Annotated in this window: 45 protein-coding genes (1 of these 45 running past the window's edge); 25 read left to right on the top strand and 20 right to left on the bottom strand. The window is 55.9% G+C overall.

Going from position 1 to position 57,671, the window contains the following annotated elements; genetic code table 11:
* A protein-coding gene (locus L6R21_21710) for a sodium:solute symporter family protein (GenBank protein ID MCK6561824.1) crosses the window boundary here: on the bottom strand, window positions 1–1,271 show its 5' portion. Its footprint begins 391 nt before the window's first position; 1,271 of the gene's 1,662 nt are visible here — the first part of the coding sequence; it begins with the start codon at window positions 1,269–1,271; the stop codon falls past the left edge of the window.
* A gap of 790 nt (window positions 1,272–2,061) precedes the next feature.
* Between L6R21_21710 and L6R21_21705 the strand changes: the two genes are divergently transcribed.
* The 4 genes from L6R21_21705 (at window position 2,062) to L6R21_21690 (ending at window position 7,216) form a co-directional block, all read left to right on the top strand.
* Window positions 2,062–3,012, top strand: a complete 951-nt coding sequence (locus tag L6R21_21705; protein ID MCK6561823.1) for a cysteine synthase family protein — start codon at window positions 2,062–2,064, stop codon at window positions 3,010–3,012.
* A gap of 297 nt (window positions 3,013–3,309) precedes the next feature.
* On the top strand, window positions 3,310–4,575 hold the full coding sequence (locus tag L6R21_21700) for a DUF3857 domain-containing protein (protein ID MCK6561822.1): 1,266 nt from the start codon (window positions 3,310–3,312) through the stop codon (window positions 4,573–4,575).
* Window positions 4,542–5,282 (top strand): hypothetical protein, encoded by a 741-nt coding sequence (locus L6R21_21695; GenBank protein ID MCK6561821.1) that lies wholly within the window; start codon window positions 4,542–4,544, stop codon window positions 5,280–5,282. Before L6R21_21700 ends, L6R21_21695 begins: the two co-directional genes overlap by 34 nt.
* The gene (locus L6R21_21690) at window positions 5,279–7,216 is read left to right on the top strand and encodes a DUF3857 domain-containing protein (protein ID MCK6561820.1); all 1,938 of its coding nucleotides are present in this window, start codon (window positions 5,279–5,281) and stop codon (window positions 7,214–7,216) included. Before L6R21_21695 ends, L6R21_21690 begins: the two co-directional genes overlap by 4 nt.
* A gap of 218 nt (window positions 7,217–7,434) precedes the next feature.
* Here the strand turns inward: L6R21_21690 and L6R21_21685 are convergent, their stop codons facing one another.
* From L6R21_21685 to L6R21_21665, 5 genes are all read right to left on the bottom strand, one after another.
* A complete protein-coding gene (locus tag L6R21_21685; protein MCK6561819.1) occupies window positions 7,435–9,414 on the bottom strand; it encodes an asparagine synthase-related protein in 1,980 nt (659 codons plus the stop codon).
* Between the two features lie 371 nt (window positions 9,415–9,785).
* Window positions 9,786–10,547 (bottom strand): methyltransferase domain-containing protein, encoded by a 762-nt coding sequence (locus tag L6R21_21680; GenBank protein ID MCK6561818.1) that lies wholly within the window; start codon window positions 10,545–10,547, stop codon window positions 9,786–9,788.
* A gap of 327 nt (window positions 10,548–10,874) precedes the next feature.
* Window positions 10,875–12,071 carry a uroporphyrinogen decarboxylase family protein gene (locus tag L6R21_21675; GenBank protein MCK6561817.1) on the bottom strand — a complete coding sequence of 399 codons (1,197 nt, stop codon included), beginning with the start codon at window positions 12,069–12,071 and terminating at the stop codon, window positions 10,875–10,877.
* A gap of 131 nt (window positions 12,072–12,202) precedes the next feature.
* Window positions 12,203–14,203, bottom strand: a complete 2,001-nt coding sequence (locus L6R21_21670; GenBank protein ID MCK6561816.1) for an alpha,alpha-trehalase — start codon at window positions 14,201–14,203, stop codon at window positions 12,203–12,205.
* Between the two features lie 190 nt (window positions 14,204–14,393).
* Complete coding sequence (locus tag L6R21_21665; GenBank protein MCK6561815.1) at window positions 14,394–16,904, bottom strand: hypothetical protein; 2,511 nt, start codon at window positions 16,902–16,904, stop codon at window positions 14,394–14,396.
* A 554-nt stretch (window positions 16,905–17,458) separates the two neighbouring features.
* On the opposite strand from L6R21_21665, the gene L6R21_21660 reads away from it, so the two are divergent.
* Window positions 17,459–18,985, top strand: a complete 1,527-nt coding sequence (locus L6R21_21660) for an IS110 family transposase (GenBank protein MCK6561814.1) — start codon at window positions 17,459–17,461, stop codon at window positions 18,983–18,985.
* Between the two features lie 143 nt (window positions 18,986–19,128).
* On the opposite strand, the gene L6R21_21655 is transcribed toward L6R21_21660, so the two are convergent.
* The 3 genes from L6R21_21655 to L6R21_21645 all read right to left on the bottom strand — a co-directional run bounded on the left by L6R21_21655 (window position 19,129) and on the right by L6R21_21645 (window position 23,775).
* Window positions 19,129–21,765 carry a TonB-dependent receptor gene (locus L6R21_21655; protein MCK6561813.1) on the bottom strand — a complete coding sequence of 879 codons (2,637 nt, stop codon included), beginning with the start codon at window positions 21,763–21,765 and terminating at the stop codon, window positions 19,129–19,131.
* 210 nt (window positions 21,766–21,975) lie between these two features.
* Complete coding sequence (locus L6R21_21650) at window positions 21,976–23,049, bottom strand: FecR domain-containing protein (protein ID MCK6561812.1); 1,074 nt, start codon at window positions 23,047–23,049, stop codon at window positions 21,976–21,978.
* A 129-nt stretch (window positions 23,050–23,178) separates the two neighbouring features.
* Window positions 23,179–23,775, bottom strand: a complete 597-nt coding sequence (locus tag L6R21_21645; protein ID MCK6561811.1) for an RNA polymerase sigma factor — start codon at window positions 23,773–23,775, stop codon at window positions 23,179–23,181.
* Between the two features lie 263 nt (window positions 23,776–24,038).
* On the opposite strand from L6R21_21645, the gene L6R21_21640 reads away from it, so the two are divergent.
* From L6R21_21640 to uxuA, 17 genes are all read left to right on the top strand, one after another.
* Window positions 24,039–25,145 carry a galactose mutarotase gene (locus tag L6R21_21640; protein MCK6561810.1) on the top strand — a complete coding sequence of 369 codons (1,107 nt, stop codon included), beginning with the start codon at window positions 24,039–24,041 and terminating at the stop codon, window positions 25,143–25,145.
* A 689-nt stretch (window positions 25,146–25,834) separates the two neighbouring features.
* A complete protein-coding gene (locus L6R21_21635; GenBank protein ID MCK6561809.1) occupies window positions 25,835–26,140 on the top strand; it encodes a hypothetical protein in 306 nt (101 codons plus the stop codon).
* A 124-nt stretch (window positions 26,141–26,264) separates the two neighbouring features.
* The gene (xylA, locus tag L6R21_21630; GenBank protein MCK6561808.1) at window positions 26,265–27,431 is read left to right on the top strand and encodes a xylose isomerase; all 1,167 of its coding nucleotides are present in this window, start codon (window positions 26,265–26,267) and stop codon (window positions 27,429–27,431) included.
* Window positions 27,432–27,565: 134 nt separating this feature from the next.
* Window positions 27,566–29,065, top strand: coding sequence for a xylulokinase (xylB, locus tag L6R21_21625; protein MCK6561807.1), 1,500 nt, complete (start codon window positions 27,566–27,568; stop codon window positions 29,063–29,065).
* Window positions 29,066–29,308: 243 nt separating this feature from the next.
* A complete protein-coding gene (locus L6R21_21620) occupies window positions 29,309–29,815 on the top strand; it encodes a hypothetical protein (protein ID MCK6561806.1) in 507 nt (168 codons plus the stop codon).
* Window positions 29,816–29,981: 166 nt separating this feature from the next.
* A complete protein-coding gene (locus L6R21_21615; GenBank protein MCK6561805.1) occupies window positions 29,982–30,848 on the top strand; it encodes an aldo/keto reductase in 867 nt (288 codons plus the stop codon).
* Between the two features lie 114 nt (window positions 30,849–30,962).
* Window positions 30,963–31,754, top strand: a complete 792-nt coding sequence (locus L6R21_21610) for a hypothetical protein (GenBank protein ID MCK6561804.1) — start codon at window positions 30,963–30,965, stop codon at window positions 31,752–31,754.
* A gap of 149 nt (window positions 31,755–31,903) precedes the next feature.
* Entirely contained in the window at window positions 31,904–32,665 is a 762-nt protein-coding gene (locus tag L6R21_21605; GenBank protein ID MCK6561803.1) for an SDR family oxidoreductase, read from the top strand.
* 5 nt (window positions 32,666–32,670) lie between these two features.
* Window positions 32,671–34,314, top strand: coding sequence for an ASKHA domain-containing protein (locus tag L6R21_21600; protein MCK6561802.1), 1,644 nt, complete (start codon window positions 32,671–32,673; stop codon window positions 34,312–34,314).
* Window positions 34,311–35,576 (top strand): hypothetical protein, encoded by a 1,266-nt coding sequence (locus tag L6R21_21595; protein ID MCK6561801.1) that lies wholly within the window; start codon window positions 34,311–34,313, stop codon window positions 35,574–35,576. The genes L6R21_21600 and L6R21_21595 overlap by 4 nt, the downstream gene beginning before the upstream one ends.
* Before the next feature lie 432 nt (window positions 35,577–36,008).
* A complete protein-coding gene (locus L6R21_21590; protein ID MCK6561800.1) occupies window positions 36,009–36,335 on the top strand; it encodes a hypothetical protein in 327 nt (108 codons plus the stop codon).
* A 297-nt stretch (window positions 36,336–36,632) separates the two neighbouring features.
* Window positions 36,633–37,613, top strand: coding sequence for a uroporphyrinogen decarboxylase family protein (locus L6R21_21585; protein ID MCK6561799.1), 981 nt, complete (start codon window positions 36,633–36,635; stop codon window positions 37,611–37,613).
* 162 nt (window positions 37,614–37,775) lie between these two features.
* The gene (locus L6R21_21580) at window positions 37,776–38,417 is read left to right on the top strand and encodes a corrinoid protein (protein MCK6561798.1); all 642 of its coding nucleotides are present in this window, start codon (window positions 37,776–37,778) and stop codon (window positions 38,415–38,417) included.
* Window positions 38,418–38,548: 131 nt separating this feature from the next.
* Window positions 38,549–40,162, top strand: coding sequence for a methylenetetrahydrofolate reductase C-terminal domain-containing protein (locus tag L6R21_21575; protein MCK6561797.1), 1,614 nt, complete (start codon window positions 38,549–38,551; stop codon window positions 40,160–40,162).
* Window positions 40,163–40,228: 66 nt separating this feature from the next.
* Complete coding sequence (locus tag L6R21_21570) at window positions 40,229–41,158, top strand: dihydropteroate synthase (protein MCK6561796.1); 930 nt, start codon at window positions 40,229–40,231, stop codon at window positions 41,156–41,158.
* A gap of 90 nt (window positions 41,159–41,248) precedes the next feature.
* Window positions 41,249–42,565, top strand: coding sequence for an amidohydrolase family protein (locus L6R21_21565; protein ID MCK6561795.1), 1,317 nt, complete (start codon window positions 41,249–41,251; stop codon window positions 42,563–42,565).
* Between the two features lie 3 nt (window positions 42,566–42,568).
* Window positions 42,569–43,759, top strand: a complete 1,191-nt coding sequence (uxuA, locus tag L6R21_21560; protein MCK6561794.1) for a mannonate dehydratase — start codon at window positions 42,569–42,571, stop codon at window positions 43,757–43,759.
* 282 nt (window positions 43,760–44,041) lie between these two features.
* On the opposite strand, the gene L6R21_21555 is transcribed toward uxuA, so the two are convergent.
* Window positions 44,042–46,882 carry a cation-translocating P-type ATPase gene (locus L6R21_21555; protein ID MCK6561793.1) on the bottom strand — a complete coding sequence of 947 codons (2,841 nt, stop codon included), beginning with the start codon at window positions 46,880–46,882 and terminating at the stop codon, window positions 44,042–44,044.
* 318 nt (window positions 46,883–47,200) lie between these two features.
* Here L6R21_21555 and L6R21_21550 point away from each other — a divergent pair, with 318 nt between their 5' ends.
* From L6R21_21550 to L6R21_21540, 3 genes are read left to right on the top strand one after another with little or no spacing between them, the layout of a single operon-like run.
* Window positions 47,201–48,040, top strand: a complete 840-nt coding sequence (locus L6R21_21550) for a VWA domain-containing protein (protein ID MCK6561792.1) — start codon at window positions 47,201–47,203, stop codon at window positions 48,038–48,040.
* Window positions 48,041–48,817 (top strand): hypothetical protein, encoded by a 777-nt coding sequence (locus tag L6R21_21545; protein MCK6561791.1) that lies wholly within the window; start codon window positions 48,041–48,043, stop codon window positions 48,815–48,817.
* An 8-nt stretch (window positions 48,818–48,825) separates the two neighbouring features.
* Window positions 48,826–50,451 (top strand): hypothetical protein, encoded by a 1,626-nt coding sequence (locus L6R21_21540; protein MCK6561790.1) that lies wholly within the window; start codon window positions 48,826–48,828, stop codon window positions 50,449–50,451.
* 97 nt (window positions 50,452–50,548) lie between these two features.
* Here L6R21_21540 and L6R21_21535 read toward each other — a convergent pair whose 3' ends face one another.
* The 10 genes from L6R21_21535 to L6R21_21490 form a co-directional block, all read right to left on the bottom strand.
* Complete coding sequence (locus tag L6R21_21535; GenBank protein MCK6561789.1) at window positions 50,549–51,457, bottom strand: MBL fold metallo-hydrolase; 909 nt, start codon at window positions 51,455–51,457, stop codon at window positions 50,549–50,551.
* Between the two features lie 59 nt (window positions 51,458–51,516).
* Window positions 51,517–52,071, bottom strand: coding sequence for an HdeD family acid-resistance protein (locus tag L6R21_21530; protein ID MCK6561788.1), 555 nt, complete (start codon window positions 52,069–52,071; stop codon window positions 51,517–51,519).
* Window positions 52,072–52,121: 50 nt separating this feature from the next.
* Window positions 52,122–53,033 (bottom strand): patatin-like phospholipase family protein, encoded by a 912-nt coding sequence (locus L6R21_21525; GenBank protein MCK6561787.1) that lies wholly within the window; start codon window positions 53,031–53,033, stop codon window positions 52,122–52,124.
* Window positions 53,034–53,140: 107 nt separating this feature from the next.
* On the bottom strand, window positions 53,141–53,677 hold the full coding sequence (locus L6R21_21520; protein ID MCK6561786.1) for a ferritin-like domain-containing protein: 537 nt from the start codon (window positions 53,675–53,677) through the stop codon (window positions 53,141–53,143).
* A gap of 32 nt (window positions 53,678–53,709) precedes the next feature.
* A complete protein-coding gene (locus L6R21_21515; GenBank protein MCK6561785.1) occupies window positions 53,710–54,795 on the bottom strand; it encodes a site-2 protease family protein in 1,086 nt (361 codons plus the stop codon).
* 38 nt (window positions 54,796–54,833) lie between these two features.
* Window positions 54,834–55,394: an ATP-binding protein gene (locus L6R21_21510; protein MCK6561784.1), complete on the bottom strand. Its 561-nt coding sequence runs from the start codon at window positions 55,392–55,394 to the stop codon at window positions 54,834–54,836.
* A 102-nt stretch (window positions 55,395–55,496) separates the two neighbouring features.
* Entirely contained in the window at window positions 55,497–56,297 is an 801-nt protein-coding gene (locus tag L6R21_21505) for a DUF1269 domain-containing protein (protein ID MCK6561783.1), read from the bottom strand.
* A 96-nt stretch (window positions 56,298–56,393) separates the two neighbouring features.
* Window positions 56,394–56,837 (bottom strand): DoxX family protein, encoded by a 444-nt coding sequence (locus L6R21_21500; protein MCK6561782.1) that lies wholly within the window; start codon window positions 56,835–56,837, stop codon window positions 56,394–56,396.
* Between the two features lie 16 nt (window positions 56,838–56,853).
* On the bottom strand, window positions 56,854–57,225 hold the full coding sequence (locus L6R21_21495; GenBank protein MCK6561781.1) for a thioredoxin: 372 nt from the start codon (window positions 57,223–57,225) through the stop codon (window positions 56,854–56,856).
* A 170-nt stretch (window positions 57,226–57,395) separates the two neighbouring features.
* Window positions 57,396–57,671: hypothetical protein (locus L6R21_21490; protein MCK6561780.1), on the bottom strand; the 276-nt coding region annotated here is incomplete at its 5' end.

Raw genomic sequence — 57,671 nt, 5'->3', positions numbered from 1 at the left:
AATGGCGCATTCACCCAGGAGAAGATCGCCTGCATGTAGTCCATGATGCTGGGGAAACTCTTTGCCCAATATGCCGTGACCACGCTGATGAGAATGCCGGCGATGGTGGCGGCGCGCCCCATCCACATGAGGTGTTCGCTCGAGGCGTCCTTCTTGAAGAGGGCTTGATAGATGTCGTAGGTCCACACCGTGTTGAAGGCACTGACATTGCCGGCTTGCCCCGCCATGAAACCGGCGAGCAGCGCGGTGATGCCGAGGCCCACCAGCCCAATGGGATAATAGCGCGCGACCAGCAGCGGCAGGGCGGAATCATAGTTGACCGCCCCGCCGTCCTGCAGCAGTGCAAAGCCGCTGTCGGGATCATGCGAGAGGATGTAGGCAATCAAACCCGGCACGATGACCAGAAAGGGAACGGCCATTTTGAAGAAGGAGGCCAGGATCGGCGTTTGCCGCGCGGCGCGCAGATTCTTGGCCACCATCGCGCGTTGCACCACCAGAAAGTCCGTGGTCCAATAGCCAAACGACAAGACAAAACCCAGTCCCAGAACAACGCCGCCCCAGGTGACCAGCATGCCGTTGTCTGCGGCATTGCCCGAAGTGGACCACAGCGCCGAATAGGCGGTGGGCACGCGCGCAAACACTTCCTGCACGCCGCCCACTTCGAGAATGCCCAAAACCGCGACGAGGAACAAGCCAAACCAGATCAGAAAGAATTGAATGATTTCTGTGAACATCGCCGAGAGCAATCCGCTCATCGTGATGTAGGCCGCAACCGTGGCAGCCGAAACCCACATGCTTACATCCCAATTCCAGCCGAGAAATGTGCGCAGCACCAGCGCCATGGCGTACAGATTGATTCCCGACACCAGCAAGGTCATCACGCCGAAGGCAATGGCGTTGAGCACGCGCGTCTTTTCATCGAAGCGGAGTTTTAAGTAGCCGGGAACGGATTTGATTTTGCTGCTGTAGTAGAAGGGCATCATGTACACGCCGAGAAATACCATCGCGGGAATGGCGCCCACCCAGTAGAAATGGGCGACATACATGCCGTACTTCAAGGTGTTGCCCGTCATGCCCAGCAGTTCGAGCGCGCCCAGGTTGGCGGAAAGAAAGGCCAGCCCGGAAACCCAGGCGGTGTTTCTTCTCCCGGCCAGGAAGAAATCGCTCTCGTCCTTGGTGAAGCGCTTCAAATAGGCGCCGATGCCGAGGACGAAGAGAAAATACGTCGCAATGATGAGCCAGTCTGGTAATGCCAGTTGGATCGATTGCATCGGTACTCCCTCCTTCAAATTTGTTTGTGCGTGGCACTGGCTGCTGAAGCCGTTGGGCGGATGGAGTGCAGAGACCGGGAGGCGGCTGCGCGCGCATGCTCAGGGCTTGCTCAGCGGGTCAAAGATGGCAGCTTGACATAAAGCGATGCCCAAGCCATATCCGCATGGCTTGGGCATTTGTTTTCGGCGGGGGATGGGATTGTTCGCGCAGCATCGCGCCTCCGTGTGGACGGCGACACCCGGATGAGCAGCATCTGTTCACGATCAGGCTGAGAGCGACAGCCAAAAGTTGGGATGATGGTAGCGCAATATGCTGAAAATGTCAAGAACTCATTGGGAGGTGATTGCCGCGCGCGGTCCTTGTTTGCCGCAATTCTGCTCGCGCGGCGTGCAACAAGTGCGAGTGCACGCATGGCCAAGCCGGGCCGCGTTCGGCCACGAGGTGAAGCCAGAGATTCAATCCCCGACGAAATTTTCAATTGAATGCTGCCCCTTGGCGGGCGTTGGTCGGGATCTGATGCAAAATTCAGGTTCCCGCTTCTTGCATCGCAGCGCCGCCCGGGCTATATTGTACCGCGTGACAGAACGCAGACGGTGCCGGCCTTTCGTCCGGCAGCTCTTCGCAAGCGGGCAGCTCCAGCTCCGCGCCTTGCGAGGAGGGCTCAGATCAAGGGGTGATATGATGACCAGCATGATTGCGGCCCCACGCGGCCACCGGCCGCCTCTTTCCACCCAAGAAGAGTTTTCCCACAAAAAGACAATTGCCCGAACGTAGCGGGAGGACAATCGCATGAATATTCTTGCCGACATTCTGCAGGCCATCGGGAATACGGCGTTGGTGCCCCTGCGCCACGTGGTGCCGCACGGCGGCGCGGAAATCTGCGTGAAATTGGAATGGGAGAATCCCACCGGCAGCATGAAAGACCGCGCGGCCCAGGCGATGATTGTGCGGGCCGAGCAGGACGGCCGCTTGCGGCCGGGAGACACCATTGTCGAATACACCGGCGGCAGCACGGGCATTTCACTCGCCTTGGTTGGTGTCGCAAAAGGGTATCGGCTGCACCTCATCACCTCCGATGCCTTCAGTCAAGACAAATTGACTCAGATGACTGCGCTGGGCGCGGAGCTCACACTGATCGCGAGTGAAGGTGGCCGCACCACGAAGAAGCTGATCTTGGACATGATCGCGGCAGCGCGGGCATTCAGTCAAAAGCCTCATACCTTTTGGACTGACCAACTCAACAATCACGATAGCATTGCCGGATACGCTTCTCTGGCAGAGGAAATCTGGAGCCAGACCGATGGTCGCATCGATGCCTTTGTTCATTCGGTTGGTACGGCCGCCTCGTTGCGCGGAGTGGCCACCGTGCTGAAGCGTTACCATCCCCAAATCAAGATTGTCGCCGTCGAGCCGGCGGAATCCGCGGTCTTGTCGGGGAGACAAGCAGGGCCGCACAAAATCGAAGGCGTCGGGATTGGTTATGTCCCGCCGCTTTGGGAAGCCAGTCTGGTGGATGATATCATCGCGGTGAGCACGGAGGAAGCCAAGGCCATGACCAGGCGCTTGGCGCGCGAGGAGGGGCTCTTTGCGGGAACCTCTTCGGGAGCGAATGTCCTCGCCGCACTTCAGGTGGCGCAACGGTTGGGGCCGCAGGCCAGAGTCGTCACCTTGCTGGTGGATTCGGGCTTGAAGTACCTCAGCACCGATGTCTACAAACAGACGAACGCACACCTGGGCTGATTCCAGCCGAGGGCGGCAAGAGTTGGCCGCGGCGGCGCCGAGCTGCTTGCATGTGAAACCGGTCGTTGTGCCGATAGCCGTGCGGGGCGATTGGCTGAGCCGCCGAATTCCGCCGAAGGAGAATTCCGAAACAGGGAGGCTGCCATGGCGTTTCGCATTTCCGGTCGATTGTCAGTAATATCTGGCGCTTCACAGGGGTGATCGCATAATTGATGGCGAGCGCGCACCTGCCTTACGCATTGGCTATTTGCTGCGCCGCTTTTCCTGCCGGCACGCCATCATGCTCGCAGCAGACTATTGCTCTGTTACCGAGATTTCGTCGCCCTGCCCCCGCGTGGGGCGTCGCTCCAAGCATTGGCTTCGCCAGCGACCCACAAAGGGTCGGGACTACAAGAATTCAAGGTGACCGGGCACCGGATGATAGTTGGGACCAAATGGGAGAAAGTCATGCCATCACACCATTTTCTTCGAGCGCGATCGCGGGGTGCGATCGGTTGCAGCAGGCGGTTCAATCACAATGCGACCCGCATGTGCGCCTTGAGCGTGGCGCTGCTGTTTCTTGCTTTTGGCGAAATGCCGCTGCCGGCCCAGGACAAACCCATGAAATGGGGCGAAGTACCGCGCGCTGATTTGGAAATGAAATCGTTTCCCGCCGATTCCAACGCCAGCGCCGTCATCCTCTGTGATTTCGGCGAAGTGTCATTCGATACCGAGTATGAACTGAATTTTTGGCGCCATCGCCGCATCAAGATACTCTCGCCGGCTGGCTTCAAGTGGGGCGAAGTATTCTTGACTTACAGAGCCAAGGACCGCAGCCAGCGTATTAATGATCTCGAAGGCTTCACCTTCATTCTCGCAGCCGACGGCACCGTGCGGCGCGAGAAACTTGACAAGAAATCCATTTTCGAGGAGAAAGTGGACGATGAGCACCGGCGAATCCGCTTTGCGTTGCCGGCGTTGGTGCCCGGCGCCGTGGTGGAATATCGCTATCGCGTGCATTCAAAATACGCCGTCTATTTGCCCAATTGGTCTTTTCAAGACAGCGAGCCGACCCGTTGGAGCGAGCTGCGCGTCGAAATTCCCAGTGTGTTCAACTACGTTCTGGTGCACCAGGAGATCTCTAAGTTCGATGTGCATGAATCCGGCGAGCGGCCCTTTACCACCAGTGGCAGCACTCGCCTCAAAGCGATGTACCATCGCTGGGTGATGAAAGACCTGCCGGCGCTGCGCGAAGAGCCGTTTATGACCACCGTCGAGGACTACTGCGCCCAAATGCGATTCCAACTCGCCAGCATTCGCCCGCCCGGCGCGGCGGCGGACCGGAAATCGCGCTCATGCTTACCGGCATGTTGCGCGCCGCCGGTCTGGAGGCGCATCCCGTGCTCATCAGCACGCGCGACAACGGTCGCGTCATCGATGTCTATTCCCTCCTCTCGCAGTTCGATCACGTTCTCACCCATGTCAGGATCGGCACCAAAGAGTATCTGCTCGATGCCACCGACCCGCTTCGCCCGTTCGACGTGCTGCCGGTGGCGGCACTCAATCAAGTCGGCTGGCTGGTGAAGGCAAAGCACCCGCAGTGGGTCAGCATCGTCAATCCCGGAACGTATTTCCGCGAGACACTCGTTGACGCAGCGTTGGCGGCCGATGGCACCCTCACCGGCAGTTTTTCCGCCAGCGGCCGGGGCTACAGCGCATTGTTTGACCGCCACAGTCTGCGCGACGGCAAAAAGGAGGAAGATTTCCTTCAAGACGGCTGGCTCAACGGCCTGGCGGGAGCGCAATTGGATTCGTTTGCCATCAGCAATCGTGATTCAAGCGAGGCGCCACTGCTCGCGCAAGCCCAGTTTACGAGCGCGGAACACACCCACGTGGCCGGTGACAACCTCTACTTCAATCCCATGTTTTTCGGCCGTACGGAAGCCAATCCTCTCAGAAACCCGCAGCGCACTTTTCCCGTGGATTTTGCCTATGGCCGCGTCCAACTCTATACCATCAACTTGCGGCTGCCGAGCGACTATGCGGTGCAGGATCTCCCCGGCAACATTTCCGTGGACTTGGCCGGCGGTGGGGCGAAGTTCCTCCGGGCCATGGAAGTGAACGGCAGCCACTTGCAGATGATCAGCCAGATCGTGATTCGCAAAGTCCGGTTTCATCCGCAGGAGTATAAAGCCCTGCGCGATTTCTACGATCGCATAGTGGCCGCGCATGCGCAGCAGGTGGTGCTCAAGCGCGTGACCGCAACCTCAAAAACGGAGGGGCGCAAGTGAAATCATTCTCCGCGCGACGCTTTGTCTTTTTCTGTTTGATGCTCGTTGCCGCGATTCCGTTCCGCGCGGCAACGTTGGCGCAGGAGAGTCAATCGCCGTTCGATGTTGCCCGTCTCCCCGCCGCGCTGGCCGCCGGCGCAGATGCGGTCGTGCGTTCGGAGAGGCTGCGCTTCACCGTCACTGCACCGGGACTTGCCAATACGTACGTGCAACGCGCCGTCACGGTTCTCAACCTGAACGGCCGCGAGCATGCGCTGCAGGCGGTGCTTTATGACCGCTTCCGCTCGCTGAAAAGCCTGCAGGGCAGCCTGTTGGACGCGCAGGGTCGCAAAATCCGCGAGCTCAAAAAGAGTGATCTCAAAGACGAAAGCGCCATTTCCGACTTCTCACTCTATGAGGACCATCGCGTGCGGTATGCTCAACTTTACCATGAAGTCTATCCGTACACGGCGGTTTTCGAATACGAGATTGCGCACCAGGGCTTGATCAGTTGGCCCGCCTGGTATCCGCAGGAGGATGATCTTCCGGTGGAATTTTCCAGCTTCGAGTTGACCGTGCCGGCGGAGATGCCGGTGCGCTATTATCTGCGCGGCGCGATCGGCGATCCCCAGCTCGAAAATCATGACAAACTCAAGACTCTGCGCTGGCAGGCAACCATGCTGCAGCCGCTCGCGCCTGAGCCGGAAGGGCCGGGGTGGCGGGAGCAGGCCGATGGCGTGCTCACGGCACCCACGCAGTTCGAGATTGCCGGGTACAGCGGCGACATGTCTTCTTGGGAGTCATTCGGCCGGTGGTTCCACCAACTCGCGCAAGGCCGGACAGTTTTGCCGCCGGCCGCGCTGGAAAAGGTGATGAGTCTCACCGCGCCCTTTGCCAATCCTCGCGAAAAGGCAAGAACATTATATGAATATCTGCAGTCAACCACGCGCTACGTGAGTGTGCAGCTCGGCATCGGCGGCTGGCAGCCATTTGATGCTACCTACGTGAGCACGCGCGGCTACGGCGATTGCAAGGCCCTGTCGAACTACATGATTGCGATGCTGGCAGCGGTTGACCTCCGCGCCTGGCCCGCGCTCATCAACAACGGTGCGGACGCCGCCGCTGTGCTGGCGGATTTTCCCAGCAATCAATTCAATCACATGATTGTCTGCGTGCCGTTCTCCCAGGACACGTTGTGGCTGGAATGCACCAATGCTCTCATGCCCTTTGGCCAGGTGGGCAGGGGCAATGAAGATCGCCAGGTGTTGGTGGTGACGCCGGAAGGCGGGAAGTTGCTGCGCACGCCGCGCAGCCAGGCCGGCGACAATCAGCAAATTCGGCAGGCACGGGTCATCGTTGACCCGGCGGGCAACGCGGGCGCGGAAGTGCGCACGCGCTATACCGGCAATCAGCACGTCCGCGTGCGTTCGGCACTCGCGCACAGCGCCCCGCGCGAACGGGAGGACTGGCTGCGCCGGCAAATTACCATTGGCAGCTTTCAAATAACCAGCGTCGATTTTTCCGGCGTCGAGCGCAAGAGCAGCGAGATCACCTTACCGCTCACCCTCACCCTGCCCCGGTTTGCCGCCGTTTCCGGCGCGCGCATGTTCTTGCGTCCGAATCTCCTGGAGCGCCGGAAATATGTGCCGCCCGCGATGCCGGACCGCAAGCAGCCGGTGCTTTTGACCTACGCCTATGTGGACGTCGACAGCATTCACTATCGCTTGCCCGAGGGTTTTGCGATCGAGGCTTTGCCGGAACCGGTCAAACTCACGACTTCATTCGGCGGATATGAGGCTACTACCGTTGTGCAGGAGGAGGGCGCGTTGCTTTACGTGCGCCGGTTGGAGATGCGCGCGAATCGGCTGCCGGCCCAACAATATGAAGAGTATCGCCAGTTTCTGGCGAATGTCGTGAAGGCCGACGCCGCGCAAGTTGTGCTGGTGAGAAAATAGAGGCAGGATTCCGATCTCACACCCATGGTGCCTTACCCGGCGGCCACGGCAGAAGCACAGCCATCGGCAAAAAGGGAATCTTCGGGTTCCCTTCTTGTCTGCCGCCACAAAGTTGAAGTGGCCACGCAACCGCCAGCGCCAGCGCCAGCCGCCCAAACTCTTCCTCGTGACACATTCAGCCCAAAACCGTTTCCGCTGGCCTACCGCCTCGCGCTGACCTATGCCAGCGGCATGCCGGCTACTGCGGGTGAAGCGCATTCACTCTCGGCCGCGAGTGGAACGTCCTGGGCGACCGTGTTGCGGACAAACAGTCTGTGCCATGTTTCCACCGTGAGAACACGTCCCAATAAATCCGCATGATTGCCCGCGCGGCTGAGGTGACGCTCAAAGAGCGTGCGCAGCGTCGGGCGATCGAAAATCCCCGAAAGTTGGGGTTGGTCGAGCAACTGGCTGCGCAGGTATTCCTGCAAGACTGGCGCACTGCGCAACATTTCATCGAGATCGAGCAGCTTGTCCGGCCGCAGGCTCTTGATCGAGATCTTGCAGCGATGCTCCAAGAATTCATACGACTGTTCCCGCACGTATTTCCGCCCGACTGCCAGATCCGTCTGCAAGCGACTGGCGTTCAACGGCACGCCGCTGCGTTCCCAGGGAATCTCCGCCAGCGCCGGGGTCAACAAGCCAATCGCGTGCTTCTGCAGCAATTTGTCGCCTGAACGGTGGTCCGGTGACAGGTGGGTGGTGAATTCAAGCACCTCTCTGTCAAAATACGGACAACGGACCTCCGCTACGGTGCGCAACAACCGGGAGCCGAATGCGGCAAACCGCGGGATGCGATGATAGAAGAAGAAACGATCCAGAAATTGCGTGGGCCCGGCGTTCGGACAGGATTCGCAGCACACCAGGCTGTCCAGATCCCGGTGGGGCCTGGCGCAATCACACAGCGGGCGGAGGCTGGGATCGATTAGGTTGAGGCTGACATGGGGCTTGACCGGAATGGCAAAAATGTTGTTATGCACAAACCGGTCGTGGAACCACAGATAGGGATCGTTGTGCAGGAACCATTTGGCGAGCAGCAGCCGCCGTTTGGAGAAGAAATTATCGATGGGAGACAGCCCTTCGAGGACGACGTCAGCGTTCGTCGCCAGGCTGGGGAAAAGATGCTTGACCTTGGCGTGAAAGCAATTGAACATGCCGTCAGTGAGATAGACGACACGCTCCATTCCTTGCAAGAAACTTTCCGCCGCGATCGGCACGAAGAGATTGCGGCACTCGGCGGCGGTCGCGGTTTTCTTGGCCAGACGGACGTCCAGACTCTCCGGGTCGCCCATCGTGAAAGTTGGCAGCTTCCGGCCTTGGGCCACGCAGCCCGACAAGATCAGCCGCGAATCCAGCCCGCCGCTCAGGAGCACACCCATGCGCAGCCTGCCGACGTCCTCGGTCTGCCGCCGGATCACCTGCTGCCATAGTTCCACAAAACGTTCTTGCGCCGTCTTCAACTCGAGTTTGCTTTCGCCTTCGAAGTTGATGCCCCAGTAACGCGCGATGCTGAGCCGGCCGCGATGATGAATGGCGTAGCAACCGCCGGGGAGAAACTGCACCTCACGGAAGAAAGTGCGGTCGCCCAGCACATTACCATACTGCAGGAACTGCATCACGCCATTCGTGTCGATCGCGCGGGAGACCCACGGCAGCGTCAGCAGTGCTTTCACTTCCGGCGCGAAAGCCAGCCTTTCACCCTGATGCGCCAAATAGAGTGAGCGCAAGCCGATGCGGTCGCCGGCGAGCAGCAGCTGCTGTTTGAGGTTGTCCCAGAAGGCCAGTTGAAAGAGACCGTTGAAACGGGGCAGGGCGGCCGGGCCCGAGCGGATCAGCAGGTGCAAAACGAAATGCAATGGAGAAGCCGGCATACTGTCTTCTTCCTGATCTCCTGCCAGCGCGTGCTGCAGTTCGGCAACATTGAACAGCTCTCCTTCAAAAGCCAACTGGTAACGGCCGTCAGCGCTGCTCACCACGGAACATGCTTGCTGCCAACTCGTGATGCCCAAGTGCACCACGCCCATGGTGGCGGCCGAGGATTGTTTCACGGCCCACTGATAGCGCGGGTAATGCAGCAGGGACTGCGCCATCTTCTGCGCCGCTTTGTTCCTGAGTTCGCCGTGCGCGGCCGGATCGACTATTCCAAAGATGCCTGGCATATTCTCCTCATTTCTTCGCTGAAGTTGCACATGACGACGACAATACTTTCCTGAATATCTCAAAATGGGATGGGTGGCCACCGAACCGAGGGCACTGCCAAGAGAAGTCGCTGTCAAGGAACAAACTGCCGCTGGGATGCGCGCGGTCGAGATGATCGATACCAACCTGTGCGCCCCAGCGTAGTTGCAACATTAATAGCCGGTTATCAGACGCCCGACGGCGCCAGACCCACGCCGGAAGCATCGTTTGCCAAACAGATATACCTGCAATGCGGCCCGCGCGGTGAATGGGAAAAAAAGTCCGGTCGCCAGGCGGGGCCGGGCTTGTTTGGCCATTGCCGCAGGCCGCAGCGGGTGCGCAGGCGGCATACTTACTTCGTCGCGATGACCAGCATTTCAAAGTCTTCTGTGGTTAATGCTTCCGAGCGGCTGAAGGCGCCGAGCTTCGCGCCAAAAATATCGACGGTCTTGAATTCGAGCGAATTCAGCAGCCAGGTGATTTCCGAAGGCACGTAGTACCTTTCGTTGCAGCGCAGCTCCTTTTTGTTCCCCAGGTCATCTTCAAAAGAAGTCACGTTGTGGTCGCGAAAGGTCATGAGATCAAAGGTGTTTTGTCCGTAAGTGGCATTTCCTGCTTGCGTCGCCGCATTCAAGAACTCTTTGACGGAATGAAAAAGAGGAAACAGTCCGTTCAAGGTGGTGAAGATCAACTTCCCGTTGGGCTGCAACGCGCGGGCGGCGCTCTGGAGAATTTGAAAATTCATCTCGTCGGTTTCCATCAACGGAAACGCGCCCTCGCACAGCATGATGGCCACCTGGAACTCCTGCCGAAAGGGCAGATTTCTGGCGTCATGCTTCTCAAAAACGATGTGCAGGTTTTCCGCTGCCGCCTTTTCTTGGGCCCGCTGCAACTGCGCCGCGGAGAGATCGACCCCGACGACTGAATATCCTCGTCTGGTCAGTTCAATGGCATGCCTGCCGGTGCCGCAACCGATATCCAGAATCCTCTGGCTGCGGTCAAATGCGATTTCGCTTTCGATGAAATCACACTCGCCGCGGGTGCCTTGCGTGAAACTCTCGCTGTCGTACTTTCTCGCGTAGTTTTCAAACAGCTCTTCATACCATTGTTGCATGTTGATCCTTCCTCAATTTGATTCAATGCCAGTTGCCCCCATGGCCGCGTGGCAAACCGGAGGGCGGGCGCTGGCTGTGCGAGTGGAGAAGTCATTGTCCAAAGCAGGGCGAGCACACGCAGCGGAGTGCGCGTTTGGAAAATGCGGCATGCCGTCGCCTGACTGGTTTTGAGCAGGAGGGCACGAACGGCTTGGCAGGTGCACGGCAGGGCAAAGGCATCGAATTCCAATCAAGCGCGCGTTGACGCTGCGGAACCGTGAGGTAAAATTCAATACCGTTTCCGGAAAAACGATGCATTGGTTGGCTTGTGAATCACGCCACCGGCTCTATGCGCGCGCCTCGTCCGGCGAGTACTTCCCCATTTCTTCCGCCAGTTGCGCCAGCAATTCGATGTTCGCCGGCGGCGTATGCGGCGCCACCGAGCAGGCCGAGCTGAGGATGTAGCCGCCGCCCGGCTTGCCGATCGCGATCCGGTGTTGCACGTCTGCTTTGACTTTTGCGGGGCTGCCGTTGAGCAGCGTATTCACCGGATCGATGTTTCCCTTGATGAAGACTCTTCCTCCCAGAATCTTCTTCGCTTCCGCCAATTCCACGGTGCCGAGCGGCGGCGGATCGAGCGTGTCGATGCCGTTGGTGCCGGTTTGCATCATCAAATCGAGGCGGTCGCCGATGCTGCCGCATGTATGCGTGTAAATGGGAATGGCGGTGGCGGCTTTGACCTCGGTGATGATTTTTTTCTCCCAGGGCAAAACGAATTCTGCGTAGTGCTCCCGCGAGATCAAGCCGGCGCCGGCAAAGGCCGAGGAGATCAGAATCGCATCCACGCCACAGGCCGCCTGCCTTTTGGCCAGGTCGATCGCGCCCTCGGCCAGCCGCTCGAGGCAGGCCTGGCTTTTGCCGGGATCGTCAAGGATGGCCATCAAGGCGTATTCGTAGTTCAGCAGCTCCAGGAACTGCGACCACGGCGAGAACACTTCAGCATGCACGGAAATGCCCGCGCCCGCCCGGGCCTTCACCAGTTTGATGGTGTCGCAATGATATTCCGGAAAGAAATCGTCGCTGGGGCGCGGCTCGCTTTCAAAACCCCAGGTATAGGGATAGGTGATGTCGGTGAGATCCCAGGGATCGACATAGCAAAGTTGCTCGGGATCGATCTCCGCGAACGTCGGGAAGTAGCGCGTGCCATCCGCCTGGTAATAATGTGGATTGTCGTCCACCGGAAAAATGGTGTAATTGCCGTTGTGCCAGCGCAAGCGCCGCTCGCGGCTGCCGGCTTCGATCTTGTCCAGGAAGTTTTCGTAATTGGGATCGCGGCCGGGGAGATTGACCAGAATACCATCAAAACCGTAGCGCTGCTGCAGTCTGATGAGCGCCTCGGCAAAGCCCTCGGAGGTGTACCAAATATCGAGCGGCTCGAGGCCGGCGTGCAGGAAATAGTGCCCGAGCGCAAGCTGGCACATCACGGGGACACGATCGGGGACGTGCAGTGCCATCGCGCGCTGCATGCGTTGTTTGGAAGTCATCGCGGCTGCCTTGTCGTTGCTGAATTCATTTTTGCGGAGTTTAGCCTTTCGCCGCGCCATTCGCAAGCGCTTTGTGAGGCCGGCAGCTTCCGGGAGGGAATTGGGGTGCTTCTTTCTCCGCGAGTTGCGCTTCAGAAAACCCATTCCGGCGGAATCAGCCGGTTCAAGCTGTCGCGCAACTCCTGCGACAGCAGGCTGACGCCGAGTTGGTAGGAGGTGTTGGTCCAGCCAAAGCCTTCACGGGTGATATAGGAGAATTTGGTGCCGACATTGCCATACTCGGCAAAAACTTGATGCGAACGCGTGGCCACATCGAATTTTTCGGGAACCGTGCCGTTGTAGTTTGCGGCATTGAAGGTGATGGTATAAAGCCAGCGATACACCAGCCGCTGCGCGAGGCGCTCGTAACCGTAGTTGCTCAACCCCTGCCAGACCAGCATTTGATGCGGCGCCCAGCCGTTGGGATAATCCCACTGGCGCGGCGGATGGTCGGGCGTAATCTCTCCGCGTGAAGCTTCCGTCGAACCGGCAAGGCCTCCCGGTTTCTCTAACAACGGCAGCGCATTCTTCACCAGGCTCTCCGCTTGCTCTTTGCTGGCAACCGCGGCCCAGAGCGGATAAAATATCGTCGCGCTCTCATAATTCATCTGGCGGTTCTGCGCGAAATCATAGTCGAAGAACATGCCGCGTTCGGCGTTCCACAAATATTGATTCATCAGAATTTTCCTCTTTTCCGCCGCTTTGCGCCAATCCGCGCTGCGCTCCGCCCGGCCTTTGCCGAAACTCAAAACGCCGGAGAATTCCTCTTCAACCATTTTTGCGATATCCCTCTCAATCTTGTAGAGCAATGAATTGAGATCAACCGTCACGAGATCGGCGCAGCGTTTTTCCAGGCGATAACTCGTGTCGTGCCCGGATTCACGCATGGCGCGATCGTGCACAAAGTAGGCGTCGAGTTCCGGCACGTTCAGCCTGCCCGCGCGATAAGCTGCTTCAAACGCGCGGGTGGCCATGCCGTGTTTTCTGGCATAGGCTGCGAACACCACGTCAAAATGTCCGGGCTCCACTTCCGGTGGTGCGCCAAACCCGGAATCAAAGTAACGGCTCAATCCAGTTTTTGTCAGCCGATCCGGGTTCATCCACACGTTGCGATATTCCTGAATGGCGGCCGCGAGCACGCCTTTTAGCCAGGCTTTACTCGCCGCCTCTTTGGGCAGGTGTTGATAAACCGCCCATGCCATCGAGGTGAGAAACGGCGGCTGCGAGCGCGTGAGGTAATAAGTGCGATTGGCGTTCAAAATCGCGCCGTAGTGGGTGATTTCATAGACAAAATTATCTACCATCGCTTTGGCCAGCTCGACGCGGCCGTCGCGCAGAAGTCCCAGCGCGATGAAGTAACTGTCCCACCCGTACATTTCATTGAATCGTCCGCCGGGTACGACAAATGGAAGGCCTTCGTAGCCGCCGCCCTGGCGCGGCACAATTGCCAGGCTCAGAATGCCGTGCCGGCCGTCGAGGTTGCGCACGTATCGCGCGCTGATTTTGCGCGGCAGACGCACGACTTTCATTTGCCATTCCGGATGGCGCTGCGCCACGCCGGCGAAATAGTCGAATGCGGTTTGGTCGGAGGCGGGAACGTAAACGTAACGCCTACCATCGCTGGTGTTGGTTTTCTCATCGGAAAGAATCGTTTGCAAACCGGCTTCATCCACGCGCCGCGTCAATCCATCCCAAAACAACTCTTTGATCGAGCGCGACAGCCGATCGACCGGCGGCTCGAAAATGCGTGCAGCGGCGAGCTGTGCGTTTTCGTCCGGCGCCGCTTCCGCCAGCTTCAGCTCCTGCAGAAGATTCGAGAGGTGGTAGGTGCCCGAGACTTCAAACTCGCGCCGATCGGTGGTTTGCATTCGGAAGCGTTTGTCGCCGCGTTCGGTGCTGGCAATGTGGGCATCGTCAATGGTGATCTTCTTGTCGCCGTCTGTGTCTTCGTCGGCGATGAGGGCTTCGAGTGTTGTGCGAATGTTGATTGATACTTTGTTTGCCGGCTGCTGGCCGAAGGCATGGGGCAGGGGGCAAAGGGCAAGAAGAATGTGGCACGTGGTGAGCAATAAATTGTGCTGAGTTTTTTTCATGAGCAGATCACCCAAGAGGTTTGCACGGCTCTGAGGCTGGATGAAACTTGGGGTTTGATGATTGGCACTGCCGGATTAGGCAAAACCATTTTGGTTTGTAGCGTTTTCCAAATGCTTGCGAAGGAATCGTAGTCTTGCCCCCTCACCCAATTGAAAATCGCTGTAACAACGCCGTTTTGCGCGTGAACGCCTAGCGGTTGGTCAAGCGCGCAATTTGCGCCAGCGAGTATTGCACGGCAAGATCAGTCAGGTTCCAAAGCTGAATATCACAACTAGCGGGATAGCGCGAGGGCAGAAGATTGTCATTCTCAATCTTGTAGCTCCACAGCTCGTTGTGCTTGAGTCCGGAAGCTTCCACCGCCGCGGCGATGGTGTCGAGCGCCCGGTGTAATTCGCCAACGTAATGCGCGAGACTGGCATTTTTCAACTGGCCCTGCTCGTCGTACGCCGCCAGAATCTGTTTTGACAGTCCCAGCATGATCAAATTCACTTCGCGGCCCCATACCACGGTGGGGGAATGATAATGATCACGCTTGAAGTTTTCCCAGATTTCCAACGGCGCATAAACATCGTTGGCAACCAGCGGTCCGACTCCTGCCACGAATAATCCCACCGGATAGGGCCGCACAAAGACTGCGACAAGCTTCAAAACTTCTGCGGGCGTCGCTTCACGGTTCAGAATTCTTTCCGTGAAATTTTCGAGGAAAAGCAGGGTTGCCGGATCGGTGTTGGCGACCGGCAGCGGCCGTCCCTGGCCGTCGAGCGCAAGCGCGAGAAATTCGATTCCTTTGTTTGCCGCGGCGTTTTGAGCCAGCGCCTTGTCCCAACAGGCTTTTTCGTCTGGCGGCAGCCCGGCGAGTTTGGCCTGCACTTGCTGCTGCACTTGCTGCGCAGGCAAGCTGAGCCAGAAATGCTTTTTCGTGCTGCGCCAGGTTTCTACAGCAAGGCGCAGCGCTGCGGGATTGTGCAGGTATTCAGCGAGTTTGGTTTCGCGCATTTCCGGTGCCAGAGTCTGCAATCCCTCCGGTGTGAAGCCAAGCTCCTGAAGCGAGGTGGAGATTGCCTGCACAGCTTGCAAGGCATTGGGAACCCAGACCGCATTGATATCCATAGCAAAGCGGCCGCCGGCATAACCGGCATTGCTGTCGCGCCAACTGCCGGAGTGCCAGTGTTGTTCATCGCGCTTGCGAAAGCTCACCAGATTGATGGCGGTGGGATTGGCGGCATAAGGCGCGGCCGCCCGTGCGACGTAGTCGAGATTGCGCAGCAGCAAGGCCAGCCGCGTTTCGTCTTTCCCGGTCACGGCCGGCGCCAGCAGGAAACTGCGCTTGCTTGCCACAGAAACGTCTTGGCGCGCGAGATAGCGGCGGGCAAGCACCGGAAGCTGGAAATCATCATCAACCATCATGTAGTTCTCGCGCACCGCTTGCAGGTTGCTGAGCATCTCGCGACTGCGGCGCAGCAAGCTGTCTGCGCTCGCGCTGGGTGCGGCGTTGTCTGCGGCAAAGTAGGCTTTGATCAGCTTGTTGTATTCCGCGGCATTCTCGCGAATCGCCTGGCCGCCCAGTGCTTCTTCGTGACTCACTTCGCCGGCGGGATCGAGCTTGCGCAGCACGCTGGCGATCACATGCTCCAGCATCGCCGGCGACCAGATGGGCTCCAGCATCAGCGCGGACATCATCATGTCCCGGCCGAAGTACGTGGCGAAATTCGGCAGGCCCGCCATCAGTTTTTCATGATAACTCAGCAGTTCGACGCTTCTGACTTGCCGGTCGAGCCGTTGCAAGCGGGATTGCGCTGCGGAGCTGCGGGCGCTGGCGGGTTCCGCCTGACTTGCTGCGTAGAAGCGCATGAAATTCTGGTTGAAAATATGCTCGCGGGTCAGCGGCGTGAGCGCGGGCGAGTCGGTGCCAATGCGAATCGTGAGGCGGAGCGGCTGGTTCCGTATGGAACGGATGGAAGTCTGTTGCGCGTTCGGCACGACCAGGGTTTGCGTTGCCTCGGCGCTGATTTCCAGGGAGAGCAAGTTCCTGCCATCAAAGGATGGTTGCGTGACGCTCACCGTCCAGCGCGACACCTCGTTGGCAATGTCCACAGCGGGCTGCAGCCGCAGCCGCAGTTTGGCAACCGTCTGAGCCTGCAGCGCAGCGAGCTGACGGCTTTGTTCCTCTGCCGGCAGGCGCGCGAGCAGGGCGAGCAATTCGACGTATTCGTTTTCAACATACGGGTCGGCGTTGAATGACAGCAGATGCCTGTTGGAATACTGAAAGTCCCTTTCCTTGCGCATGGAGGCGAGCACAAAATGGCCCAGTTCGAGGGCGGAGGATTCCGTGACGAGATCGTATTGCAGGAATCTTCTGTTGCCTTCCGTCATCACGGCGGCGCTGTCCGAACCCCACCACAGTCTTGCCGGCCGGCCGGCGGTATCGCGTGCGGTGAAGCTGAGGGCTTCATTGCTGGCATCGGCCCAGAGATTGACCACGCGGCCGGTGTTGTGATTGATGGCCACTTGCACGGCATTGCCCGCGGCCTCGCGATAAAAGCGTGTGCGGTAGCCGTGATAGGTCGAGGTGTCATCCAAGCCGGCTTGGGGAAATTCCAGCACGGGCGTGACCGGTTGCGCCGAGGCGATCCCCAGCGGCGCGGCATTGAGCAGTGCCAGGAGACAAGGCAAAAGCGCAGTGCTTCTGAGCTTCATCATTTGACTTCCCCAAAAAGAAAATTGCGGAGCGCCTGCCGCAGTCCGCGAATTAAAGGCGGCAGCAGACGACGGAGCAAGCTGGCAAACGCCGCCAAGAGAAACAAGCGCTTTTTTAGCGGTGAAGGCGAATCGGGAGAAGAAGAAGAGCCAGCCGGTAATTGCGCCATTGCACCGGCTGGCTCACTTCGACGGAGGGTCAATTAGCAATCTTCGTTCAACAAAGAGAATTCAACCGGCTCTCAGTTCGCATCCATATATAGCGTTTTCCAAATGCGTGCGCAGGAATCGTAGTCCTGCCCCCTCGTATATTGAAAGTAGGTGATTGAGTTGAAAAGCTAGTCGTCGTCATTTTTCTTTCTTCTTTTTTGCTACTTTTTTCTTCTTTCTTTTGTGGATAGCTGTGGATATGTGGATAACTCTTCATGAGATTTCCATCATTGTTCTCCGGTAACAAAGCATGATTGCTCCCTGGTGCCTTCGAGCCCGTCCACAAGTTTATGCTTTTTTGCCAGGAGTAAAATCGTGGAATAACCTGGTGCTTTGACACCGCATTCATGAGGATGATGTTTCCTGGTTTTTTATTGCTTCAGCCATCACCTATCACAAGAAAGGAGACGACGATGCCCAATTATTACCTCGGCGGCGATGCCAGCAAAGGCTACGCCGATTTCACCATCTTGAGCACCGACAAAAAAATCGTCGAACCCAACTTTCAGTTGGATGACACCGCGGCCGGCCATCGTTCTTTGTTCAAACTGCTGCGGAGCTTTTTCGACAAGCATCCCGAGAGTGTTCTCTACGCCGCGTTTGAGAGCACCGGCGGCTACGAGAACAACTGGTACGAGTGCTTGAAAGATTTCGGCCACCATCTTGCGCTTCATGTCGCGCGGCTGAATCCCGCTTTGGTCAAAGCCGATCGCGAAGCCGGCTTGAAGCGCAATAAGACCGACGCCTTGAGTGCATGGGATGTGGCGGCCTATCAAATCTCACATCCTGAAAAAATCAATTACGAGGACGACTCCTATCCGATCTTGAGGAAACGTTGGCAGCTCATTCAGCTTTTGTTGAAGCAGAAAACCCAACTCCTCGGCCAGTTGGATTCGCTGTTGTATATTTCCATGCCCGAGTTGCTGGTCTTCTGCCGCGACGGCTACGAAAATTGGCTGCTGCAAGTTCTCACACTGTATCCGACTTACGAGGCCTTGCGCACCGCAGGTGTGGCGGGCTTAAAGAAACTGCCGTATGTGAGCTCGAAGAAAGCCGAGCGCCTCATGAAACTCATCGCGCCAGACCACAGCATCGGCGGCAGCGATGCAATTTCCGGGCAGATCATCCAAGCCGTGAGCGAACAGATTCTCAGTTTGGCCCGTCAAATCGCCGCACAAAAAAAGTTGTTGGAACAAAACTATGATGAAGCGAAAGCCGAGATCGCGCTTCTGATCAGCTTCAAAGGCATCGGCGTTTTTTCGGCGGTGGGCCTGCTCTTGAATATTATTGACATCCAGCGTTTTCCCACGGTCAAGCACTTGGTCTCCTATTTCGGCCTGCATCCTGAGATCAAGCGCAGTGGCGACGGCGTGTGGCGGGTCTGCATGAGCAAGAAAGGACGGGCAGAACCGCGCGCGATTCTGTTCATGGTGACCCTGGCCGCGATTGGTCACAATCCGTTGATCAAAGAACTCTATCAAAAACGTCTTGCACAAGGCATGCACAAAATGGCGGCCATCGGGGTGTGCATGCACAAGATTTTGCGCATTGTTTACGGGATGCTTAAACACCGGACGCCATTTGACGCGAACATCGATAGAAAGAATCAAGCGAAAGCTCACCCCGAAACGCCGGCGACTCCCAACGACAAAAAACGGCGTCTGCAAGCGTTCGACGATAATGCTCCGATCTCGCGGCGGCAAAGCCGCAGGAGAAAAGAGCAACAACAGGAGGTCAAAGAACCAACAACAGCCACCGAATCATCGCCCCAGCCCGAGCCTGTGAGCAGCGGCTGGGTGTCTTTGGGTGGGCTTCTGCAAAGTTATCCACAAGCTCTTCACAAAGTCGAGGAAAAAAGACAATTTTCCCGTTGACTTTAAGCGGAATAACTCGTGGGGCACTGTAGCAACCGCGAGTTTATAGGCTTTGACAGCCGCCCACAAGGGGCGGGGACTACAAACCTGCCCACCCAATTGAAAACCGCTGTAACGAGAAGAGTATGGGGCCGTTCGCTGCTCTACAGATCGAAGCCGACCGAGAATTTCACCGACCGCCCGAAGATGGGACGGCCATTCGGCGCCGTCGGATTGCGGGGATCACCTTCGGTAAGCGCATCGGAGTCAGTCAAATTATCGCCGTGCAGATTGAAGAAGAGTCCGGTTTTTGTCGAAACCGTGACCCCAACGTCGATCTTCTGAAAGCTATCCAATTCGATCAGATTGTCATTGCCTGAGAAGCGTTTGCCGACGAAGCGCAGTGCGCCGTAGACGTTCACGTTGAAATTTGCGGCGCGAACATCATAGCTCGGTGCCAACCGGAACTGCCAGTCGGGCTGGCGTAGAATCGAATTTCCAACGATCGTCGGATCATCGGACTCGGTGATTTCGGTTTTTTGGATGGTGGCAATGCCTCTCACCGTCAGACCGCTGGCCAGGAGTGCACCATCAAGCTCGACACCGTAGGATTTGGTCTTGAACTTGCGGGGATCGAAAGCACCGCCGACGAGGCTTTCGAATGCGTCGAACTTGGTGTAGTAGCCGGTGGCGAACAGGCTGAAGAGCTCTTGGGGCGCATATTTCAAGCCGCCTTCATATTGCCTGATGTTGTTGGTGTTGCGATTGCCGTCACGGATATCATCGAAGTGAGGAAATACGAATCCATCCGAGACGCGCCCGAACACGCCCAGCCCTTCCGAAAGGTCATAGTTCACGGCGCCTGTAAACGCCCATTGATTGTCGTTGAACGATACAGCCATATCGCGGGTACCGTCCGGGTAGCCGGGACCGGAATCCAGGGCATACTCGAGCTCTATTCGTTCAAGGCGGGCGGCCAAATCGACGCGAAGGTCAGGCGTCGCCTGCCATGATTCAGCGGCGTAACCGGCAATTACTCTTGCATCGCCGCCAGATTGAATGCCGTAAGCCCATGGGCCGCCGCCGCCAGCGTCCGCAACGTGTTGGGCGGTTACGCCCGCAACATAATCCCCATTGGCAACATTGTGAACCGGCACATGGTTGCCTAGCGTCCAGAAATCATCCGCCGACCACGACGCCTGATAAGAACCTATCGTGAGGTTATGTTGCTGCCAGCGTCTTGCAAGACTGATGTCGTTGGTGAAAGATTCAATGTCCTTCAACACGACCCAATGACCATAGTTCTGAATCCAATCCGAACCGCCAAGCTGCCGTCCGCTCATCGTTGTGACAGGACTTGTTCGCCCGAGAGCGGACACACGAATCGCGCCGCCGTTCGGTACGAATCCATAGGTGTTGGCTGCGCCCTTGGTGTAGGAAAGATTGTCGCGGACGGTCCAGCCGGCACCCAAATCAAAATCCGCATTCACTCCGCTGATGCTGCCGTCCCAGCCGCGGCCTTTGGAGAAATCGAAGATCTCGGTATCACCCTGTTTGTTTATCTGCAATTCGCGAAAGCGTGTCGCGTTGCCCAGTTGCGCGAAGTTGCCAAGGTCATTGCCGGTATTGAGTGCCATCGGCAGGATCCACTGGCCGTAGTCGTTGGTGACCCGGCTGAAAGCGTTGATTACGCCGCGATCGAAAAGTTTGGTGAGCTGTAGCGTGTACTGCTGCCCTTTCTCTGCGTTGAACTGCGCGCTGCGGATGCCCGGTGAGGTCTGAGTATAGCCGCCAGCCATGTAGTAGAGGCCGGTGGTCACTTGCCCGCTGATCACCGCGTCGACCCGCTGCAGATCATAATCGGAGGTCGAATACTTCACCCGCGCTCTAGTTTCATCACTGCCTCGCTTCAAAGTAAAATTCATGGTCACCCCCGGTTCGCCGCTCGAAAAGACGGAGTTCGGACCGCCGCGCAGCGCCTCGGACCATGCAACGGTTTCGTCGATACGGAATATCGTGCTCTGCTCGAAGAACGAGAGGGTTTCGGTGCCGTAAAGCGGCGCACCGTTGAGGGACATCGTGACGAAGGGCGCATCGCCGCCCCCCGGAAGTCCGCGAACGTCAATGTTCGCTCCGGCAACGCCACCCGAGCTTTCTGACCAGACGCCGGGAATCAATTCCATCAGATTCGCCGTGCTGCTGGGTGAAAACTGGCGGATTTCCGCCTCCTGCATCGTCGTGATGGCAAAGCTGGCCTCGCGCTTGCTCATTCCCGAGCCACCGGGCGTTCCTGTGACCACGATGGCATCCATGTTCAAGATATCCGTATTGAGCGTGAAATCCTGCGTCACCGTTTGATCCTCGCTTACAGTGACTTGTGTTGTCACGGTTTTGTATCCAATCAGGCGGGCCCGCAAGGTGTAAGTGCCGGGTGGCACGTTGGCAACCTCATACCTGCCGTTCTGATCCGCAGCGTCCCCAATGCTAGTGCCGTCAAGAATGACATTGGCGAGGGCCAGTGCTTCTCCCTTGCTATCGGTGACCCGGCCTTTGATGATGCCACCGGCAGGAGCAGCCGGCACGGGTGCCGGTTCCCGCGGCGTGATGACGAACGTGCTGGCGCCGACTTGAGAATAGGTGAGTGAATTGTCGCCGAGGGCGTAACGCAAATCCTCGCCCAGGTCGGTGGAGGCCTGTGCCAGCACATAGCCCGTGCGGCCTTCGACGACCGCATCTTCATAGAGGATGTGAATGTGGTGGGCGTTTTCTACTGCCGTGAGCGCCGCCTTCAAGGGAATCATCTTGTGCGCGGCGGGTGGGGGAGATTGGAACCCGCGGGCTTGTGACGCCAGGGTTTGGCTTCCGGCGGGCACTGCAAACAAGCACAGCGAACAGACCAAAGCGAGAGGCCTTAGCCATTGCATAAGAAACCCTCCTTGAACTTGTGACTGTGGTTAGTTTCCGCTTTTCCTTCGATTCGGTGAAAGACTCCTGAAATATTCCGGTTTGTTTCAAATGCCAAAGATGATGACCTGCCCTTGGCGCACGACGCGGGTGCGCAGCGCTTTGGCCAGCGCTTTGGTGATGACGTCGAGATTGCGGTTCTCCAGCGAACCGGAGAGCGTGCGCTGCAGCAAGCGCTGGTCCCGCACTTCCACCTTCACGCCGTAGGTTTCTTCCAATCGGCGAACGAGGTGCTCGAACGGCGTGTCCTCCAAAACCAGCTCCTCGCGCCACCACGTCGTGTAAAGGCCCAGGTTGACCACCTGCGGCCGCAAGACACTGTCGCCCTTTTGAAACTCGAGCAGTTGCTGCGGCCGCAACAGAGTCTCGACCGCTGGTCCTTGTCCAACCGTGGCGCCTTCCGCCACTGCAACTCTGACCCCGCCTTCGGCCACCACCACCCGCGTGCCCCGGCCGCGCTCATGCACGACAAAGCGCGTTCCCACCACTTGAATGTCGCCGTCTTCCGTGTGCACGATAAAACCATGCTGCGGCCCGGCCGGGCGAGCGGCGACCTCAAAATAAGCCTCCCCCTGCAGCTCGAATTCCCGCGGCGTCGTTGCGTGCCAGGTTGCGGGATAGCGCAGGCTGGAATGCGCATTCAAAATGATGGTGGTGCTGTCCGGCAGGTTGATGCGTGCGCGCTGGCCGAAATCAGTGGCAACGACTTGCCGGTCCGGCTCCTGGTGAGTTGTAGACAGGGGCAGGCTGTGCCACAGCCAAAAGAGCAGCAGCGAGGCTGCGATTGCCAAGCCGCCGAAGCGGGCCCAGATCAGGCGCTTTTTGGCGGACGCTGTGCGCCGGCTGGCGAGCGGCCGCAGGGAAGCGGTTTTGGCGGCCGGCAAGGACAGGCGCGCGCGGAGCTTTTGCCATTCCTGCTCGACGTCCGGCAGCGTGGCCGGGCGAAAAGCCGCCTTGCCCCACAACGCCAGGGCTTGCTGATGAATAATCTGGTGCTCGGGCTTGGCGTTCAGCCAGGCTAGCCATTGTTGCAGTTCTTCGCTGCCGGCTGCGCCGGCGAGCCAGCGTTGAAAGGATTCGTCTGACAACAGAGATTCAACCTCGGGGATTGGTTCAGCCATCTCATGGTCTTTCTGTGAAATCATGAATTCGTCAGCCACCTTCGACATGTGCCTCCCACATCCACCTTCTAAGAGATGGGAATTGGCGAAATGTAACGGTCGCTTTTTGAAATTTTTTCAGGCGGGGAATCACCGGCGGGGGAACAGGAGGGCGCGCAATCGATGGAAGGCCTCGGACACGTAGTTGCGCGCCACCTGCGGCGTGACATTCATGATCGCCGCAATTTCGCGATAGGGCAGGCCATCGTAGGTTTTGAGGTAAAGCGCCTCGCGCAGCCGCGGCGGGATGTCCTGCAGGGCCTGTTGCAGCGCGCGCCGCTCCAACTCGTCACTTTCCTGCATGATGACGAAATCCTCCGGCGAAAAACTCTCTGCCGACTCAGCGAGCACGTGTTGCTGACCGGATTCCAGCCGCTGCTGCTGCCTGGCCAGCGCCTTGAGCAGATGGCGGCGCAGCGCGACCAGCAAATAAGCGCGCGCCGAATCCGCCGGCGAGAGCGTGGCGCGCTTTTCCCAAAGATAGGCAAAAACTTCCTGAACGCCGTCTTTGACCAGCTCGGCTTGCCGGGTCAGCTTCAGGCCGTAATCGTAAAGCAGGGGATAGTGGCGGTGGAAGAGCGCGGCCAGCGCCTGATCATCGCCGGAGAGCATGCGCTGCCACAGGGCTTGATCATCCTGCCTGGGTTCGGCTCTTCCTTCGTGGTCATGCCGTCTGTGCGGAAGCATTCAACCAGTGATTGAGGATGGTGAAGAGTGCGGCACAATTTGCATCGCGGCGCTCAAAATGTCAAGGCTTTCATGCCGATCCTCCCGCCGCGGGCCTCGTGCTGCCGGAGGCCTTTGCGATATTGTGTTTTCCCGCACTTCGATAGCCGCGTGAACCATCTGCTATAACCGCAGATTCCAGCTTGATTGTTTCACACCGGTTTTGCACTATCTTGCGGCAATGAAATTCTCAGGCTATGAACTTCAACTGCAGGCATGGCACTATGTCAACCTCTCTCATGAACGATGGAAAACTGCCGCACCTCACGGTGCGCTGGTTTGGCAAAACGAACCGCGGGCAGGAAGTGCTGCTTTATGCTCTCACCAATGCGCAGGGGAATTTGTTGGAGATTACCAACTACGGCGGCATCGTGACCCGGCTGAGGCTGCCCGATCGCACGGGCAAATCCGATGACGTGGTCCTGGGATTCAACACGTTGGAAGAATACGTCAAAGATTCGCCGCACTTCGGTTGCATCGTCGGCCGGGTTGGCAACCGCATCGCCAACGGCGAGTTTGTGCTCGACGGCAGGAAACATGTCTTGGCAAAGAACAACAATCCCGCCGGCATGCCGTGCCATTTGCACGGTGGATTGGTGGGGTTCGACAAGGTGGTTTGGGAGGCAGTGCCGCTCATCGCGAACGGCGATGTCGGCCTGAAATTGTCATACCTGAGCCGCGCTGGCGAGGAAGGCTATCCGGGAAATTTGGCGGTTCAGGTGATCTACTGGTGGACGAATGACGACGTCTTGCGGATTGAGTATCATGCCACCACTGATCAAGCCACGCCCGTGAACTTGACGCATCATTCCTATTTCAATCTCAAAGGCGAAGGCCGCGGCGATATTCTGGACCATGTCCTGATGATCAATGCAGACGAATACACCCCTGTGAACAAGGGTATGATCCCAACCGGTGAGCTTGCGTCCGTGGCTGGAACGCCATTTGATTTTCGCCGGCCCACTGCAATCGGCGCCAGCATTGCCGCGGATCATGAACAACTGCGCAACGGCCTGGGTTACGATCACAACTGGGTCTTGAGAAAGCAAGCCGGCGCTTTGGAACTGGCCGCCACCGCATATGAGCCGGTCTCGGGCCGCTTCATGGAAGTCTGGACTACCGAGCCCGGAATGCAATTCTATAGTGGTAACTTTTTGGACGGCCACCATATCGGCAAAGGCGGCGCGCCTTATCCCTTTCGCGGCGGCTTCTGTTTGGAAACTCAGCACTTTCCTGATTCGCCCAACCATCCCAACTTTCCCAATAGCATTCTCCGGCCGGGAGAAAAGTACAATTCCACCACGCTTTACAAGTTCCTGCTGAAGGAGTGAGAGGGCGCGCGAAAAGCCAGGGCGGTGTCGTGCCACTTCCGTGAAGACGAACGAGATCGTACCGGCGAAGTTCGAACTGGCGCAGAACGATTTGAGCCCCTTTTCATCGGTGACGGCCATACCCTATGCGCTCGAGGCACACTCCGATGCACGGTTGACGGGTTATGAGGCTTTCGAACGAGAAGCATAAACGTTGCCGCCGGGCATTTTCTGCAAGCACTGCGCTTAGAAAACATGGCCGGGCAGAGCGACATGACTTTGGAGCCAGCCGTCAGCGCGTTGACCGGGCCGGTAAAGATCTATTGTGTCGCGCCCGAGGGACAAGCTGGGCAATCCGGTGAGACCTGCCAACAACCATCGCAGCCGCACGCGCGCGCGTGCGCACCGGCGATGCGATCATCATGCGCGGTGAGTGCTATCGCACCGGCAGATTGATTCTGAATCAGGGCAGCACGATTCGACCCTATGCTGCAGAGCTGCCGGTTCCAAAGCGAACGTATGTGGCAGACAAGTGAGAAAATCTCGGCAACGGCATGTGACGGCGAAGTGGGCGCGGCGATTTCCCTCCAAACCAGGGGAATGGTGGCGGCGAAACCGCGAAGGCAAGAAAGCGCCGATATGAAATTTCCCAAGGCGCGATTTGTGTTGGCAATGATTTCGCCTTTCAGCGGGACGCCTGGCGCGTTGCCATGAATGTCGCGGTCGATTATATCTGGTTTGCCCGGGACGATTGGGCGGTTCTGCAATCCAATCGCCTGCTCAGCTTTTTTCATGCGCAGGGCCTCGGTACGTATGGCAATCTCTACACCCTGGCGGGCAGGAAGTTGGGAGACGATCACAGCTCCGGGTTGGTGGCCATGAGCGCCGTCGCTGCGCTTGCGGCAACGCATGAGATTCGCAAAGAGTTTGTGGCGGAATTGTGGCAGACCCCATTTCCCGCGGTCGGGGCAGGTATGATGATGGCTTGCTCTACCTGCTGGCCATGCTGCAAGTGAGTGGCAACTTCCGGATCCATGATCCGCTCGGCCAGGCAGTTCCAGCTTGCTTGAATGAGACAAAATGATGATCTTTGACTCGCAGCCGTCACCTGTTCAACATTCAATCGCAAGGAGATGAACCATGTCGAACTACCAACCTCGCGCCGAGCATCAATTCACTTTCGGATTGTGGACGGTCGGCAATATCGGCCGTGATCCGTTCGGCCAACCCGTGCGGCCGGTGCTCCCGCCGGTCGAAATCGTTCATCTGCTTGCTGAAGTCGGTGCCTATGGCGTCAACCTGCACGACAATGATCTGGTGCCAAGCGATGCCACGCCGGCGGAGCGCGACCGCCTCGTGCGCGATTTCAAGCAAGCGCTGTCCGCAACCGGCATCGTGGTGCCGATGGCAACGACGAATTTGTTCGGCGATCCGGTTTTCAAAGACGGCGCCTTCACGGCGAACGATCCGAAAGTGCGTGCTTATGCGCTGCACAAGACCATGCACGCGATCGATCTCGGTGTCGAGTTGGGCGCGAAGACTTACGTGTTTTGGGGCGGTCGCGAAGGGACTGAGACCGACGCCGGCAAGAATCCCCTGGCAGCGATCCAACGCATGCGCGAGGCCATGAACTTCATCTGCGACTATGTGCGCGCCCAGGGTTATGATCTCAAACTCGCGCTCGAGGCTAAACCCAACGAGCCGCGCGGCGACATCTATCTCGCCACCACGGGCCACATGCTCGCGTTCATCGCCACGCTCGATCATCCCGAGATGGTGGGCGTGAATCCCGAAGTGGCGCACGAGCACATGGCGGGCCTGAACTTTCTGCACAACGTCGCACAAGCGTGGGACGCCGGCAAGCTTTTTCATATTGATCTCAACGATCAGAACTTTGCGCGGTACGATCAGGATTTTCGTTTTGGTTCGCACAATTTCAAGCAAGCGTTCTTTCTGGTGAAATTTCTCGAAGACGTCGGATACGCCGGCCCGCGCCATTTCGATGCCCATGCCTATCGCACCGAAGACGTGGCGGGCGTCAAAGATTTTGCCGCCGGCTGCATGCGGACCTATCTCATCTTGAAAGAGAAAGCCGCGCAATTCAACACCGACAAAGAAATTCAAGCGTTGCTCGCGGAGATCAATTCCGAAGTTCCGGCAATGACTTCATTGCTCGGCAAATACACCGCGCAAAAAGCCGCGGCGCTCAAGGCGCACACCTTCGACCGCGAAGCCATTGCCAAACGCGGCCTGAAATATGAACGACTCGATCAATTCGTGTTTGAACTGTTGATGGGAGTTCGATAACCAGTTATCAGTTATTAGTGATCAGTCATCAGTGTTCAGTTTACGGACACTGCATAATGCTGATCACTGACCATTGTTTACTGATGACTGAATACTGGCCACTGACAACTGATAACTGAACACTGGCAACCAACATGACTTACCTACTCGGTATCGACACTTCGACCACGGCGACCAAGGCGCTGCTTATCAATGAGGAGGGCAGCGTCGTCGCCGTGGCGGCCACAGAATATCCTTTTGGCTCTCCCAAGCCGGGATGGACGGAGCAAGACCCAGCGCTGTTTTGGAATGGAACGGTGCAAAGCATTCGCGTCGTTCTAGCCCAAGCAGGCATTTCCGGCAAAGACGTTGCCGCCATCGGCCTGACCGGCCAGATGCACGGGATGACCCTGCTTGATGCGCGCGGCGAAGTCATTCGCCCGTGCATCCTGTGGAACGACCAACGCACCGCGGCGCAATGCGAATTCATCACCAAATTGGTCGGGGCCGAGCGGGTCTTGCAGCTCACCGGCAATCCGATTCTCACCGGGTTCACCGCGCCGAAAGTCGTCTGGACGCGCGAGCACGAGCCGGAGAATTACCGCCGCATCGCGCACATTCTGCTGCCCAAAGATTATGTGCGCTACCAGCTCACCGGAGAATTCTTCAGCGATGTGGCGGATTCTTCCGGCACCTCGCTGTTCGATGTCGGCAAGCGGCGATGGTCGGAGGCGATGTTGCACGCGCTGCAAATTCCCCGGGCGTGGTTGCCGGAAGTCACCGAGTCGCCGGTGGCCAGCACAAAGATCAACGCGGTCGCGGCGCAAGCAACTGGACTGCTCGCCGGCACGCCGGTGGTTGCCGGCGGCGGCGATCAAGCCGCGCAAGCGGTCGGCACCGGCATCGTGCGCGAAGGAACGGTTGCCGTGACCATCGGGACTTCGGGCGTCGTGTTCGCGCAATCGGATTCGTATCGTGTCGAACCGCAGGGACGGCTGCACGCGTTCTGCCATGCCGTGCCCGGCAAATGGCATCTCATGGGCGTCATGCTGTCCGCCGGCGGCAGCTTTCGCTGGTATCGTGATGCGCTCGCGGCGAAGGAGTCTTATGATGCTTTGATGCAAGGCGTGGCTACCGTTGCTGCAGGAAGCGAAGGCCTGTTGTTTCTGCCATATCTCACCGGCGAGCGTACGCCGCATCCCGATCCGCATGCGCGCGGCGCTTTCATAGGTCTGAACATTCGTCACGCACAGCCGCATCTGGCGCGCGCAGTCATTGAAGGCGTGACCTTTGGATTGCGTGATTCATTGGAACTGATGCGCGGCTTGGGCGTGCCCACCCAGCAGGTGCGCGCTTCGGGTGGCGGCGCCAAGAGTGCAATCTGGCGGCAAATCCTTGCCGATGTTTTCAATGCGGAGATTGTCACCGTTAATTCCACCGAAGGTGCGGCTTACGGCGCGGCATTGCTGGCCGGTGTCGGCGCCGGCATTTATCCCAGCGTCGAGGCTGCCGCCGATCATGCGATTCGAATCACCGGCACACACCAACCAACGCCGGAGGTGAACGTGTACGCCAAATACTATGCGCGCTATCAAGCCCTCTATCCGGCGCTCAAAACCGCGTTCGCCGCGCTGGCAGAGATGGCGAGTTCGTGATCAAGCTTGGCAGAAGCGTGCTCCGCCAGGCAGGGTCCCAAACCCGATTCCGCCAACGGCGTTTAGCGGTCGCGTGACAATCAATATGAAAGTTCAAATGAAGCCTCGCAAACTTGACAATGTGGGGATTCCTTATTTGGCGGATATCCCCAGCGAGGTGGCCGTCCATCTGGAAGCGCCGATCGTGGGTATTACGTCCTAGCCCGACGGGGCGATGGACGGTCGCATTCACGTTGGCAGGTTTTGAATGACGCCAAACCGGTGGCCGTGCGTGAGATTGTCCATATGCCAGAAACCAAGTTTGAAACCAGCGTGCTACGTTTCTGTGAGCGTGGACCATTGCGTTACGAGTGTGCCGCCAGAACCGTCTGGGCGATTGCTTGGAAAGGCCAAGTGCGCTGTGAGCGCTTATTGATGCGGCGTGAACGCGACGGTGCGACGACCTATTCACTCAGCACTGAACCCCAGACCACACCGTTCCGCACTCTGGCGCCATGGCCCTGCGAACGCTATTTTGTGGAACACACCTTGCAAGATCTCAAGAGCGAAGACGGCTGGGATGAACTCGCCGCACGCAAATACCGCGCATGGACGCATCACACAGCTTTGGACGCGCTGGCCTTGTGGTTCGTGGCGCGGACCAAACGCAATTGGGCAGAAAAGTATCCGCCGGATCCGCACTGGGTGGAGCAACTGCAAATCGAGAAACTGCCCATTTTGTCAAATGGCCAATGTCCGTCTCTTACTTGAGGCCGTTATGCTTTGCCAAAATTGAGCGAGGAACAAGCGATCAACTTGGTGGTCAAGCACCTGGTGAATCGCTCCGTTTCTACACGCAGCCGCAAGAAAAAATGTGCCAAAGAATGAAAAAGAAGTCGCGGGAATTCAACTTAACATTGTCAAGATAGGTGTCATCATGAAAAGACGTGAGTTCATCAAGTACACAACTGCCACTGCGGCCGCCGCGACCCTTTCTCCGGTGATGCAGGTTCTTGCCGGCGAGAAGATTAAGAAAAACGCGCATGATATCGTGAGGCTCGGCAACACCGGCATCAAAGCCTCGCGGCTGGCGATCGGCACCGGCACCGGCGGGTTCAATCGGCAATCGAATCAAACGCGCAAACTGGGCGTGCCAGGACTCGCTGATTTGCTGCGCGCGGCCTATGAACAGGGCATCAACTTCTGGGATTCCGCGGATCAATACGGCACGCATCCACATCTGAAAGAAGGACTGAAAGGCATCCCGCGGGAAAAAGTCGTCATCCTCACCAAGACGCACGCCACGACGGCCGATGAAATGAAAGCCGACCTGCAGCGTTTCCGCAAGGAAATCGGCACGGACTATCTGGACATCGTTCTGTTGCACATGATGACGAGTGGCGATTGGCCGATGCGAAGGCGCGGGTCCATGGAAGTCCTGGCAAAAGCGCGCGCGGATGGCGTCATTCGCGCGCATGGCGTCTCCTGTCACACACTCGCAGCATTGCAAACCGCGGCGCAGTCGGATTGGGTGCAAGTTGATTTGGCCCGCATCAACTCCGCTGGTACCCAAATGGACGCGGACGTTGCGACCGTCGTAAAAGTTTTGCAGAAGATGCACCAGGACGGCAAAGCCATTGTTGGCATGAAAGTCTTTGGCGGCGGCTGGCTGCGCGACCGGCCTGATGAGAATTTGAAATTCATTCTCGATCTTGATTGCGTTGATGCTTTTACCATCGGCCTGGAGAGCCAGGACGAAATGTGGGATCTGCTGCAGCGCATTCCTGCGGCGAGTGTACCATGACGATCGCAGTGACGAAGAACGATCATCCCTGAGTTTTTGTCTCATTCCTGCTTTCGCCGCGATGAATGCGAACCGTGGCACAAGCGCTTTTGCAACCCTTCACCGAGAATGCGCATGAGATTGTCGATCTTTGCTGGGCAGTCCGGCATCTGTTTCGCCGTGGTGCTGCTGGCACATCTGGCGCGACCCGGTTCCTCGCTGGCGGAAGACGGTTATCGGCTTTGGCTCAGGTATGATCTCATCGACAAGCCCGAGGTGCGGACGGCATATCGGGCTGCGCTTACCGAGCTGGAGATCACCACTCTTTCGCCAACGCTTGCAATTGCCAAAGAGGAATTGCGCATTGGACTCCTTGGGCTGCTGGGGAAGTGCCCTCCCTTTGTGCCGGCAATCACCCACAACGGCGCTTTGATTGTTGGCACGCCGCAAAGCTCGAAGACCATTGCCAGGCTCGATCTTCAAAACCGGCTGCAAGCAGCAGGTGCAGAGGGTTTTGTCATTCTCGCCACCACAGCCGAGGGGAAGAGCTGCACCGTTGTAGCCGCGAACAGCGATATTGGAGTTTTGTACGGCGTTTTCCACTTGCTGCGCTTGCTGCAAACGCATCAGAGTCTTGACGAGCTGTCATTCGTCAGTGCGCCCAGAATCAAATTGCGTTTGCTGAATCATTGGGATAACCTCGACCGGACGGTGGAACGAGGTTATGCGGGATTCTCATTGGGGGACTGGCACAAACTGCCGAATTACCTTGACCCTCGCTATAAAGACTACGCACGTGCAAACGCATCAATCGGAATAAATGGTACGGTGCTCACCAATGTGAATGCCAATGCCTGGGTGCTCACGCCGGCTTATTTGGAGAAGGTCGCGGCGCTGGCGATTGTCTTTCAGCCTTTCGACCTCTAAATGTATCTCATCGCGCACGGTACCCAAATCTTCACAGAATTCCTACTGGATGACTGCTGTGGTGGATGGACTTTTCAAAGCAACTGTGCACCGGCAAGATTGGTTGCCTCCCGTGAACGGAAGAGTCGAGCCTTGGAGCTGATGAACTCATGGCAGTCATGTATGAAGATCTCATTGACAAGAATGTTTTGGTTACCGGCGGTGCCAGTGGGCTTGGTTTTGCCATTGCGCAGGCATTTGTCGAGAACCGGTCGAAGGTTGTCATCGTTGGCAGGGATGCGGAAAAGCTCACGCGCGCCCAAAGGGAATTGGGCGAGCAGGCGGTTTCCCTCGTGTTTGATTTGAACGAAATCGACCGCTTGCCGGAATTGCTGTCGCAGATCAGCAATGCCGTTGAGGCGATCGAGGTGCTGGTCAACAACGCGGGCATCAATTTGAAGAAAGAGGCGCTGGCGGTTTCCAATCAAGAGTATCAGGCCATCGTGCACACCAATCAGACCGCGGTGTTCGCGCTGACCAGAGAAATCGCGCGGATCATGGTGGCCCGTGGCAGCGGCAGCGTTATCATGATCGGCTCGATGGCCACCCACTATGGCGTTCCCCAAGTTGTCGGTTATGCGGCCGCGAAATCCGCGGTGGAAGGCATGACGCGCGTGCTGGCGGTGGAATGGGCGTCGCATGGCATCCGCGTCAACTGCATCGCGCCCGGCTTCATCGCCACGGTGATGTCTGCAAAAGCTTTTGCAGACGATCCGGAGAGAAAAGCAAGAGCACTGGCGCGCACGCCCATGGGAAAATTCGGCGAACCCTCGGAGGTGGCCAGTGCGGCGCTGTTTCTGGCATCAGCACAGGCGAAATATATCACCGGTGTCGTGCTCGCGGTTGACGGCGGCAATTCCATTGGATTCTGAAACACATGAGCATTGATCTGCACTGCAATGATCAGCATGCCCGCGTCGCGCCCGGCTCCTCGCTTTTCGAATATGCCGAGTCGATGGGCATTCGTGTGCCGACCTCGTGCTTGCAGCAGGGGAAGTGCAAGGAATGCCTGGTGGAAATCCTTGCCGGTATGGAATGCCTTTCCGCACCGGTGGCGCAGGAAAAACACCTGCGCGGCAATTTCCGGCTTTCCTGCCGCACGCGCATTGTCACGGACTCCGGCGTCGTGCGATGCCACACGTTGCGGCGCGGCAATATGCGCATTGAAACGCGTGCGTTGCAACTTCCGGTGGAGCATCAAAACCTGCGGCTCGATCCGGCAGTGACGCGCGATGGTGAGCGGATTCTGCTGAAGGGCGAAGAAATTGATCACAGATCGGGTCCCCTTTACGGGCTGGCGGTGGATTTGGGAACGACAACTGTCGTCCTTCGGCTTTTGAATCTGGAGACCGGCGAAATCATTGCCGATACAGCTTTTGAAAATCCACAGCGATTTGGCGGATCGGAAGTCATGTCGCGCATACATTATGACTCCACCCATCCCGGCAAGTTGCTGCAGCGCACACTCGCGCGCTATGTGAACCATGCTCTCGCAGAGTTTCCGGTGGACCCCGCTTCGATCTATGAAGTTGTGGTTGCGGGAAATTCCACCATGCGCGATCTGTTCTTCCGGCTCAATGTGCATTCCATTGGACAAAGCCCTTATCAATCCCTCACCGAACAGGAAATGGCGGGCGCCTTGCGGACTACGACCAGCTTGACTGCCACCGCAAGGCGTCTGTTGCTGCGGCTGAATCCCAAAGCGCGAGTTTACGGTTTACCCATCATCAGCGGCCACGTCGGCGCGGACGCTGCTGCCTGCATGTTGGCCGTGAATCTGGCCAACGAAGAGCGTTTGGTTGCGATCATGGATATCGGTACCAACACCGAGTTGATTGTCGGCAACAAACACAGGATTCTCGCGGCCTCCTGTCCCGCTGGACCGGCATTCGAAGGCGGCAATCTTTCTTGCGGCATGCCGGGATTGCCGGGCGCCATTGAAAGAGTGAGAATCAACGACGAGGGGAAAGTCGATTACAGCGTCATCGAGGGCAGTGAGCCGGAGGGCATCTGCGGTTCCGGGCTGATCGATTTATTGAGTGAGCTGCTGCGCACCGGCCAGATCAACCCGCTCGGGCGGTTTGAGCATGGCGACAAGTGCTTCGTACTGCATGAGAACAGCGCTCACCAGATTTATTTGAATGAAGGCGACATCAACGAACTGGCCCAGGCCAAGGGCGCCAATGTTGCGGGCCTGCAGATTGCATGCGACCAGTATGGCATCGGATTTCAAGACCTGAAGGTCTTTTATTTGGCGGGCGGATTTGGCCGGCATTTGAACATCGATGCGGCGCGACGAATTGGCCTGCTTCCCAATATCGACACCGCGAAGATTCTGCAGGTCGGCAATGCCGCCATTGAGGGTGCTGGCATGGCGTTGCTCTCGCGCTCAAAACGCGAGGAATTGGAAGGCCTGGTGAGGAAAGTGGAGCATTGCCGCCTGGAAACGCATCCCAGGTTTTTTGACTATTTTGTTGAAGGATGCCAGTTCAATCCCATTGCAATGTCACTGCAAACATGATTGAGTTGCTGGACACACAGCCTGATACGAATATTCAGGAAGACGAATACAAGCGTCTGCTGGGTTATCCCCGCGATTATGAATTCCCCGAGCGCTCACGAGAACTGGCTGATTGGGCAAGACAATGGTACGCGGAAAACGGTCGGCCGTGGATTTATGCCCGGCAAACGGATCGGCTTGCTGTTCGCAATGGACGGTTCAGCCTCGAGGGCGTGGAATTTTCATCGCAGAAGGTGCTTGCGTTATTGCGCAAAGCGCAAGCGCATGCGGTGATCATGGTGGCAGTGAGTGCCGGCAGGGAATGCGAAGAAAAGGCGCGCCAGCTTTGGCTGGAAGAAAAACCGGATGAGTACTTCTTTTTGGAAATCTACGGCTCGGCGGTGGTCGAGCATTTGATCACCGCCGCCGGCGCGCGCGGCTGCGCTTGGGCTGAGCAAAATGGCATGGCGATTCTGCCTCATTACAGTCCGGGCTATCCGGAGTGGGAGATTGCCGATCAGCACAAACTGCTGCACCTGATTCGCCCGGAAAGAATCCGGAATGAAATTCGTGTATTGGAAACCGGCATGCTGCAGCCCAAGAAATCCCTGCTCGCGGTCTTTGGCGTCACACAGCATATTGATCAGGGGCGAAGCCCCAGAGATTTGTTGCCGTGCGAAAGTTGTTCCATGCGCGCGTGCCAATACCGCCGCGTGCCTTATGCCCGGTCGCGTAATCAGACGGAGGCGGTGATCCGTTTGCAGCCGCACGGTGATCGAATTTCCGGCAGCACGGCCCGAGACGAATCAAATCTCGACCGCAATGAAAAGTACTCGATCAATGTTCGCGCGCTGCAAAAGTGGTCACGAGAGCGACTGCAGCTCAACGTTCTGGCTGACCGTTCGGTGCAGGCACGATTCCGTTATGCGGGCACGACCTGCTCGAATTTAGGGCGACCATTTGAGTATGATTATCATGTCACGCTGGCCTCGGCAGCAGAAGGTCACCGAATCATCGCGATGAGCTGTGCCCCGGCGCCGGGCGATACCGGCCATGCTTTCATGTGCGAATATATTCGCAGCGCCGCCGCGCTCGAACAGGTCATTGCCAACGAAAAGCCGCTGCTGGGCTGCTCTCTCAATGAAGTGTTGAATTGGAATCGCGAGTTCAGTCCTTCGGGATGCTTTTGCGTCGCAGTAAGCCGTAAACACAAGTGGGGACTGGTGCTGGAAGTGATTCACTACGCCCTGGCGCAGGATGAAAAGAGAAGGAATGCTGTTTAGGGAGTGCGCAAAATCAACTTGGAATTTTGTTGTAGCCCTGCCCCCTGGCGGGGCACTGTCGTGATGCCGGATTTGCTGGTTAAAACAGCGACCCTCAAGGCGCCGAGGCTACCTGAAATGGGAATTTGTTTTTGCGCGACCGATTAGATGATTAATGTGCATGACCAGCAGAAGGGATAGAGTCAAAATCATTGTGGTCAAAATGATTAAAAGCTTTCGAGTGATTTTGACCCAGATCATTTAGACGAATGGCATTCGGCTCTCGCCCAGTTCGACTGGTCATTCGCATTATTCCATTTCTAAACCACGAGTGAGCGCTCATGGAGCGCAACCAACCCGCTCTTATCGGTGGTGCAAAAGGTTGAGGGCGTTGCATTCTTTTTTTCTCGACAATTCGACAAAGGGAATCATACAAATCCTGGAGCCTCAGTCATGACGAAGCTTTGCGATGTCAATCAGGCGGCAAAAGAGAAATTGTTGCCGCAAGTCAACGACAAGTCCGGCATTGGCGTGCATTACCTCGATGCCTTCCTCAAACCGATGAACACGACGCTCGCGGACGGCACCCGCGTGTCCTGCAAGCGCAAAGGCTTGAAAATCACCCTGACTGCCGGCACGAAGAAGGGCGAAGGTCTGATGCGAAGGCTGGAGGTCAGCAAAGACCCTGTTGTCATGTTGCAAGCCGCGCTGCAAGAGGCGGCGCACGCGGCGGGAGTTGAGCTAAAAATCACGGACGCGGAAATATTCATCGCCGGATGAAGGCACAGGTTGGCACATTGCGGTCGTCTCATACTGCCAGCCAGCAAGTCGGTTTGGGACAAAGCGATTGAAAGCGCTGGGATGAAGTCTCGGCTTGGTTAGAAGCTTGTGCCTCATTCTGTTGAAAGGCATTTCCGCCACCAATTCTGGATGAGAAGCGCCGGGATTATTCTTCAGGATTACCAAGGCAATTGCTATGATCCAAAACGCATTTCTTGGAGGATGCAACGTATGAAACCTGCGCATTAGGAAATCTTCAAAAGGGCAGCCCGTCTGGAAAGACTGGACCAGGTGCCCATGGCCTTGATCATCGATAGTCCGTGGATACCCGGTTATCTGGGCCTGAATCACATGGACTATTATCTCGATCCAGAGCTGTGGTTTCAATCCAACTTGAAAATCCATCAGGAATACCCGGAGATCATCTTTGTTCCTTCCTGGTGGATGGAATACGGCATGGCGGCGGAGCCCTCGGCCCTGGGCGCGAAGATCAAATTCTGGCGGAACAACACACCCAGCGAATATCACGCGCTTTATCACCTCGAGGATATCGACAACTTTCCGGAATATGAAGTGGAGTGCGACGCTTTCATGGCAATGACGCTGCACCGCATTAGAATGCAGAGACAGCGCATTCTGGAACAAGGCGAGATCCTGCCGATGGTCACTGCGCGTGGCCCGCTGTGCACCGCCGGATTTGTGCGCAGTACCACGGAGTTCATGATTGACATTGTGGAAAAGCCCGAATGGGCGCACAAACTGATCGATCGCAGCACCAATCTCATCATCGACTGGCTGAAAGCGCAGGCGAAAATCATGGGCGATGCGGTGGAAGCCATATTCATTTTGGACGACATTGGGGGTTTCGTCAATGAAGAGCATTACCTGGAATTCGCGCATCCCTACTTGAAGCGCATCTGCGAGGCTTTTCCCCGAGAGTGGGTCAAGCTCTATCACAACGACGCTGATATCGCTGCGTGTTTGGATCATCTGCCGGATTGCGGCTTCAATGTCCTGAATTGGGGCAAGCAAACCGACCTCGCTGAAGTGAAAGCGCGCGTCGGCGACCGCATGTGCCTCATGGGCAATGTCAATCCTTTGGAGATCGGCGTGCGTGGCACACCGGCGGAGGTGCGCAAGGCCACCTTGGAGGTTCTGGAGAAGAGCGGCGGCGAGGGCATCATTCTCTCCGTCGGCGGTGGCGTCAGCCCGGGTATGCCGCGCGCCAACGTTTTGGCCATGCAGGAGGCATTGGCGGAGTTCAATGCCAGCCGCTAGGTACAGCCTGATTTGCTGTGCAAGGGCGGTAAGGTGAAGTGATGAAATCAGAAGAGAAATTGGCCCACCGCCGAGCAGGCGGGAAACGCAAAGAAAAAGCAGGGAAAACGCAAAGAAATTCCCGCGGGGTTTGACACATTCATCTTGTGGAGAACGTGACACATGCCTGATTATGCCTTGATGAACCAATGCCTGTATGAGGGCAAAGCCAAAGAAGTCGAGCAAATGACCAAAGACGCGCTCGCCGAAGGACGCAGCGTTCAGGAGATTCTGAACGAAGGATTGATTGCGGGCATGAGCGTGGTGGGAGAAGATTTCAAACACAACATCCTTTACGTTCCTGAAGTGCTGATTGCCGCCCGCGCCATGAAAGCCGGCATGACAGTGCTCAAACCGCTGCTGGCGGCGCATGATTCGAAAGTTCAGCCGGCCGGTGTGCTCGTCATGGGAACCGTGCGCGGCGACCTGCACGACATCGGAAAGAATTTGGTTTGCATGATGGCGGAGGGCGCCGGATTCAAAGTTCATGACATTGGCGTCGATCAAAGCGTCGAAAAGTTTCTCGCAGCGGCCGAGCAATACCAACCGGACATCGTCGGCATGAGCGCGCTGTTGACCACGACCATGACGTACATGAAAACCGTCATCGACGGCTTCAAAGAAAAGGGCCTGGGCCACATCAAGATGGCGGTCGGCGGCGCGCCGATCAGTCAGATGTTTGCCGATGAAATCGGCGCGGACGGCTACGGCGCCGATGCCTCCAGCGCGGTCGATCTGTTCTTGCGTTTGGTCGGTAAGGGGTAGCGCAACTCCGATCATGCTCTGTATTCGCGCGGCGCAGCGCGATTTTGCCGTTTTACGCCTGCCGGATTGAGGTGACTGGCGGCGATCGTTTGATCGGTTTCAGCATCAGGAAGCAATGCTTGGGCGTTCACATGCAAAAGACTCTGCGCGAAAAACTCTTTCAAACCAGAGATTTTCTCCTCGGCGTGGAACTGCTGTCCATTCGCGGCTCGATGACGGAGAAAAGTGCGGTGAAAGCGCGTGATTTTGCCAATGATTTGGTGGCGTGCCCGGCAGTCGATTGGATTTCGATTACCGACAATGCCGGCGGCAATCCCAAGCTGGCGCCGCATGCGCTGGGCAAGCCGATTTTGTATGCGGGAAAAGAAGTGGTCATTCACATGACCTGCAAGGATCTCAACCGCAACGGACTCGAAAGTCAAGCCTGGGTTTTGAGCAGCGAGGGATTTCACAATATTCTGGCCATGACCGGCGACTATCCGGTTAGCGGCCTTGGGGGAATGGCCAAACCGGTCTTCGATCTCGATTCCATCGGCCTGATTTCGCTGTTGAGCAAGATGAATCGCGGCTTCGAACTCCGCAAAAACGGCGTGCCGCACGCAGCCGAGCGTCTGGGCAAGACCCATTTCCTGATTGGCGCAGTGACCAGCAATTTCAAGCTGCGGGAGGGGGAGGTGGCGCCGCAATATCTCAAGCTGCAAAAAAAGATCGAATGCGGCGCGCAATTCATCATCAATCAAGTCGGCTATGATTCCCGCAAGATGCATGAATTGCGGGTTTACATGGACCAGCACGCGATGCAGTATGTTCCCTTGATCGGGAATGTCTACGTGTTGAATCCCCGTGTCGCCCAAATCTTTCACGACAGAAAAATCCCGGGAATTGTGTTGACGCCACCGCTTTTGGAGATTTGTTTGGAGCAGGGAAAATCCGCGGATCACGGCAGGGCATTCTTCTATGAATTCGCGGCCAAGCAGATGGCGATCTATCGCGGCTTGGGATATCGTGGCGCCTATTTGGGCGGCGTTTTTGATTTTGCCGCCGTCGCAAGAATCTTGGAAATTGAACGCGCGTTTTCTCCTGATGATTGGAAACAGTTTGCCCGGGAAATCAGATTCTCGCGGCCGGGCGAGTTTTTTTACTACGCCGAAAATCCGGCCACAGGATTGGCAGATCCTGCCGCACGCAGTCCGGTCGCGCAACCGCGGAGATCAAAACGCATTGGTCCCGTCTATCGAATCTCCAAAGCAGTACACGGCGTCATGTTCAACCGAGATCGTGTCTTGGCAAGGTGGGGAAAAAGCGTTTGTCAAAACTCCGCCGACTCCAGCCAGGGACCCAAACTGCTGCGCGCGGTTGAGTGGGTGAGCAAGCTGGTCCTGTATGATTGCCGGGATTGCGGCGATTGTTCGTTGCCGGAGATCGCGTACTTGTGCCCCGAGTCGCAATGTGCCAAGAATCAACGCAACGGCCCGTGCGGCGGCACGAAGGACGGACTTTGTGAAGTGGAGGGCTTTGGCGATTGCATTTGGCTGCGTGCTTATGAACGGCGCAAGTACGATGGCAACGAGCGCGAGTTATTGCGGCATGTTCCCGTGCTGCAAAATCAAGCGCTCCGCGGAACTTCTTCCTGGGCGAACCACTGGCGAGGGCGCGATCACGCTGCCACGGCGAGCGACCAGGCCGGCACCGCTGCCGTGAAGGCCGGCAACGTGGAGGCGCGCGAATTGCAATTGCCGTCATGACGCCGATTGGCAACACGCAAGCCACCGCTGGCCGGTACAAAATGCAACATTTGAAAAGGATGAAAAATGGCTGAAATGAAGCTGCGCCTTATCGGCGATTTGATCAACAACGCTTATGCCCGGGCGCGCCATGCGTTCGCGGAACGAAACGTGGCGGGCTATCAACAGCTCGCGCAATTGCAGGCAAGCCGGGGCGCGGATTATTTGGATTTGAACATCGATGCCACGCGCCAGGTGCAGGTGAAGCTGGCCGACATGTTGAGTTTTCTGCCGGAAGTCATTCCTGCGATTCAAGAGGTGACTGCTCTGCCGCTTTGCATCGACAATCCCTCGGTGGCGTATCACAAAGTCGCGCTGCGGCACTATGATCGCGGCAAAGGCGCACCCATTCTGAACTCAATCGCGGCCTCGCGTGAACGTTTGGAAGAGATGATCGAACTGATCGCGGAATACAACACGCTCGTCATCGTCATGGCTTCGGAGAAATTTGGTGACGGCGGCACGGAGCAATGCCTGTATCCTGGCGATGTCCATTCTGCTGCCAAACATTTCGTCGAGCTTTTGGCGACCAAAGCGAACCGCAGCAACGACCAGATCATCATTGATCCGGGGCTCGCACCGGTTGGTGCCGATACTTATGGCCTGGTGAATATCGGGTTGGATGCCATGCGGCTCATTCGGCAGGACTCTGATTTGCGCGGAGTTCATCTTACGGTGGGGCTGTCGAATTTTGCCTGGGGCACGCCCAAGTACATTCGGGAGAATCTGGAACGCGCCTATCTGGCTTTGGCGGTGGAGGCGGGATTGGATTTTGTCATTGCCAATCCGGAAAAATCGCCCGAGCCTTTGCCCGCTGATCACGCGATCGTGCAGCAGCTTCGTCATGCCCTGCAACTGGGCCGCGCCGGTGAAGGCGAGAGCCAGGAAACCGCGGGATTTCGCCAGGCTGAGGCAGTGATGGAAATCTGCAACAGCGCCGCGCCCGCCGATGATTGACCCGGAGAATCTTGGTTGACAGAACAATTGAGCGGCAGAATGACAATATTTGAAAATGGCTTCTCATGGCTGCAGCGCGGTTAGCGCCAAATGCAAAGAGATAATCATCCTGCCGAAAGCTTCTTCTGCCACAAGAAAATGATCATTCCAGAAGCCTCCAACAAACGGAGTGTCTGGCTGCGTGTCGGGACGCTGATCGATGGGTTCAGCGCGGGGCCCCGCAAAGATGTTCATGTTGTTTATGATGCCCAGTCAATCCGGTTCGTCGGTGTTTCACCGCCTGCTGCCTTGCTGCAATCCGGCCAGACGCAACCTGATGTGGAGTTGCACGATTATACTCTGCTCCCCGGCTTGATCGAAGCGCATGCGCATTTGTTTCTGGCAGGCGCGGAGTTGGATCTGGCAAAACGCAATGCCCACCTCAAACAGACGCCACAAGAATTGTTGGATGCCGCCCGCGCGCGCTTGGAAAGGCTCGTTCACTTCGGCATCATCGGGGTGCGCGATGCCGGTGACCGGCACGGCGTTGGGTTGGCGCTCAGCAAACTTCATGAGAGCGAAGACAAACCGATCATGCCTTATGTCGATAGCCCGGGCGCGGCGATACACCGCCAGGGCCGCTACGGCGCTTTTCTGGCGGAACCCGTTGAGAATCACTCCTCTCTCCCAGCTTGTGTGCAAGCAAGAATTCTTGCTGGCGCCGATCGCATCAAATTGATTGCCACGGACATCATCGATTTTAGAGAAGGCCGGGTGACCAAAGCACCGCAACTGACTGCAGAGGAAGTAACCGAGCTGGTGCGCGCGGCACAGGAATTCGGCAAACAAACTTTGGCACATGCCTCCGGCGAGGACGGCATCGCGTGCGTGATTGAGGGCGGAGTGGATTCGGTTGAGCACGGCTTCTTTATTCGCGCTGATCAACTGGCCAGAATGCGCGATCGGCAAATCGCCTGGGTGCCGACTATCGCGCCGGTGCAACAGCAAATCGAACATGCCGCCTGTCTGGGTTGGGATGAAAGGGTCATTTCCAACCTGCACAAGATTCTCGAGCAACATGCGGCAAGCTTGCGGAATGCTCATGAAATGGGCGTGCCGATCGTTGCCGGCAGCGATGCCGGCTCCGTGGGCGTGGCGCATGGCATTGGCCTTTTGGAGGAACTGGAATTGCTCGAGCGCGCCGGACTCCCCGCACTGGCGGTGATCAATGCCGCAACCGGAACCAGCGCGCAGCGCTTGGGTTTCAAAGAATCGTTCGGACAAATCAAACCGGGGTATCGCAGCCGCTTCATTCTCACCAAGCATTCGCCTTTGCACGACATTTCGAATTTGAGCAAGCACAGATTTGTTGTGTTCGATGGCGCGGTCTACGATTCCACCCTGAACTGCGACACTGCGGGGTTGTGACTCATGGCGCTCGAGCAAACCTGGCGGTGGTTCGGCCCGTCAGATCCCATTGCTCTCAAAGAGATCAAACAAACCGGCGCCACCGGCATCGTGACGGCGCTGCATCAGATTCCCGTCGGCGAGATCTGGCCGGTCGAGGAAATCCTGAAGCGAAAAGCGATCATTGCCGCTGAAGGTTTGACTTGGTCAGTGGCTGAGAGTCTGACGGTGCATGAAGACATCAAAAAGCGAAAGGGCAACTATCGGCGTTTTCTGGGGAATCATGCCGCTTCGCTGCGTAACCTGGGACAATGCGGCATTGACACGGTGTGCTACAACTTCATGCCGATTCTCGACTGGTCGCGTACCGACCTTCAGGTGGAATTCAAGGACGGCTCGCTTACCACGAGATTTGAAACCAAAGCGCTTGCCGCGTTTGATCTCTTTATCCTGCAGCGGCCGCAGGCCGAGCACAGTTACAACACCGGTCAAATTGAGCAAGCCCGGCAATTGTTCACGGGTTTGAGCGAGAGTCAAAAAGAGAAACTCAAACAAACCGTGCTGCTGGGCCTTCCCGGTTCGTTGCAAGCATACAGTTTGAAAGAGCTGCGCACGGCTCTGCGTGAGTATGATGGCCTTGGCGAAACCGAGTTGCGTGCAAACTTGATCGCGTTCGTCAAAGAGATGGCGCCGGTTGCTGAAGAGGCGGGCGTGCGCTTGGCCATCCATCCCGATGACCCGCCCTGGCCGCTGTTGGGCCTGCCGTGCGTCGTGCGCGACAACGCAGATATTGAACAGGTATTGCAGGCCTGTGATTCACACGCGAATGGATTGACGTTTTGCACCGGTTCGCTGGGTGCCGGCCGCAACAATAGTCTTGTTGAGATGGCCGAGAATCTTGCAGAGAAGATCAATTTCATTCATCTCCGCAACGTTACCTGCAATCCAGCAGGCGACTTTATCGAGGACAATCATCTGGAAGGCGACGTGGATATGTTCGGCGTGATGCGGGCGCACGTGCTCGAGCAAAAACGCCGCGTTGTGGTGGGAAGAAAAGACCACCGCATGCCGATGCGGCCGGATCATGGCCATCTCATGCTGCTCGATCAACCGCGGAGAGATTTCTATCCCGGTTATTCGCTACTCTGCAGAATGCGGGGGCTGGCGGAACTGCGCGGCTTGGCGTTGGGAATCACGCGATCTTTGGGAATATGACGGGCAGGGAGGGGTGACGAGGCGGTGGCCTCCGTTGAACGTGCCAAACCGGCGAACGCGACAGAAGAAAGATGCAACAAGCGCGCTCATGGCGCGACTTTGCGGCGCCGGCTCTTCGTGATTGAAAAAGAACATCAGTTCTCACCCAACCATTCTTCGGTTGCGTTTTTCCGCCACCAGCGCAGACGTACTGTCGCCTCACGGGCCGATTTGCCTGCAGAGGCACGCGGCCGCTACACTGATTTGATTGTGTCGGTACCGAAGGCTCACAACAAGCTCAAGTCAAATGTGACGCCGCCGAAGCGCCCGCGTGACGAGTTTGCCCAATTCGCGCAACCACAGCACCGAGCTGGCCACGGCGGCGCAGCGCAGCCAATCATTGCGGCTCAGGCTCACGGTCGAGAACGTTTGCTGCAAAAACGGCGTGTAAATCACCGCCACCTGCAATGCCAGCGACAACAGCACCGCGACCCACAGCAGCTTGTTCGAAAACAACCCGGCGAACGCGCTGCGCTCATCCGAACGCGCGTTGAAGACGTTGAAGATTTGAAAGAGCATCAATGTGGTGAAAGCCATCGTCTGGCCGTAACGCATATTGCCATCGCCGGCGATCAGGCCACCGGGAAGTGAAGCGTCAAGGACGAGCAGTGTGCCTGCCGCCATGATTACGCCGACAAAGAAAATGCCGAACCATATCCGAGCCGTGATCACGCCTTCATCCCGCGAGCGCGGCGGTACGTTCATCAGCCCGGCGTCCGCCGGATCAACGCCGAGCGCGAGCGCGGGCGCGCCGTCGGTCACGAGATTGATCCACAGAATTTGCGTTGCCAACAGCGGCAGCACGATGGCGCCGGCGCCTTCTGCGGTCAGGCCGATCACACTCGCCAGCAGCACGCCGAAAAACATCGTCATCACTTCGCCGATGTTCGATGAAAGCAAATAGCGCAAGAATTTTCTGATGTTCGAGAAGATGGCGCGCCCTTCTTCGACCGCCGCGACAATGGTCGCGAAGTTGTCGTCTGCCAACACCATGTCCGCAGCTTCTTTCGAAACGTCGGTGCCGGTGATGCCCATGGCCACGCCGATGTCAGCGGTCTTCAACGCGGGCGCATCGTTGACGCCGTCGCCGGTCATCGCCACGGTCGCGCCTACGCGCCGCAACGCCTTCACGATCCGCAGCTTGTGTTCGGGGTTCACCCGCGCGTAAACCGACACTTCTTGCACCGTTCGGTCAAGCATCTCCTCCGGCATTTTCTCCAGCTCCGCACCGGTGATAGCGCGGCCGTTTGCAACGATGCCGAGTTCTTCGGCAATAACCGCAGCGGTTTTGGGATGATCGCCGGTAATCATCATCGGGCGAATGCCGGCGCCCTTTGCCCGCGCCACGGCTTCTTTCGCCTCTTCGCGCGGCGGATCAATCATGCCGATCAATCCCAGGAAGACAAGCTCCTGCTCGACGCGTTCATCAATCTCTTCGTGCTTGAACGCATCCTTCGGCAGCGAGCGCGCCGCGACCCCGAGCGTGCGCAGCGCTGCGCCGGCCAGTTCTTCGTTGGTTTGCAAAATTTCGGCGCGGCGTTTTGCCGTCAAAGATTTTATCTCTTCACCCACCAGTTCCTTCGAGCAGCGCGCCAGCAGCACGTCCGGCGCGCCTTTGGTGAAGACGAGCAGGCGCTCCTGTCGCTCGGCGTCGGTGTGAATCGTGCTCATCAGCTTGCGCTCGGAGGAGAACGGCACTTCCCCGACGCGGTCAAATCGCGCGTCGAGCGCCTCCGCCTCCAGCCCGGCTTTGCGCGCCGCGACAATCAACGCGCCTTCGGTCGGATCGCCCTGCACCGTCCAGCGTCCATCGCGCTCTTGCAACACCGCGTTGTTGGCGCGGTCCGCGGCGGCGAGCGCGCGCACCAACTCGAAGTGAAGCGCACCATCAATCACCCCGCTTCCATCGCGACGTGTCGGCGAGCTCACGTCGAGCCGCACTTCGCCTTCGGGTTCGTAGCCCGTGCCGCCGAAACTCACACGCCCGCTCGCGCTGACCACGACTCGCACCGTCATCTCGTTCTTCGTCAGCGTGCCGGTTTTGTCGGAGGCAATCACGTTTGCCGAGCCGAGTGTTTCGACCGCGGCGAGATGGCGCACGATGGCGTTGCGCTTCGCCATACGCTGCACGCCGATGGCGAGCACCGCGGTCACTACTGCCGGCAAGCCCTCAGGCACCGCCGCAACTGCGAGCGCGACACCCAGGATGAGCACGTCGAAAAATCCCGCGAAGCCGTGTACGTCTTCGACGAGGATGATCGTTGCGATCATCACAACGGCGATGACAATGACGATGAGGCCGAGCAGTTTGCCAACGCGGTCGAGTTCTTTCTGTAAGGGTGTGGTCTCTTCCTTAGTCCCCTTCAACATGCCGGCAATGCGCCCCATTTGGGTCTGCATCCCGGTCGCCACCACCACCGCGCGTCCGCGTCCGTAAGTTGCTGCCGTACCGCTGAAGATCATGTTGTCACGGTCACCGAGTCCGACTTCTCCATTGATCGTCAGCGTGTCTTTCGCTACCGGCATGCTCTCGCCCGTCAGCACTGCTTCCGCGGTTTGCAGCGCGGTTTCCTGAATCAGCCGCGCATCCGCCGGAATGGTGTCGCCCTCTTCAATGAGAATGATGTCGCCCGGCACTAGCTCGGTTGCCGGAATGCTCTGCCGCTCGCCGTCGCGGATGACATTCGCACGCGCCGCCGACATCTGGCGCAATGCCGCCACCGCAGATTCCGCGCGTGATTGCTGAAGGTAACCCATGATCGCATTGAGCAGCACGACGGCGAAGATGGCCATGGCTTCATAAGGCAGCGCCGATTCGCGTTCATACAACCACAACACGGTCGAAATCGCCGTCGCGATGAGCAGCAGAATGACGAGCACGTTTTGAAACTGCGCGAGGAATTTTCTCCACCAGGGTACGGGCTTCTCAGCCGTCAGCTCGTTTTTTCCGTATGTTTCGAGCCGCGCCCGCGCTTCCGCTTTGCTCAAGCCGCGGTGCGCATCCGTGTCGAACGCGGCCAATACTTCTTCAACCGGTTGTTGATAAGGATTTGCTTGATTTTGCCGCATCGTCCCCGTGCTCATCTATTCACCTCTCTTGTTCATAAGAGATAGTGGGTTTTCTATTACAGGCGCGCATCGCGGACAAGAAAAACCGTGCACTATCCTCGTTTTGATAAAACTCTTAATTTTAACATTACCCCTTGCCGCTATTTCGTTAGGTCGCGAATTACTGCAACACCGAGAAGGAAGCGACAATGCATTCGGCTTTATACGCAATTGAAAGTATTGAAGGTACATTGAACTTAGTTGAGAATTCCGTCTAAACTGCGGACAAGCCACTTCAGTTTCGGTTTTAATTCGATAACGAGAACATCAGCCGAGTAATAGCAGGAGGTTTCTATGTCATACCAAGCAGAAATCAGTCGTGCGAATCCAAGTTGTTTCCTTTTCTTAATAGATCAATCCGGTTCAATGACCGACACATTTGGCGCTGGAGGTGGTAATAAACGCAAAGCCGATGGTGTTGCCGATATAATTAATCGACTCCTGCAAAATCTCATTATCAAATGTGCCAAAAGCGAAGGCATTCGAGATTACTATCACATAGGCGTTATCGGTTACGGAGCCACAGTTGGTTCTGGTTTTTCAGGCCATCTTGCTGGTCAAGATCTTTCGCCAATTAGCATGATCGCAAATTCTCCATCTAGGATTGAAGAGCGAACAAAGAAAGTAGATGATGGAGCAGGCGGCCTTGTCGACCAAACCATAAAATTCCCAATTTGGTTTGATCCGGTTGCCGATGGAGGAACTCCTATGTGCCAGGCCCTTGATCGGGCAAAGTCAATTATCCAAAACTGGATCAATGGCCATCCATCATGTTTTCCTCCAATTGTTATTAACATCACAGACGGAGAAGCCACTGATGGCGATCCAACAGAAAAAGCTGAGGAATTAAAAAGATTGAGCAATGTAGATGGCAATGTTCTGGTTTTCAATATTCACTTATCCTCGCACAACGCTATTCCAATTGAATTTCCAGATAAAGAAGATGGTTTACCAGATCAATTTGCAAAACTTTTGTTCCGCATGTCCAGCATTCTACCAACACATATCCAAAATGCAGCCAAGCAGGAAGGCTTTCGTATCTCGGAAGCTACTCGAGGTTTTGTTTTTAATGCGGACCTGGTTTCCCTCATTCGATTTCTTGATATTGGGACTAGGCCAAGTAACCTGCGTTAAATGCCTGCATTTATGCAATTCTTAATAGCTCAGTTTCATCTTCCAAAGTTCGGAAACGAGAAAAACGAATACGAAGATGCTTTTGCCCCAAAACTCAGCGGTCGATATGAGCGCAACTCGCTTTCATTAGCTATCGCAGACGGCGCATCTGAAAGCTCATTTGCGGCTGAATGGGCAAAGATGTTAACAAGAGCTTATGCAAAAGAACCTTTCTTCAATATCTCACATCTACAATCGCAGATGGAGACATTGGCTGGCCGCTGGAAAAGCGTTGCTCTACGCCGGCCATTGCCTTGGTTTGCGGAAGAAAAAGTTCGAATGGGTGCATTCTCCACTTTACTTGGTATTCATCTTAGTGAAGATTCAACGGATGAAACCCAAACAGGCAAATGGTCGGTGATAGCTGTTGGGGACAGTTGTCTTTTTCAGGTACGGGGTGACGTTCTGATTGAATCATTTCCGATATCAAAGTCATTAGATTTTAGAACTTCTCCAACATTACTGTCCAGTAACGATTCAAAAAACAAAAGTGTTTGGGACAAGGTTGCTTTTAAAGCTGACAGATGGCAAGCTGGGGATATGTTTTTCCTTATAACAGATGCTCTCGCTTTCTGGTTTTTATCTCAACATGAACATAATGAACGCCCTTGGGAAATTCTCGCAGGTTTCGTCGAAGATAATAATCCTATAGAATCCTTCACAACTTGGGTAAATAACGCTAGGGCATCTTCCATGCTGAAGAACGACGATGTCACCTTGATGTTTGTTAAACTGTAAGTATCGCCATGCCGTTGCCTAGAGGAGATGAATACTTAAATGCAGTTCAAAATCCTCGAACTGCCTTCAACGACCTTGAACTAAAGGCCTGTAGTCCTGAGACTGATCAATTTGGAATTCCGAAGCCATATTCAGGGGGCTTTACCACAACTTTTCATCTTTACAATCACTCACAGCAGTGGGCTGTTCGCTGTTTTACTAGAGCTATTCCAGATGTACAAAAACGTTACGAGGCGATAGGTCGTTTTCTTCAAAAATCTTCTTTTGGATATTTTGTTAAGGCTAATTGCCTTTTCCAAGGTATTCGAATAAATAATCAATGGCATCCTATCATCAAAATGGAGTGGCTTGAGGGAGATACCCTCAATTCCTACATTACAAAAAACATTTCAAACCCCGATCTAATCAATAAGCTGATTCCCGAATTCGCCAATTTAGTACGAAAATTAGAACAACTTGGTATTGCTCATGGTGACTTGCAGCATGGAAATATCATAGTCAAAGGCGGCAAGCTTCACCTTATCGATTATGATGGAATGTTCCTTCCAGAACTCTCTAACTTACGCACCAACGAAATAGGACATATCAATTACCAGCATCCTGCAAGAAATGAGCGTCATTTTAGTGCATCGATAGATCGTTTTGCCTCTATAGTTATCTATCTCGGTTTGCATGCCGTTTTTGTATCACCAAGACTTTGGAAAAAATACGACAACAGTGACAATATCCTTTTCAAGGCTGAAGATTTTATAAAGGCAGAAACTTCTCCACTGCTTCAAGAGCTTTCCTCTCTGCCTCAACTCTCACAGCTCACCGATCGATTTCAAGGAGTTTGCAGACTCGATTTTGATAAAATTCCCACCCTCGATCAGTTTGTCACAGGCAACTTTTCTTATCCTAAAGTTTCCTCAGCTATAACAGGTTCAACGCCTCGTCGGAGTCAATACCTGGTCATTCAAGCTACCCAAACTGGTGCACTTTTGGAGCATGTTGGCGAACGCATTGAGGTCGTTGGTTACATCTCAGATTTTCACTCGGCTTTCACAAGATATAAACGGCCTTATATTTTTCTAAATTTTGGCAAATATCCAAACCAAACTTTTACTTTAGTGCTTTGGTCGACTTCGTTAAATTCGTTTAATCAAGCGGGTGTTGATCCTCACTCATTTGTTGGTAAAAGTGTGAAGGTAATCGGTGTTATCGGGAGTTACCGTAACCGACCTCAAATGACAATTGAGATGCCTTCACAAATCCAAATCATGACGGGAGAAGCCGAAGCTCGACAGTGGCCTGTTGCTCAACCATCAACCACACCTTCTCGCAAAGCACAAGAAAAGGTTTCGCATCAATCAGAAGCATCAGTATTTAATACTCTCTATGTTGGTCGTACTGCTGCACCACATCCACCTACTGCATCTCCCACAAGGCATGAATCACCGAAAAATGTACCCCGTACCAAAACTGCGACAACCTCTCCTACTGTCTCACCGCCATCGAGCCAAAAAGAGAACTTCAATCCCACACATGGCGTTGTGGGCGCAATACTTCTTGGCATTATTGGCGGTGCTGTCTGGAGCATTGGGGGATTGATTTTAGGTGCCATTATTGGTTATCAAATTGGTAAACGAATTTAAACAAACGTAATGAGACCAATTTGTATCTCCGCGCGTTCGAGCCTTCGGCGTGAGCGCTCAGTCGAACGCTTGCCGAGTCATTGAAGACCATTCAATTTTACAATGCAATTTCCATCTTTTCGCGAGCCAAAACACAAGCGCGAAATCTTTGCTGGCATTCCCGCTCCATCCGGCGCAGGAACTCGTCGTCGTGATCCGGATCGTGATGCGTGATGGCCAGCATTTTCACGCCGGCCATTTCGGCCACTTGCAGCGCTTGCTCGTAGCTGCTGTGCCCCCATCCTCTTTTGGTTTTCAATTCTTCGCCGGTGTATTGCGCTTCGTGGATGAGCAAATCAGCGCCCTTGGCAAGCGCGACGACGTGAGGGTCAATGGCATCGCCATGCTCGATGTCCGTGCAAATGACCAGAATTTTTCCAAGCCGTTCCAAGCGAAAACCATACGCGCCGCCGGGATGGTTGTGCCTATTGGCAGTCACTTTGGTGGTCTCGCCATGATCGTCTTCAAAATATTCGTGAGACTTATCGATTTGTAGAAATTCAAAACGGGCGCCCATATTATCCAATTGCACCGGAAAGTATTCCGTCTGCATTTGGGTTTTAAAAATTCCTCGCAGATTCGTGGCCTTTCTGCCTCGTCCCAGCGCCAGTATGTTGATTTTTTGTTCGGGGTTGAAAGCCGGCGCAAAGAAGGGAAAACCCTGAATATGATCCCAATGAAAGTGAGTGAAACCGATGAAAATTTCATCTTGCTGATGGCCGGCGGCGACGAGAGCTTTGCCCAAGTCTCTGATTCCGGTTCCGGCATCGATGATGGCAATACCTCCCGTATCCGGAAACGTAATTTGAAAACACGTCGTGTTCCCGCCAAATTCTTGAAATTGGGGATCACAAACCGGGATCGAGCCTCGGGTTCCGTAAAATTTGACTTTCATTATGGATGAACAGGTTTGTAGTCCCCGCCCCTTGTGGGCGGCTATTCGAGACGACAAATTCGCATTCGCCACAGCGCCTCACAAGGGGGCAGGACTACGACGATCTCGGGAAATAATTTCTAGACGCTTACTTAGACCGTTGCCGGCTTGAACTTTCGTAATCCGCGCAAACGGAACGAAAGCACGATCATCATGATTCCAAACACAAATGTGTAGGCGCCGATCAGCCACACCATCGCGAGCGCGCCCGCGGCCGGATTCAAAAAGAGCAGGACGCCGAAGATGATCGAGAAAATGCCGCCGAGAATGAGCATCCACTCGTTCGTCAATTCTTTGCGCAATTGAATCGCCGTCACGATTTCGAAGATTCCTCGGACGACGGCCCACGAGGCGATCAGAATGAGCAGCCAAAATGCGGTGATGCCTGGGAAAATAAAAGTCAGTATGCCGGCGATGATGCCAAGCAATCCGGCAAAGATCATCCACCACGCGCGGGCGCTCCCGGCGACAAAGATTGCGGTGACGCCATCCACGAGGGCATAAGCGCCGTAGAGAAAAACTAGCGCCACCAACGTCAGCCCCGGCCATACAAAGGCCAAAATGCCGAACAACACGGCGCCAATGCCGCGCAGCAACAGCACCCACCAATGGCTTGCAAAAGCGTTGAGAAGAGGAAAGTTAGTCATAGGTTCTCCTTTCGGTTTTGAGTTTTGAGTGATTATCTTTTAGTGAAATGTTAGCGTTCATCGTTCCGCCTTTGTGGCGAAACTTCAGACAGGCACGCTTTCGCCTTTCTGTATCCCAATTCAATCATCTCGGATGCCCGGTCAAACTCCAGTGTCCGGCACGCGTTCCTGGCGATTTCTATTACGATATCCGGTGGATATGCGGCAAGCTTTTGGCGGGCGATGGCACTCTGCATCGCATCAAAAGCCTGTATGGCGATATCGTACGCTCCCCAATCTCGACTGCTGCCACTTGTCCCGGATTGTGGGAGGCTGGCTATAAAGCTCTTGATCTTTTCACGGAACGGAGACGAAGGGTCAACTGAAGCCGTACTCACGGAATTCGGCTCTTTACGATCATCCGGGGAGCCGCCCAGATTTACAGCAATAGTTAAATCCGTCTCATCCCCAAATGTCGGCGCAATCGGCACAGGATTCAGTATCCCCCCATCAACAAGTTCCACCCCTTTGTACATGAATGGAGTGAAGAGAAGGGGGATTGCGAAAGACGCTCGCATGGCATCAAAAAGACTGCCCGACTTTATCCATACTTCCTTGTGGTTGACGATGTCAGCGGCAACCGCCGTATATGGAATTGCGAGATCTTCGATTCGTTTCTTTCCAACCAGTTTGATCAAAGTATTAATAATTTTGTCGCCTCTCACCAGCCCGCTCTTTTCCCACGAAAGATCCAGTAGCGTGAATATGTCGATTTTGGTGATGGAACGTACCCATTGCTCATACTCATTCAATTTTCCGGCAGCATATACTCCTCCAATTACTGCTCCGATTGAGCAACCGGCTATCGATCCAATTTTAAAATCATTTTCCTCCAGCCAATGAATGACACCAATATGTGCCAGGCCTCGCGCGCCCCCGCTTCCAAGAACCAGAGACACAGTCTTTTTATTCGTTGTTGACATAATCTCACCCAATGTCTTTCACTTCATATCATTGCGATCTTTCAGCCGCGCCCTTGCCGGCTGCACTGCACAATTCGGCCTTGAAAAAATCCAAAATCTCAGGCCTATCATTGCACCGGCAAGGGATTCAGGCGCGTGATAACGTCCATCAGCTCCCGGCGATGTATTTGTTCCTCCTCGGCGATCTGTGTCAGCAAAGGAGTCCAATCTTTGTGTCCGGCCTCTTTGGCCAGATGCGCCATTTCCAGATACTCGAGGTAATCCTCTTTTTCTTGTTGCAAAATTTGCAGCAGATCGAGCGTCGAGATGAAAGCATTGCTCGCGCGCGCTTTACGCAAATTGCCGGCGTGTTCCGAGGGATCACCGCCCAGCTCGCGGATTTTTGCCGCCAGCAATTCGGCATGCGCTTGTTCCCGCTCGGCAATGTCCAGCAGCTTCCGGCGCAAATGCGCATAAGGAATGCCCTCGCTTTCTTTTTGCAAAGCCTCGCTGATTTGCCGCTCTTCAAAATAATCGCGCTGCAACGCTTCCAGAAGCGTTTTTTCCGCGCGCTCTTTCGGGTCGAGCAAAGCAGTCAATTTTTCCCAGCCTTGCTCCAGCTTTTTCTCTAATTCGCTCATAACAATCGTAGGTTTAGTTTTCATGATGCTTTTCCTTAAGACTGTATCCCCAAACCTCATGCCCGCGCCTTTCGCAGCGCCGCCTGCACCATCAGAAATTCACCGACGTTGTCCATGGTGACGATGCCCGTGAGCCGGCCGTTGCGCATGAGCGGCAGCGAATGGCAGCCATTTCCGTTCAACCGCGCAAAAACGGTTTCCAACATCTCGTTCGGGTCGGCGGTCTCAAACTGGCGTTGCATGGCGTCCTCGACCCGACCCTTTGTGCCGCGTTGCGAGAGCGCCTTCAACAAATCGTTGCGCGTGAGCACGCCCACCACGCGTTCTTGCTCCACCACCGGAAAGTCTTGTTGAAAACCAGCCAGAATATGCTCAACCGCCCGTTCCAAAGAATCCGAGGGCGCCAGCGTGCGAAAGTCCTTGATCATCGCGGCCTGAATCGGAATGCCGCCGAGCGCCGATTTCATCTGCACCATGCTCGCTTCTTGCGAGGCGCCCATCCACACGAAGAGCGCGATGAACACCAGGAAGGGATTGTAAAACAATCCGATGAATCCAAACAGAAGCGCCATGCCTTGTCCGACGTGGGCGGCGATTTGCGTCGCGCGCACATAGCTCATGCGCATGGCCAGCAACGCGCGCAGCACGCGGCCGCCGTCCATCGGAAACGCCGGCAAGAGATTGAACGCCGCCAGCGAGACGTTGACCCACAGCAGCTTTTCCCAAAAGTTCCCGCTCACCATGTTAAGGTTGCTCAACGACGGCGGCCCGGAAGTCAACGCAATCGCGATGTACAACACCGCTGCTAAAACCACATTGACCGCCGGTCCGGCCAGCGCCACCCACAATTCCTGCTTGGGATCATCCGGCATGCGCTCCAAACGCGCGACGCCGCCGATCGGCAGCAATGTAATGTCGCGCGTCTGAATGCCGAAGCGTTTGGCGGTGAGCGCGTGTCCCAGCTCGTGGAGCACGACAATTCCGAACAGCGCCAGCAGGAACGCCACGCCGTTGACTATCATGGCAATGCTCTGGCCGGCGATATAATGGCTCAACGCCACCCAGCCCAGCAGAAGCAAAAACGTGGCATGCACGTAGATGCCGATTCCCGCGATTTCGCCGAGTTTCCATGACCATTTCATTTCAAGTCACCTTTCCGTTGTTGTTTTCATAAATTATTTCAATGAATCGTCCGGCACTGCGGAGATATGAGGTATTTCACCAGCCGGACTTGCATTCCTTTTCCGCTTTCAAAGGCAAAATGAACTTCATCCATCAGCATCCTCATCATCAGAATGCCGCGCCCGCCGGCTTGCCGCTTTGCAAGGAGCGCCTTGGCATCCTGCTTTTCGAGCTGCTTGGGATCAAAGCCTCGGCCTTGATCTCTCACCACCACCGTCAGTTTTTGGCGGTCGATGGTTATCCGAAGATGAAGAGGCTTGGCCACGTCATTTTGGTGGGCATGTTTAATCGCATTCACGCAAGCCTCCTCAACGGCAACCTCGATCTCCATTATCGCTGTTTCATCAAAGCCGGCTTTTTGAGCGATGCTCGCAAGGAGGCTGCGAATCACCTCCAGATTTTCAGTGTGGCTCGGGGTTGTCAGCTCGTAAACTGTCTCAGCTTCGGCCAAATTCGTTACTGTCTTTGGATGCCGGCTGAGCATGCCCGCAAGAATTTCTCTGGAAGCGTGACTTGCATTCACCACGAGAGCCTTGTATGTATTTTGATTTTGCCACATCGCATTTTCCCTGCAAAGTACATCGCCAGTTTTATGTTTGGAAAAACGGGAAGTCTTGAACGGACATCAACTACCGAAGACTTCCCGTTTTGAGGCGCGACGCTAGAGTGTCAATGCCTCTTTGGCAAGTCGTCCAGCTTGCTGGAGCTTGGCGTGACGTGCCTCGAGGTCAGCCTTTACTTCAGCGATGCGTTTCTCAATCTTTGCCTTCTGCCGGTCGCTCGCGTGCTTGAGCTGTCCCTGCAGGGCAGTGATCTTCGCCTCGGCTTCGCGCTTGGTTTGATCGATTCGGGCTTTGGCCTGGTCCTGCATCACCTGGGCCTTCTTCTTCGCCTCGTCGATCTGCGCCTGGATCGCGGCCTTGTTCTCAGCGCGTGCCTGAGCCATCTCCTCCTTGAGCTGCTTCACTTCAGCCTGGAAGGCAGCGGACTCCCGCACCAGTTGGTCCTCGACGACCTCGGAGCGCAAGCGCCGGAAGACCATGCCGCCGAGCTTCCCGACCCGCGTGTCCACTGGCACCGCCCAGCTCTCTTCCACATCGGCCAGGACGGCCGCCTTGCCGGAGCTAAGGGCCTTCGAGACATCGTCCACAAACTGGACGTCGATGCCCGACTTGTTCAGATCAAAGATCAAACCGGTTAGGGTACCCATCGAGGCGCCCACGGCCAGCCCGACTGGCCCGGCCAGCAACCCCACCATGCTCCCGGCCAACATGCCGAGGCCGGTGCCGATGGGCCCCTGATCCGCGGCCTGCTTGATACTCACCTTGCCCGAGGCATCCTTCACGAGGACCGCCGTCGCGTACACCGTGATGTCCCCGTCATTGTGGAGGCCCTTGAGCGCGCTGAAGCCTTCAGCAGCCACCACCTCGCTGTCGAATACTGCGACCAACATCTTGTTCATTGTAGTTTCTCCTTTCGATTGTGTGTTGACGGATTTGTTGCGCCGTAGGCCGGTTCCGTCATTCGCAGCCTACCTCGGATTTGATTGTCTGGTTCTCTACGCTATCACTGCTTCTCTATGTTGCATGCGCCGTGTGCGTTGCCCTGAATGTGTTTTCTGCCGTCCGTCCAAGCTCAACGGGCCAGCGCCGAAATAAGAGATAAGAAGCGCAGCACCAAGCATGGAAAGATTCTTCATGAACATCACCTGATGCATCTGGGCTAATGCGATATCCTGCATGGCCCAGAAGTTGTGCATCATCACCGTGACCGGCACCAGGAATAAAACCAGCAGCCACGCGCCCCATTTGGCTTTATAACCGAGGGCGATGCTGAGACCTCCCAAGAGCACGATCACTCCGGAGAGCGGAACTGCAATCGAAGCCAATGGGATTCCCTGCGCTGCTCCATGCTCGATCGCCTGCTTCGAAAAATTGCTGAAGCCGGCCATCACGAAGATTAATGAGAATAGAATTCTTCCGAGCAATACTGTGTACTTCATAGTTGCAACCTCCTTTTTAGCTTCTTGAGAGAGACAATCGGTCTTCTTCTTTTTCAGTGAGCAGTTTCCGGATAATGTTCTCGACCTCAACGCGCGGAAAAGTGCCCGCCAGCGACTCAACCAGTTTTCCATCTTGAAAAAAGAGAATTGTCGGGATGACAAAAATTCGAAAGCGTTCGGCGGTTTTTGGGTTTTCACGCGTATTGATGCGGCAGAACTTCACCCGTTGGCTATACTGTTCGTCCAGTTTCACCAAGCCCGGTTCGATGAGATAGCGGTTACTGAAATTCTCATCGTAAAATATGACCAACACAATTCTGCCCGGAGCCACAAGCTCAGCATCAAAATTTCGGTCTGTCAATACCTTTGGAGCCATTTGAATCTTCACCAAGTTGATTTCCATCGACTGACTTTTGTTATGCTTTCGCTATATTAGATAATCAATTGATGTACCAACGGTATTTTGGCAGGGATTGCAGCTTATGTAAGCACCTTTGCCAACATGGTGTTGTGGGGTAAATAAAGAAGGGAGGAAAAGGTGAGAAGACAGAGGGGTTTTTATGAAATATCAAAAATTTTATGATTTATCATAACGCTGGAATTTTCCATGAAACCAGCTATCAGTGCATCGGAGAGGCCGTAGAAAAAGTTCAACGGCCAGCGTTCCACCTCATTGTCAAACAGAAATGCATCTTTGGTTTTTCTCCAATTGTTTGCCGGTAACGCAAGTGAATTTGTTTTCGCTACCGGATGCAATTTATTGAGTTTTGCATAAATAATAGGAATATCAGATCTCCCATGGAAGATCTGACGCTTTGATGCACGCCCTAAGAA

The sequence above is a fragment of the bacterium genome, from assembly GCA_023150945.1.
Classification (GTDB): domain Bacteria; phylum Zhuqueibacterota; class Zhuqueibacteria; order Zhuqueibacterales; family Zhuqueibacteraceae; genus Coneutiohabitans.
The sequence above is the reverse complement of the archived record's forward strand: the minus strand, read 5'-3'. Positions and strand labels throughout refer to the sequence as shown.

Coding starts and splice junctions, on each gene's coding strand:
- L6R21_21600 (MCK6561802.1), top strand. CDS start 32,671: ATGAGCATTGATCTGCACTGCAATGATCAGCATGCCCGCGTCGCGCCC.
- L6R21_21555 (MCK6561793.1), bottom strand. CDS start 46,882: ATGAGCACGGGGACGATGCGGCAAAATCAAGCAAATCCTTATCAACAA.
- L6R21_21615 (MCK6561805.1), top strand. CDS start 29,982: ATGAAAAGACGTGAGTTCATCAAGTACACAACTGCCACTGCGGCCGCC.
- xylA (MCK6561808.1), top strand. CDS start 26,265: ATGTCGAACTACCAACCTCGCGCCGAGCATCAATTCACTTTCGGATTG.
- L6R21_21645 (MCK6561811.1), bottom strand. CDS start 23,775: ATGCTTCCGCACAGACGGCATGACCACGAAGGAAGAGCCGAACCCAGG.
- L6R21_21605 (MCK6561803.1), top strand. CDS start 31,904: ATGGCAGTCATGTATGAAGATCTCATTGACAAGAATGTTTTGGTTACC.
- L6R21_21665 (MCK6561815.1), bottom strand. CDS start 16,904: ATGATGAAGCTCAGAAGCACTGCGCTTTTGCCTTGTCTCCTGGCACTG.
- L6R21_21590 (MCK6561800.1), top strand. CDS start 36,009: ATGACGAAGCTTTGCGATGTCAATCAGGCGGCAAAAGAGAAATTGTTG.
- xylB (MCK6561807.1), top strand. CDS start 27,566: ATGACTTACCTACTCGGTATCGACACTTCGACCACGGCGACCAAGGCG.
- uxuA (MCK6561794.1), top strand. CDS start 42,569: ATGGCGCTCGAGCAAACCTGGCGGTGGTTCGGCCCGTCAGATCCCATT.
- L6R21_21550 (MCK6561792.1), top strand. CDS start 47,201: ATGTCATACCAAGCAGAAATCAGTCGTGCGAATCCAAGTTGTTTCCTT.
- L6R21_21570 (MCK6561796.1), top strand. CDS start 40,229: ATGGCTGAAATGAAGCTGCGCCTTATCGGCGATTTGATCAACAACGCT.
- L6R21_21515 (MCK6561785.1), bottom strand. CDS start 54,795: ATGAAATGGTCATGGAAACTCGGCGAAATCGCGGGAATCGGCATCTAC.
- L6R21_21525 (MCK6561787.1), bottom strand. CDS start 53,033: ATGTCAACAACGAATAAAAAGACTGTGTCTCTGGTTCTTGGAAGCGGG.
- L6R21_21635 (MCK6561809.1), top strand. CDS start 25,835: ATGAATGTCGCGGTCGATTATATCTGGTTTGCCCGGGACGATTGGGCG.
- L6R21_21580 (MCK6561798.1), top strand. CDS start 37,776: ATGCCTGATTATGCCTTGATGAACCAATGCCTGTATGAGGGCAAAGCC.
- L6R21_21505 (MCK6561783.1), bottom strand. CDS start 56,297: ATGAACAAGATGTTGGTCGCAGTATTCGACAGCGAGGTGGTGGCTGCT.
- L6R21_21500 (MCK6561782.1), bottom strand. CDS start 56,837: ATGAAGTACACAGTATTGCTCGGAAGAATTCTATTCTCATTAATCTTC.
- L6R21_21640 (MCK6561810.1), top strand. CDS start 24,039: ATGTCAACCTCTCTCATGAACGATGGAAAACTGCCGCACCTCACGGTG.
- L6R21_21530 (MCK6561788.1), bottom strand. CDS start 52,071: ATGACTAACTTTCCTCTTCTCAACGCTTTTGCAAGCCATTGGTGGGTG.
- L6R21_21575 (MCK6561797.1), top strand. CDS start 38,549: ATGCAAAAGACTCTGCGCGAAAAACTCTTTCAAACCAGAGATTTTCTC.
- L6R21_21565 (MCK6561795.1), top strand. CDS start 41,249: ATGCAAAGAGATAATCATCCTGCCGAAAGCTTCTTCTGCCACAAGAAA.
- L6R21_21595 (MCK6561801.1), top strand. CDS start 34,311: ATGATTGAGTTGCTGGACACACAGCCTGATACGAATATTCAGGAAGAC.
- L6R21_21510 (MCK6561784.1), bottom strand. CDS start 55,394: ATGTGGCAAAATCAAAATACATACAAGGCTCTCGTGGTGAATGCAAGT.
- L6R21_21660 (MCK6561814.1), top strand. CDS start 17,459: ATGAGGATGATGTTTCCTGGTTTTTTATTGCTTCAGCCATCACCTATC.
- L6R21_21670 (MCK6561816.1), bottom strand. CDS start 14,203: ATGAAAAAAACTCAGCACAATTTATTGCTCACCACGTGCCACATTCTT.
- L6R21_21520 (MCK6561786.1), bottom strand. CDS start 53,677: ATGAAAACTAAACCTACGATTGTTATGAGCGAATTAGAGAAAAAGCTG.
- L6R21_21610 (MCK6561804.1), top strand. CDS start 30,963: ATGAGATTGTCGATCTTTGCTGGGCAGTCCGGCATCTGTTTCGCCGTG.
- L6R21_21540 (MCK6561790.1), top strand. CDS start 48,826: ATGCCGTTGCCTAGAGGAGATGAATACTTAAATGCAGTTCAAAATCCT.
- L6R21_21685 (MCK6561819.1), bottom strand. CDS start 9,414: ATGCCAGGCATCTTTGGAATAGTCGATCCGGCCGCGCACGGCGAACTC.
- L6R21_21545 (MCK6561791.1), top strand. CDS start 48,041: ATGCCTGCATTTATGCAATTCTTAATAGCTCAGTTTCATCTTCCAAAG.
- L6R21_21585 (MCK6561799.1), top strand. CDS start 36,633: ATGGCCTTGATCATCGATAGTCCGTGGATACCCGGTTATCTGGGCCTG.
- L6R21_21705 (MCK6561823.1), top strand. CDS start 2,062: ATGAATATTCTTGCCGACATTCTGCAGGCCATCGGGAATACGGCGTTG.
- L6R21_21655 (MCK6561813.1), bottom strand. CDS start 21,765: ATGATTCCCTTGAAGGCGGCGCTCACGGCAGTAGAAAACGCCCACCAC.
- L6R21_21680 (MCK6561818.1), bottom strand. CDS start 10,547: ATGCAACAATGGTATGAAGAGCTGTTTGAAAACTACGCGAGAAAGTAC.
- L6R21_21650 (MCK6561812.1), bottom strand. CDS start 23,049: ATGGCTGAACCAATCCCCGAGGTTGAATCTCTGTTGTCAGACGAATCC.
- L6R21_21675 (MCK6561817.1), bottom strand. CDS start 12,071: ATGACTTCCAAACAACGCATGCAGCGCGCGATGGCACTGCACGTCCCC.